The 57,014-nt window shown below is 67.0% G+C and carries 55 protein-coding genes (2 of these 55 cut by a window edge); 25 read left to right on the top strand and 30 right to left on the bottom strand.

Going from position 1 to position 57,014, the window contains the following annotated elements; all coding sequences use genetic code 11:
- From L5G33_RS17740 to L5G33_RS17715, 6 genes are all read right to left on the bottom strand, one after another.
- On the bottom strand, nt 1–5,126 hold the 5' portion of the coding sequence (locus L5G33_RS17740) for an ATP-binding protein (protein ID WP_236999497.1). The gene continues 325 nt to the left of window position 1, outside the view; only the first 5,126 of its 5,451 coding nucleotides appear in the window; the start codon lies at nt 5,124–5,126; its stop codon lies beyond the left edge, outside the window.
- A 207-nt stretch (nt 5,127–5,333) separates the two neighbouring features.
- Nucleotides 5,334–5,696: a hypothetical protein gene (locus L5G33_RS17735; RefSeq protein WP_236999496.1), complete on the bottom strand. Its 363-nt coding sequence runs from the start codon at nt 5,694–5,696 to the stop codon at nt 5,334–5,336.
- 21 nt (nt 5,697–5,717) lie between these two features.
- Nucleotides 5,718–7,505 carry an acetyl/propionyl/methylcrotonyl-CoA carboxylase subunit alpha gene (locus tag L5G33_RS17730; protein WP_236999495.1) on the bottom strand — a complete coding sequence of 596 codons (1,788 nt, stop codon included), beginning with the start codon at nt 7,503–7,505 and terminating at the stop codon, nt 5,718–5,720.
- A gap of 245 nt (nt 7,506–7,750) precedes the next feature.
- Nucleotides 7,751–9,142 carry a condensation domain-containing protein gene (locus L5G33_RS17725; protein WP_236999494.1) on the bottom strand — a complete coding sequence of 464 codons (1,392 nt, stop codon included), beginning with the start codon at nt 9,140–9,142 and terminating at the stop codon, nt 7,751–7,753.
- 6 nt (nt 9,143–9,148) lie between these two features.
- Nucleotides 9,149–9,583 (bottom strand): SufE family protein, encoded by a 435-nt coding sequence (locus L5G33_RS17720; RefSeq protein ID WP_236999493.1) that lies wholly within the window; start codon nt 9,581–9,583, stop codon nt 9,149–9,151.
- A gap of 14 nt (nt 9,584–9,597) precedes the next feature.
- Nucleotides 9,598–10,494: a sulfurtransferase gene (locus L5G33_RS17715; protein ID WP_236999492.1), complete on the bottom strand. Its 897-nt coding sequence runs from the start codon at nt 10,492–10,494 to the stop codon at nt 9,598–9,600.
- A 118-nt stretch (nt 10,495–10,612) separates the two neighbouring features.
- Between L5G33_RS17715 and L5G33_RS17710 the strand changes: the two genes are divergently transcribed.
- On the top strand, nt 10,613–11,524 hold the full coding sequence (locus L5G33_RS17710; RefSeq protein WP_236999491.1) for a neutral zinc metallopeptidase: 912 nt from the start codon (nt 10,613–10,615) through the stop codon (nt 11,522–11,524).
- Between the two features lie 68 nt (nt 11,525–11,592).
- Here L5G33_RS17710 and L5G33_RS17705 read toward each other — a convergent pair whose 3' ends face one another.
- The 3 genes from L5G33_RS17705 to L5G33_RS17695 form a co-directional block, all read right to left on the bottom strand.
- A complete protein-coding gene (locus L5G33_RS17705) occupies nt 11,593–12,246 on the bottom strand; it encodes a Maf family protein (protein ID WP_236999490.1) in 654 nt (217 codons plus the stop codon).
- The gene (locus tag L5G33_RS17700) at nt 12,246–12,494 is read right to left on the bottom strand and encodes an acyl-CoA carboxylase subunit epsilon (RefSeq protein WP_372476936.1); all 249 of its coding nucleotides are present in this window, start codon (nt 12,492–12,494) and stop codon (nt 12,246–12,248) included. Before L5G33_RS17700 ends, L5G33_RS17705 begins: the two co-directional genes overlap by 1 nt.
- A 65-nt stretch (nt 12,495–12,559) precedes the next feature.
- Nucleotides 12,560–14,185, bottom strand: coding sequence for an acyl-CoA carboxylase subunit beta (locus L5G33_RS17695; RefSeq protein WP_236999488.1), 1,626 nt, complete (start codon nt 14,183–14,185; stop codon nt 12,560–12,562).
- 112 nt (nt 14,186–14,297) lie between these two features.
- Between L5G33_RS17695 and L5G33_RS17690 the strand changes: the two genes are divergently transcribed.
- Nucleotides 14,298–15,107: a biotin--[acetyl-CoA-carboxylase] ligase gene (locus L5G33_RS17690; RefSeq protein ID WP_236999487.1), complete on the top strand. Its 810-nt coding sequence runs from the start codon at nt 14,298–14,300 to the stop codon at nt 15,105–15,107.
- 9 nt (nt 15,108–15,116) lie between these two features.
- Here the strand turns inward: L5G33_RS17690 and L5G33_RS17685 are convergent, their stop codons facing one another.
- Entirely contained in the window at nt 15,117–15,740 is a 624-nt protein-coding gene (locus tag L5G33_RS17685; protein ID WP_236999486.1) for a DUF6069 family protein, read from the bottom strand.
- Nucleotides 15,741–15,883: 143 nt separating this feature from the next.
- Between L5G33_RS17685 and L5G33_RS17680 the strand changes: the two genes are divergently transcribed.
- The 3 genes from L5G33_RS17680 to L5G33_RS17670 are packed head-to-tail and all read left to right on the top strand — an operon-like array spanning nt 15,884 to nt 18,487.
- Entirely contained in the window at nt 15,884–16,462 is a 579-nt protein-coding gene (locus L5G33_RS17680; protein WP_236999485.1) for a PH domain-containing protein, read from the top strand.
- A complete protein-coding gene (locus L5G33_RS17675; RefSeq protein ID WP_236999484.1) occupies nt 16,459–17,151 on the top strand; it encodes a response regulator transcription factor in 693 nt (230 codons plus the stop codon). The genes L5G33_RS17680 and L5G33_RS17675 overlap by 4 nt, the downstream gene beginning before the upstream one ends.
- A gap of 10 nt (nt 17,152–17,161) precedes the next feature.
- Nucleotides 17,162–18,487, top strand: a complete 1,326-nt coding sequence (locus tag L5G33_RS17670; RefSeq protein ID WP_236999483.1) for a sensor histidine kinase — start codon at nt 17,162–17,164, stop codon at nt 18,485–18,487.
- Here the strand turns inward: L5G33_RS17670 and L5G33_RS17665 are convergent.
- Entirely contained in the window at nt 18,459–18,992 is a 534-nt protein-coding gene (locus L5G33_RS17665) for a GtrA family protein (RefSeq protein ID WP_265743157.1), read from the bottom strand. The genes L5G33_RS17670 and L5G33_RS17665 overlap by 29 nt on opposite strands.
- A 143-nt stretch (nt 18,993–19,135) precedes the next feature.
- Between L5G33_RS17665 and L5G33_RS17660 the strand changes: the two genes are divergently transcribed.
- A complete protein-coding gene (locus L5G33_RS17660; protein ID WP_265743156.1) occupies nt 19,136–20,368 on the top strand; it encodes a 5-(carboxyamino)imidazole ribonucleotide synthase in 1,233 nt (410 codons plus the stop codon).
- A 100-nt stretch (nt 20,369–20,468) separates the two neighbouring features.
- Nucleotides 20,469–20,981 carry a 5-(carboxyamino)imidazole ribonucleotide mutase gene (gene purE / locus L5G33_RS17655; RefSeq protein WP_236999480.1) on the top strand — a complete coding sequence of 171 codons (513 nt, stop codon included), beginning with the start codon at nt 20,469–20,471 and terminating at the stop codon, nt 20,979–20,981.
- Nucleotides 20,982–21,016: 35 nt separating this feature from the next.
- Here the strand turns inward: purE and L5G33_RS17650 are convergent, their stop codons facing one another.
- Nucleotides 21,017–21,637 (bottom strand): TetR/AcrR family transcriptional regulator, encoded by a 621-nt coding sequence (locus tag L5G33_RS17650; protein ID WP_236999479.1) that lies wholly within the window; start codon nt 21,635–21,637, stop codon nt 21,017–21,019.
- A 143-nt stretch (nt 21,638–21,780) separates the two neighbouring features.
- Here L5G33_RS17650 and L5G33_RS17645 point away from each other — a divergent pair, with 143 nt between their 5' ends.
- Entirely contained in the window at nt 21,781–23,937 is a 2,157-nt protein-coding gene (locus tag L5G33_RS17645) for an ABC transporter permease (RefSeq protein WP_236999478.1), read from the top strand.
- A gap of 81 nt (nt 23,938–24,018) precedes the next feature.
- On the opposite strand, the gene L5G33_RS17640 is transcribed toward L5G33_RS17645, so the two are convergent.
- Genes L5G33_RS17640 through L5G33_RS17630 form a run of 3 tightly spaced genes read right to left on the bottom strand, consistent with a single transcriptional unit; the run spans nt 24,019 to nt 26,551 of the window.
- A complete protein-coding gene (locus L5G33_RS17640; protein ID WP_236999477.1) occupies nt 24,019–25,041 on the bottom strand; it encodes a nitronate monooxygenase in 1,023 nt (340 codons plus the stop codon).
- Nucleotides 25,038–25,733: a GNAT family N-acetyltransferase gene (locus tag L5G33_RS17635; RefSeq protein ID WP_236999476.1), complete on the bottom strand. Its 696-nt coding sequence runs from the start codon at nt 25,731–25,733 to the stop codon at nt 25,038–25,040. The genes L5G33_RS17640 and L5G33_RS17635 overlap by 4 nt, the downstream gene beginning before the upstream one ends.
- Nucleotides 25,730–26,551, bottom strand: coding sequence for a dienelactone hydrolase family protein (locus L5G33_RS17630; RefSeq protein WP_236999618.1), 822 nt, complete (start codon nt 26,549–26,551; stop codon nt 25,730–25,732). Before L5G33_RS17630 ends, L5G33_RS17635 begins: the two co-directional genes overlap by 4 nt.
- 50 nt (nt 26,552–26,601) lie before the next feature.
- On the opposite strand from L5G33_RS17630, the gene L5G33_RS17625 reads away from it, so the two are divergent.
- On the top strand, nt 26,602–27,312 hold the full coding sequence (locus tag L5G33_RS17625) for a TetR/AcrR family transcriptional regulator (RefSeq protein ID WP_236999475.1): 711 nt from the start codon (nt 26,602–26,604) through the stop codon (nt 27,310–27,312).
- A gap of 68 nt (nt 27,313–27,380) precedes the next feature.
- Complete coding sequence (locus L5G33_RS17620) at nt 27,381–28,550, top strand: acyl-CoA dehydrogenase (RefSeq protein WP_236999474.1); 1,170 nt, start codon at nt 27,381–27,383, stop codon at nt 28,548–28,550.
- A 13-nt stretch (nt 28,551–28,563) separates the two neighbouring features.
- Here the strand turns inward: L5G33_RS17620 and L5G33_RS17615 are convergent, their stop codons facing one another.
- From L5G33_RS17615 to L5G33_RS17595, 5 genes are all read right to left on the bottom strand, one after another.
- On the bottom strand, nt 28,564–29,166 hold the full coding sequence (locus L5G33_RS17615; protein WP_236999473.1) for a GGDEF domain-containing protein: 603 nt from the start codon (nt 29,164–29,166) through the stop codon (nt 28,564–28,566).
- Complete coding sequence (locus L5G33_RS17610) at nt 29,163–30,845, bottom strand: GGDEF domain-containing protein (protein WP_236999472.1); 1,683 nt, start codon at nt 30,843–30,845, stop codon at nt 29,163–29,165. Before L5G33_RS17610 ends, L5G33_RS17615 begins: the two co-directional genes overlap by 4 nt.
- Before the next feature lie 129 nt (nt 30,846–30,974).
- A complete protein-coding gene (locus L5G33_RS17605; RefSeq protein WP_236999471.1) occupies nt 30,975–31,925 on the bottom strand; it encodes an LLM class F420-dependent oxidoreductase in 951 nt (316 codons plus the stop codon).
- Nucleotides 31,922–32,614 (bottom strand): TIGR03089 family protein, encoded by a 693-nt coding sequence (locus L5G33_RS17600; protein ID WP_236999470.1) that lies wholly within the window; start codon nt 32,612–32,614, stop codon nt 31,922–31,924. Before L5G33_RS17600 ends, L5G33_RS17605 begins: the two co-directional genes overlap by 4 nt.
- 23 nt (nt 32,615–32,637) lie before the next feature.
- Entirely contained in the window at nt 32,638–34,266 is a 1,629-nt protein-coding gene (locus tag L5G33_RS17595) for an LCP family protein (protein WP_236999469.1), read from the bottom strand.
- A 458-nt stretch (nt 34,267–34,724) separates the two neighbouring features.
- Between L5G33_RS17595 and rfbD the strand changes: the two genes are divergently transcribed.
- The 3 genes from rfbD to manB are packed head-to-tail and all read left to right on the top strand — an operon-like array spanning nt 34,725 to nt 37,635.
- On the top strand, nt 34,725–35,630 hold the full coding sequence (gene rfbD, locus L5G33_RS17590; RefSeq protein ID WP_372476935.1) for a dTDP-4-dehydrorhamnose reductase: 906 nt from the start codon (nt 34,725–34,727) through the stop codon (nt 35,628–35,630).
- Nucleotides 35,631–35,639: 9 nt separating this feature from the next.
- Nucleotides 35,640–36,518, top strand: a complete 879-nt coding sequence (locus tag L5G33_RS17585) for a glycosyltransferase family 2 protein (protein WP_236999467.1) — start codon at nt 35,640–35,642, stop codon at nt 36,516–36,518.
- 43 nt (nt 36,519–36,561) lie between these two features.
- Nucleotides 36,562–37,635: a mannose-1-phosphate guanylyltransferase gene (gene manB, locus L5G33_RS17580; RefSeq protein ID WP_236999466.1), complete on the top strand. Its 1,074-nt coding sequence runs from the start codon at nt 36,562–36,564 to the stop codon at nt 37,633–37,635.
- On the opposite strand, the gene L5G33_RS17575 is transcribed toward manB, so the two are convergent.
- Nucleotides 37,632–38,558 carry an LppP/LprE family lipoprotein gene (locus L5G33_RS17575; protein ID WP_236999465.1) on the bottom strand — a complete coding sequence of 309 codons (927 nt, stop codon included), beginning with the start codon at nt 38,556–38,558 and terminating at the stop codon, nt 37,632–37,634. The two genes, manB and L5G33_RS17575, sit on opposite strands and share 4 nt — an antisense overlap.
- Before the next feature lie 185 nt (nt 38,559–38,743).
- The gene (locus L5G33_RS17570) at nt 38,744–39,394 is read right to left on the bottom strand and encodes an O-methyltransferase (RefSeq protein ID WP_236999464.1); all 651 of its coding nucleotides are present in this window, start codon (nt 39,392–39,394) and stop codon (nt 38,744–38,746) included.
- A gap of 225 nt (nt 39,395–39,619) precedes the next feature.
- Here L5G33_RS17570 and sigE point away from each other — a divergent pair, with 225 nt between their 5' ends.
- From sigE to tatB, 4 genes are all read left to right on the top strand, one after another.
- Nucleotides 39,620–40,240 (top strand): RNA polymerase sigma factor SigE, encoded by a 621-nt coding sequence (gene sigE / locus L5G33_RS17565; RefSeq protein ID WP_236999463.1) that lies wholly within the window; start codon nt 39,620–39,622, stop codon nt 40,238–40,240.
- Between the two features lie 112 nt (nt 40,241–40,352).
- Nucleotides 40,353–40,670, top strand: coding sequence for a zf-HC2 domain-containing protein (locus tag L5G33_RS17560; protein WP_236999462.1), 318 nt, complete (start codon nt 40,353–40,355; stop codon nt 40,668–40,670).
- Between the two features lie 3 nt (nt 40,671–40,673).
- Nucleotides 40,674–42,083, top strand: a complete 1,410-nt coding sequence (locus L5G33_RS17555; protein WP_236999461.1) for a S1C family serine protease — start codon at nt 40,674–40,676, stop codon at nt 42,081–42,083.
- 23 nt (nt 42,084–42,106) lie between these two features.
- Complete coding sequence (tatB, locus tag L5G33_RS17550; RefSeq protein ID WP_236999460.1) at nt 42,107–42,550, top strand: Sec-independent protein translocase protein TatB; 444 nt, start codon at nt 42,107–42,109, stop codon at nt 42,548–42,550.
- Nucleotides 42,551–42,637: 87 nt separating this feature from the next.
- On the opposite strand, the gene L5G33_RS17545 is transcribed toward tatB, so the two are convergent.
- The 6 genes from L5G33_RS17545 to L5G33_RS17520 all read right to left on the bottom strand — a co-directional run bounded on the left by L5G33_RS17545 (nt 42,638) and on the right by L5G33_RS17520 (nt 47,905).
- Nucleotides 42,638–43,291, bottom strand: a complete 654-nt coding sequence (locus tag L5G33_RS17545; protein WP_236999459.1) for a DUF3558 family protein — start codon at nt 43,289–43,291, stop codon at nt 42,638–42,640.
- Nucleotides 43,269–43,586: a hypothetical protein gene (locus L5G33_RS17540; RefSeq protein WP_236999458.1), complete on the bottom strand. Its 318-nt coding sequence runs from the start codon at nt 43,584–43,586 to the stop codon at nt 43,269–43,271. The genes L5G33_RS17545 and L5G33_RS17540 overlap by 23 nt, the downstream gene beginning before the upstream one ends.
- Nucleotides 43,587–43,695: 109 nt before the next feature.
- On the bottom strand, nt 43,696–44,832 hold the full coding sequence (locus L5G33_RS17535) for an Mrp/NBP35 family ATP-binding protein (RefSeq protein ID WP_372476934.1): 1,137 nt from the start codon (nt 44,830–44,832) through the stop codon (nt 43,696–43,698).
- 86 nt (nt 44,833–44,918) lie between these two features.
- The gene (locus tag L5G33_RS17530; RefSeq protein WP_372476933.1) at nt 44,919–46,007 is read right to left on the bottom strand and encodes a lytic transglycosylase domain-containing protein; all 1,089 of its coding nucleotides are present in this window, start codon (nt 46,005–46,007) and stop codon (nt 44,919–44,921) included.
- A 102-nt stretch (nt 46,008–46,109) separates the two neighbouring features.
- On the bottom strand, nt 46,110–46,628 hold the full coding sequence (locus L5G33_RS17525) for a DUF1003 domain-containing protein (protein ID WP_236999456.1): 519 nt from the start codon (nt 46,626–46,628) through the stop codon (nt 46,110–46,112).
- Nucleotides 46,625–47,905: a magnesium transporter MgtE N-terminal domain-containing protein gene (locus tag L5G33_RS17520; protein WP_236999455.1), complete on the bottom strand. Its 1,281-nt coding sequence runs from the start codon at nt 47,903–47,905 to the stop codon at nt 46,625–46,627. The genes L5G33_RS17525 and L5G33_RS17520 overlap by 4 nt, the downstream gene beginning before the upstream one ends.
- A 66-nt stretch (nt 47,906–47,971) precedes the next feature.
- Between L5G33_RS17520 and L5G33_RS17515 the strand changes: the two genes are divergently transcribed.
- From L5G33_RS17515 to L5G33_RS17490, 6 genes are all read left to right on the top strand, one after another.
- Nucleotides 47,972–48,451: a YflT domain-containing protein gene (locus L5G33_RS17515; protein ID WP_236999454.1), complete on the top strand. Its 480-nt coding sequence runs from the start codon at nt 47,972–47,974 to the stop codon at nt 48,449–48,451.
- A gap of 169 nt (nt 48,452–48,620) precedes the next feature.
- The gene (locus L5G33_RS17510) at nt 48,621–50,099 is read left to right on the top strand and encodes an extracellular solute-binding protein (RefSeq protein ID WP_372476932.1); all 1,479 of its coding nucleotides are present in this window, start codon (nt 48,621–48,623) and stop codon (nt 50,097–50,099) included.
- Entirely contained in the window at nt 50,096–51,496 is a 1,401-nt protein-coding gene (locus tag L5G33_RS19465) for a carbohydrate ABC transporter permease (RefSeq protein WP_236999452.1), read from the top strand. The genes L5G33_RS17510 and L5G33_RS19465 overlap by 4 nt, the downstream gene beginning before the upstream one ends.
- A gap of 7 nt (nt 51,497–51,503) precedes the next feature.
- Entirely contained in the window at nt 51,504–52,334 is an 831-nt protein-coding gene (locus L5G33_RS17500; RefSeq protein WP_236999451.1) for a carbohydrate ABC transporter permease, read from the top strand.
- A gap of 3 nt (nt 52,335–52,337) precedes the next feature.
- Nucleotides 52,338–53,507, top strand: coding sequence for an ABC transporter ATP-binding protein (locus tag L5G33_RS17495; protein WP_236999450.1), 1,170 nt, complete (start codon nt 52,338–52,340; stop codon nt 53,505–53,507).
- Between the two features lie 46 nt (nt 53,508–53,553).
- Nucleotides 53,554–54,144 (top strand): suppressor of fused domain protein, encoded by a 591-nt coding sequence (locus L5G33_RS17490; RefSeq protein ID WP_236999449.1) that lies wholly within the window; start codon nt 53,554–53,556, stop codon nt 54,142–54,144.
- Between the two features lie 54 nt (nt 54,145–54,198).
- Here the strand turns inward: L5G33_RS17490 and L5G33_RS17485 are convergent, their stop codons facing one another.
- A complete protein-coding gene (locus tag L5G33_RS17485) occupies nt 54,199–55,329 on the bottom strand; it encodes a magnesium and cobalt transport protein CorA (protein WP_236999448.1) in 1,131 nt (376 codons plus the stop codon).
- A 56-nt stretch (nt 55,330–55,385) separates the two neighbouring features.
- Here L5G33_RS17485 and L5G33_RS17480 point away from each other — a divergent pair, with 56 nt between their 5' ends.
- Together L5G33_RS17480 and L5G33_RS17475 are read left to right on the top strand one after the other, a co-directional pair.
- Nucleotides 55,386–56,003 carry a MarC family protein gene (locus L5G33_RS17480; protein ID WP_236999447.1) on the top strand — a complete coding sequence of 206 codons (618 nt, stop codon included), beginning with the start codon at nt 55,386–55,388 and terminating at the stop codon, nt 56,001–56,003.
- A gap of 28 nt (nt 56,004–56,031) precedes the next feature.
- Entirely contained in the window at nt 56,032–56,895 is an 864-nt protein-coding gene (locus L5G33_RS17475) for a glycine betaine ABC transporter substrate-binding protein (RefSeq protein WP_236999446.1), read from the top strand.
- Between the two features lie 10 nt (nt 56,896–56,905).
- On the opposite strand, the gene L5G33_RS17470 is transcribed toward L5G33_RS17475, so the two are convergent.
- A protein-coding gene (locus L5G33_RS17470; protein ID WP_236999445.1) for an SDR family NAD(P)-dependent oxidoreductase crosses the window boundary here: on the bottom strand, nt 56,906–57,014 show its end. 725 nt of this gene lie beyond the right edge of the window; only the last 109 of its 834 coding nucleotides appear in the window; its start codon lies beyond the right edge, outside the window — the gene reads right to left on this strand; it ends in the stop codon at nt 56,906–56,908.

Genomic DNA, 57,014 nt, shown 5'->3' with positions numbered 1-57,014 from the left:
ATCGCCAGAACCGTCATGTTCGGGTTCAGCGCCTTCGAGAAGACGACGAACGCGCCGCCGTGGTAGCGGGAAATGACGCAGAAGACGATCGGACCGTCGAAGTTGATGATCGCGCGGCCGATCTCGGCGCCGTATTCCAGCTGCAGCTTGCGCAGTGACTCCGGGGAACCGTCGAAGCCGGACAGGTTCGCCAGGACGACCACCGGGCGGTTTCCGCTGGCGGCGTTGATCGCGCGGGCGGCCTTCTTCGACGACTGCGGGAACAGCGTTCCCGCACTGAAGGTGTCCGGGCCGTCGGTCGGCAGGAATCCGCGGCGGTTGATCGGCGTCGACTCGATGCCGATCAGGGTGACGGCGCGGCCACCCATGTGCGTGTCCTGCACGACGACGGTGTCGGCGTCGCCCATGCCAGCCCACCGCTCGAAAGCAGGCAGATCCTGGTCGGCGACGGCGCGCATCACCGAGCGGATGTCGAACGGCTTCTTCCGATCCGGGTTGGCAGTCGCCGAGAAGATCTCGCCGACTGTCGCGAACTCGCTGCCTTCGGACTCATGCGGGAAGTCGGAGATGTCCCGGTCGATCGGGTCAGACGACGCGGCCGCACGCGGGGAATCCTCGCCGGGAGCCACATAGGTGTGGTCGTAGTGGCTCATCACGATGTCGATCGCCGAGTTCAAGTCGGGCGCCCAGTACTGCGCTTCGCCGTTCGGTCCCATCACCCGGTCATAGCCGCCGATGCCGAAGTTGTCCTCGGCCGACACGCCGCCGGAGAAGTCCAGGGCCTGCTTGCCGGTCAACACCATCGAGGAGTCCGGGGTCATCACCAGGATGCCCTTCGTGTGCATCAGCATCGTCGCTTCGGCGTTCCAGTACGCCTGCCCGCCGACGTTGATGCCGCTGACGACGATGTTGATCTCGCCGCCGTCCTGAGTGAACTCGACGATGCGCTTGAGCGTCGCGGCCACCCAGTCGAGGTTCTCGGTGCCCGAGTCCATGCGTACCGCGGCGCCGGACGACAGCGCGTACCACTCGACGGGTAGCTTGCGCTCCTCGGCGAGATCGAGCGCAGCCGAATAGCGGCGGCACTCCGGTTCGGTCAAGGCTCCGAGGGCCTTCGTCGGATCGCCGAGCATGACCACCCGCTGCACGCCCTCTGGATGTTTGTCGGTCGGCGTGCTCACGACACCGACGACGACGGCCGCAGTGTTGCTGCCCTTCGGCCGATCGACGGGGACCAGGAGGTCGTCGACGAGGTCGTATTCGGTGAAGTCGCCGAGCCGATCGACCAGCTCGTACGGGTACACGGTGCCGCGGCTGGCGGCCTTCAACACCTTCTGGCGGTACTCGTCGAGCGGTTCCACCGGCTCGTCGTCCGGCACGCCGACCTCGACCGACGGCTTCCCCGTCGGATCGAACGTGATCCGCACGGCGACCTTCGACAGCACACCAGTCTTCTTGTCGCGCTGACGTCCGATGAGCAGGACCTCTTCCAGGCCTGCACCCTCGACCGACGTCGCGTCCACGGTGTGCTCGACGATGCGGCGCAGCGTGTTGTCGGACACGTCGATGGACGGCCAGATGTACATGACGATGCGGTTGGTGTTGAACCGCTTGTTCGACGGGCGTTGGGTCTGTGCGCCGCGGATCGCGTCCACACATGTCGCGAACGTGGTCTCCGCGGTCGGCAGGGTCAGCAGTTCACCGTCGTCGGCCACAGCGGTCAGGTCGCGGATCTGGGTGAACGCGATCAGCCGGTCGTCGGCCGGGTTGGTGGTCGCGACCGCGCGGAACAGGTACACCTCTTCGTCGTCCGACGACGACAGTCGCGTCAGCTCGAACTTGCGCAGCCGTTCCATCTGCATGCGACGCGCGATGTGCGGGTGCAGGCCACGGATCAGTCGATCCTCGGTGAGACCGGTCGCCGACTGGCGGAATGTGAAGTGATGGTGCATCGTGTCGTCGCCGCGGCCTGCGACGGTCGCGGTGATCCGGTGAACCGACTCGGGCAGGGCGCCGGCGCCGATGACGTCGTCGAGGGCGGCAGCGCGCTCGTCGAACGACGCCGGCTGCCCCTCCCACCGCAGGTAGATGTCGGCGTCGAGAGCCGGCGTCTTGCCCGCCAGCTCGACGAGCCCCTCCAGCGCAGCGGCCAGGTCGTCGAAGCTCGCAGCGACCGAGACCAGCGTCGAGCCGTCGCGCTCGGCGACGACGAAGGTGCATCCGCCCGAGCGGTGGGACGCGATCTTCGTGACCCCCTTGTTGCCGTAGTAGCGGCGCGTCAGGACTTCGAGCATCACGGCGTCGTCGAGGTCGTCATGCTCGAGTCGTTCGCTGAGGATCGACACGAGCGGCTCGGTGCTGCGAACCATGTCGGCGATGCGCTCGGCGCGGTCGGCCACCGTCGGGGTGGCGTCGAGGACTGCGAGGTGCTCGCGGACCCGGCTGTAGACGGCGTCGCGGGTGCGACGCAGACGCGGCTGGCCGTACCAGGCGTGCAGCACGCCGCGCGCCAGGTTGGCGACCGCGGGGAGCCGACCCTGGGTGGCGGCCACGAGGCGTTCGAGGGAACGACCGGTCGCTTCGCTGTCCTCATGATCGGGTGCGGGCTCGCTCAGCCAGCGGCGCAGGATCGCGGTCACTACCGGGACGGTGTCACCGGGTCGACCCAGTGCGAGGAAGATCCGGAACACGGCCTCTTCCAAGTCCGGGGTGCGTTCCAGATCGTCGATGCCGTAGTGCTGCAACGCGTACGACAGTTTCGTCTGAAACCGCTCGGGGACGCCGGCGACGTCCACGTCCAGGCTCTGGAGATAGGTGTGGAAGTGTTCGCGGGCGCTGTGCACGCGCGCATCGTTGCCGACCTCGTCGGACGGTCGTTGCTCCGAGAGCGCGGCAATGTCGCCGAACACGGTCACGAGCTCGGTCTCCGCCTCGTGCGGCGCGAACCCGCCCGCGATGGCGGCTTCGCGCGCAGCGAGATAGTCGGAGAGGACGCGGCCGGTGTCGGCGGGGTCGCCGTCGAAGCCGAGTAGCAGGCTGCGGAGATCCTCCAGGCCGCGGGCGAACAGTTCGTCGGTGCCGACGGGGCCGGGGTCCTCCGGCAGGTCGAGCGCCGCCGCGTCCGACGTGGTCTCCTCGGCTTCGGAGTCGTCTTCGATCGGTTCGAGGCGCAGCAGCGGTGCACCCGTCTCGACCTGGGCGCCGACCGTCACGCCGCACTCTTTGAGGCGAGCCTTGAACGGCGCGCGTAGGACGGTCTCCATCTTCATCGATTCGAGGACCAGGACGGGGTCGCCTGCCTCGACTTCGGCACCGACGTCGAGTGGGGTCGCGATGACTAGCGCGGGCGCGGGAGCACGGACGACGCCGCCCTCGTCGCGACTGATGCGGTGCGTGACGCCGTCGACGTCCACCAGGTGGATCGGGCCGTGCGTGTCGGTGAGCAGACGGTAGCGGACCCCGTTCACGGTGAGCTGGCCGGCGTGCGCATCGAACCGCTCGACGTCGACGTCCGTGGTGCGCGCGTCGTCGCCTGCCTCGACGACGACGCGGAAGCGGTGCGCGCCGACACGGGCGACGCGCACCCGATAGCCGATGCCGCGCAGTTTGAAGTCGAGCGGACGTCCACTTTCGTGGAGCACCTGCGGGCGCCCGCCCGACGCGGTCACAAGCAGGCGAGTCCGCTCGGTGGCCTCCTCCTCCTCGTAGGCGTCGATGGCGGCAGCGGCGAGGGCGACCGTCGAATGCTGATGGGAGACGAGGCGGCCCTCGTCGCGAACCCGGTCGATCCAGCCGGTGTCGGCCGAACCGTCGATGACCTCCGGCTGGTTGAGCAATTCGAGCACGAAACTCTTGTTCGTGGCGCCACCCTCGATGATGACGCCGGTGCGACTCATGGCGCGGCGCAGCCGCCCGAGTGCCTGCTCGCGGTCGCTGCCGTAGGCGATGATCTTCGCGATCATCGAGTCGAAGTCGGCGGGGATCGTGTCGCCTTCGCTAACACCGGTGTCGACGCGGATGCCGGGGCCGGTCGGCAGGTTGAGGCGAGCGATGCGGCCGGGTGACGGCGCGAAGTCGCGGTCGGGGTCTTCGGCGTTAAGGCGGGCTTCGACGGCGTGCCCGCGTTCGACGGGTTTGACGCCGTCCAACTTGTTGCCGGACGCCACATGCAGTTGCGCGCGCACCAGGTCGAAGCTGTTGGTCAACTCGGTGATCGGGTGCTCCACCTGCAGACGGGTGTTGACCTCGAGGAAGGCGAACAACTTCTCGCCCGGGTGGTACAGGAATTCGACGGTCGCGGCGCCGCGGTAGCCGACGGCGTTCGCCAACCGCTCGGCCGACGCCTTGACCTCGTCGGCCTGCTCGGCGGACAGGACGGGCGACGACGACTCTTCGATGACCTTCTGATTGCGTCGCTGCACCGAACAGTCGCGGACGCCGAGGGCCCACGCTGTGCCCTGGCCGTCGGCGATCACCTGGACCTCGACGTGGCGCGCACCGGTGACGAGTCGTTCCAGGAAGACGATGCCGCTGCCGAAAGCACGTTCGGCCTCTTCACGGGTGCGCTGGTAGGCGTCGACGAGTTCGCTGTCGTCGGACACCTTGCGGATGCCGCGTCCGCCGCCGCCCGCGGTCGCCTTCAACATGAGTGGATAGCCGATGTTGGCGGCGGCCTCCTTGGCCTCCTCGACGTCGCTGACCGGTCCGCGGCTCCACGGCGCGACCGGCACTCCGACTTCCTCGGCGATCAGCTTGGCGCCGATCTTGTCGCCGAGTTTGCGCATGGCGTCGGCCGACGGGCCGATGAACGTGATCCCGATGCGGTCGCAGAGTTCGGCGAACGCCGGATCCTCGGCGACGAAACCCCAGCCGACCCACGCCGCGTCGGCGCCGGATTCGACGAGCGCGCGCTCGAGGATCTCCATGTTGAGGTACGGGCGTGCTGCTGCCGGACCGAGGTCGTAGGCGATGTCGGCTTCCCGGACATAGGTGGAGGTGCGGTCCACATCGGTGTGCAGGGCGACGACCTCGACCGTTTCGCCGGTCTCGGCACTGAGGTCTCGAACGGCATTGATGAGGCGCATGCCGGCCTCGCCTCGGTTCACGATCGCGATGCGCTTGAACACGCAGAGCTCCTTGCTGTGGGGGAAGTTCGGGTGGGGCTGCGGGCACGTCGGGCGCTCGCTACGAGACGAACGGTGTGGTGCCGTGGACGATTGTCGCAAGTTCAGTGTGCCCGGGGCCACCTTTTGGGGTGTGACAAGAAACCCTTACTTGCTGGTAGCAGGCATTTGTCCGGGGTTGTGGGGCCGTTACGCGCGAGTAGCGACGGGCTACGGGGGAGTAGGGATGAGTGGGCCGGTCGTCAGACCGAGCGCGCCGGACGCGAAACGCGTCACCGGGCCGACGGCGTCGGCGAGGGCGTCGTCGTAACCGTCGCGTGCGACGCCGACCAGATCGGCCGTGGTCGCACCCGTCGCCCGCACTGCGATGAGCGCGACGGTTTCGCCGGTCGTCGGAACGCACACCGCCCAGACGAAGCGGGACTCGTCTGCCCACCCGTCGTTCGCGGCCCGGATGTATGCGGCGGGATCATCGACGTCGAAGAGCGCCAGGGCCGGGACGTCAGAGAGCCGGTCGTCGTCTCGCAGCGCGCGGAGGTACCACGCGCCCGCGAAGACTTCGACCGGCTCCATGAACTGCTGAGTCGAGTCCGGTTACTTGATCTCGAGGAGGACGGTGCCCTGGGTGACCGGAGCGCCCGCCTCGGTGGCGAGCCCGGTGACGGTGCCGTCCTTGTGGGCGGTGACCGGGTTCTCCATCTTCATCGCTTCCAGGACGACGACCAGGTCACCCGCGCTGACGGTGTCGCCTTCGGCGACGGCGACCTTGACGACGGTGCCCTGCATCGGTGCGGCCACCGCGTCGCCGGAGGCTGCCTTCGCGCCGCCCTTGGTGCGGGTGCGGGCCTTCGGCTTCTTGCGGATCGCGCCGTTCGTCGCGCCACCGCCGCCCAGGTTCAGGTCGCCGGGCAGGGAGACCTCGACGCGACGTCCACCGACCTCGACGACGACCTTCTGGCGCGGCTCGGCGTCGTCCTCGATGGGCTCGGCGCCGGCGTACGGCTCGATCGTGTTGTCCCAGTCGGTCTCGATCCACTTGGTGTAGACGTCGAACTTCTCGTCGTCGCCGATGAAGGCGGGGTTCGAGACGATGTGGCGGTGGAACGGGATGACCGTCGCCAGACCCTCCACTTGAAACTCGGCGAGGGCGCGACGCGAACGTTCCAGCGCCTGCTGGCGGTTCTCGCCGGTGACGATCAGCTTGGCGAGCATCGAGTCGAACTGACCGCCGATGACGTCGCCCGCGACGACGCCCGAGTCGACGCGCACGCCGGGGCCGCTCGGCTCCTTGTAGACGCTGATCGGGCCCGGAGCGGGGAGGAAGCCGCGGCCTGCGTCCTCACCGTTGATGCGGAACTCGAACGAATGACCACGCGGGGTCGGATCCTCGGAGATCGTGAGTTCCTTGCCTTCGGCGATGCGGAACTGCTGGCGCACGAGGTCGAGGCCGGAGGTCTCCTCGGTGACCGGGTGCTCCACCTGCAGGCGCGTGTTGACCTCGAGGAACGAGATGGTGTCGCCCTGGACCAGGTATTCGACGGTGCCCGCACCGTAGTAGCCGGCCTCGCGGCAGATGGCTTTGGCCGACGAGTGGATGCGCGAGCGCTGGTCGTCGGTCAGGAACGGCGCGGGCGCCTCTTCGACGAGCTTCTGGAACCGACGCTGCAGCGAGCAGTCACGGGTGCCTGCGACGACGACGTTGCCGTGCTGGTCGGCGATGACCTGGGCTTCCACGTGCCGTGCCTTGTCGAGGTACTGCTCGACGAAGCACTCGCCGCGACCGAACGCGGCGAGCGCCTCACGGGTGGCCGACTCGAACAGCTCGGGGATCTCTTCGACGGTCTGGGCGACCTTCATGCCGCGGCCGCCGCCGCCGAACGCCGCCTTGATCGCGACGGGGACGCCGTAGGTCTTGGCGAACTCGACGACCTCGTCGGCGCCTTTGACCGGATCCTTGGTGCCTGCCGCCATCGGAGCCTTGGCACGTTCGGCGATGTGGCGAGCGGTCACCTTGTCGCCGAGATCGCGGATGCTCTGCGGCGACGGGCCGATCCAGGTGAGTCCTGCGTCGAGGACGGCCTGCGCGAAGTCGGCGTTCTCGGAGAGGAAGCCGTAGCCGGGATGGACGGCGTCGGCGCCCGACTGGGCTGCCGCGTCGAGGAGCTTGTCGAACACGAGGTACGACTCGGCGGAAGTCTGGCCGCCGAGGGCGAAGGCTTCGTCGGCGAGCTTGACGAAGACGGCGTCGGCGTCGGGCTCTGCGTACACCGCGACGCTGGCGATGCCTGCGTCCTTCGCGGCGCGGATCACGCGAACCGCGATCTCGCCGCGGTTGGCGATAAGAACCTTCTTGATGGTCGTCTGTGCAATCGAACTTGACACTGGCTCTCCTGGGGCGGGCCCACGCGTGCGGGCATTCGTCGGGCTTGCATGACGTCCGGGCGTCGGGCGATCCGATGCGGACCGCTCGCCGACGGGCGTCGGGGCTTGCGCGTCGCTCGCGGGTATCCACGTGTGGCGCTCACCGAGACGCTCCGAGAACTCGGGGCGCCGCGATTTCCGAGACTCAGCGTATAGCACCGAGCGATTGCTCGGTTGAGGCCGTCCTCGGATTTCGGGAACTGGTTCTACTCCGCCTCCGCTGTACTCGCGAGTAGCTGGGCGAAGTCGTCCAAAAACGGCAGCACCGGGCCCGGCTGCTCTGCCGGATAGCGCGAATGCATGCGTAGACCGGTCGGCGTCCGGTTGAGCCAGACGTAGACTTCGTCGCCCGAATAGGAGTGACTTCGCAGCACACGCGCCCAGCCGGCGTCGGCGTTGGCGGCAGTGGGCGTGCCCCGCGTGTCCATGAACGAGACGACGAAGCGAGGGGCGGGCGGCGGGCCGAGCAGCTCGGCCACGCGCAGAAACGGCAACGACGCGCCGTGCCGACCGTCCCGCAGTCCTTGGGCGGCCCGCCGCGTGGCCGTGGTGAGATCCGGCGAGTCCGAGACGTCCACGGCGACCGGCGACAGGCCGACGAACCATCCCAACGCGTGCAGCCACGCCGGATCGTTGCGCGTGTGTCGAGGCATCACCACCGCGAAGTCCTCACTGGGGGCCACCCGGTGGTAGGCGAGTGCGAGCGTAGCCACCAGGCCGGCCAGCAGGTTCCCGCCTGCCGCGGCCGCGGTCGCCTCGAACGCGCGGGTCTGCGCGTCGTCGAGCAGTCGGAGGGTGCGCGAGGCCTGCGGTGGATGCTCGATGTCGAACGGTTCGTCGGGCGACGACTCGACCGGGGCCAGCGGCGCGAAGTGCGGGACGCTGCCGTGTCTCGCCAAGAACTCGCGCCACGTCTGGACTGCGGGATGTGTCGCGTCGGCGGAGTCGGCCCGGCTGCGCTCACCGTTACTGAACTCGATGTAGCTGCTCGTCGATTCGAGGGTGTGCGGGCGGCCCTCGCGCGCCGCGCGATACAACTCGGTCAGCTCGTACTGTGCGGTGACCAGCGAATAGCCGTCGACGAGCGAGTGGTCCGCAGCGAACAGCAACGTGAACGAGTCGGCGCGCGCGACCGTCGCGAACCGGTACGCGGGCCAGTGCAGGGGAGCGGTCGCCCGGTCGAACGATCCCGCGACCTGCTCCAACAGCAACGGTGTCTCGGTGTACCAGCCGATCCGGCTCATCGTCAGGTGAGCGCTGCCCGGCGCAGTGCTATAGCGCTCGGTGTGGTCGTGTTTGAGGACGACATGGGTGCGCAGCACCTCGTGACGGTCGATCCACGCCAGCATCGCCGCGCGCACCGCGGGCACCGACATCGGTTCATCGAAGTCGATGGACAGGCCCAGCCACGATTCGCGTCCGCCTTCGCGCTGCGTCCGCGCCCGGTACTCGAACGCGGCACGAAGATGCTGTTCGTGGTTGTGCGAGGTGAGCCGGTCGTCGCGGCTCCAGCTACCGAGACCGCCTTCGACCGTCGGTATCCACTCGACGAGTCCGCCGGGCTGTACCGGCGCGTCGAGTATCTGCAGAAAATCCATTCGACGCTACGAACTCACTCCGCCCGACTGTTCGGCGACCTGGCGCTTGATCCGTGCGAGCATGCCGGCCATACCGCGGAGCCGCAGTGGACTGATGACGGCGGCCAGGCCCAGATCGTGGAAGAAATCGGCGGGGACCTCCGCGATCTCCTGCGCGGACGCGCCGTTCAACCCTTGATGCAGGATCGACGCGAAACCGCGTGTCGTCGGCGCCTCGGGAGGTGCGCTGAAATACAACGTGACGGCCGAGCGGTCAGCGGCATCCACGGACAGGAAGATGGGCGACTGGCACTCGGGTACCGGTTCCATCGCCTCTTCGTGCATGGATTCGGGCAGATCGGGGAGTTCGCTCGCGAACTCCAACAGCAAGGTCACCTTGTCGGAGTCGGCGAGTGCCGAGAAGTCGTCGACGATCTCGGCCAGGGCTGAGGGCAGAGACACGATAGGCCCCCTCGTCAGCGCGCGCCGGGCGCGGCGCCCGGCTCTTCGCCCTGCGCGATCGGGACGCGCACACGGTTGCCCCATTCGGTCCACGAGCCGTCGTAGTTGCGGACGCTTGAGAAGCCAAGGAGGTAGGTGAGCACGAACCAGGTGTGGCTTGAGCGTTCACCGATGCGGCAGTAGGCGATGGTCGGCGTCGTCGGATCGAATGCGCCGTAGATCTCCTCCAACTCGGGGCGGGACCGGAAGCGGCTGTCGGGTGCTGCGGCCTTAGCCCAGGGGATCGACACCGCGGTCGGGATGTGACCGCCGCGCAGCGCGCCCTCCTCCGGGTAGTCGGGCATATGGGTGCGTTCGCCGGTGTACTCCTGCGGCGACCGGACGTCGATCAACGGCGTCGTGCCCAGCGAGGTCAAGACGTCTTCGGCGAACGCGCGGATCGACGGGTCGTCCCGCTCGACGACGGGGTAGTCGGTCGCGGGGTAGACGGGAACGTCGAACGACGTGTCGCGCTGCTCGTCCATCCAGGCATCACGGCCGCCGTCGAGGAGACGGACGTCCTCGTGTCCGAAGAGCGTGAACACCCACAGCGCGTAGGCCGCCCACCAGTTGTTCTTGTCGCCGTAGATGACGACCGTGTCGTCGCGTGCGATGCCCTTCTCGCTCATCAGCTTCGCGAACTGTTCGCCGTCGATGTAGTCGCGGGTCACCGGGTCGTTCAGATGGAGATGCCAGTCGACCTTCTGCGCGGTCGGAATGTGCCCAATGTCGTACAGCAGGACGTCTTCGTCCGATTCGACGATCTTGAGCCCCGGAGCGCCCAGATGGGCCGACAGCCACTCGGTGCTGACAAGACGTTCCGGGTGTGCGAACGAGGCGAAAGCCGGGTTCGAGTCGAATTCCACTGGCATGAGCGAGTCTCCCGAGTTCTGGTGCGCGGCGGCCTAAGCCGACTGTCCCATCTAGCATACGGTCGGCCGAATGACGGTGTTGGGACGGTGCGCCGTCGTGTCCTGTTAGCGTCACTTCATGCGAATGGGTCCGAAGCGCCGAAACGGTGCGAAACGAATCATGTCGGCGGCGGTGAGCGTCATCGCCACAGCCGTCGTCATGACGGGATGCGCCACCGGTCAGGACGGCACCCCGACCCGCACCGCACCGCAGCCGCCCGCACACTGCACGACTACCGAGTGCCCCGAGCTTCCCGTCTACTCCAGCAAGCAGATCGCCGACAGCGGGGTCACTCCGGCCAACGCGTCCACGACCGTTCCCGCATACATGACGGAGGTCCTCGACGACCTCGACCGGACGTGGCAGGAGTGGTTCGCCGAACTCAATATCGAATCCATCACGCCCGGCCGCGTCCTCATCCAACCGGGAGAGACCTTCACCTCCGAGTGCCTCGGCAAGTCCGAGTCGGTGTTGACGAGCGACTTCCCGAATGCGCTGTTCTGCACGCTCGACAAACAACCCGACGGCCAGGGCGTCGAGCGGACCGGGTCCATCGTGCTGCCCGTCCAGACGTTCGCCGACATCTGGAACGGCAGACTGTTCGGTAGCGACGGCATCATGCTTGGCGACTTCACCGCCGCCACGATCATCGCCCATGAGTACGGGCACAACGTCATGTACCGCCTCGCCGACGCGTACGGCATGAGCGAATCGCAGTTCCCGCGCGGCAACGATCCCGAACTCCTGGCCGACTGCTTCGCAGGCAACTGGGCGGGCACCGTATTCGCCCGCAAGGACCTCTCGATCAAAGAGATCGCGCAGGCCGCCGTCCTCATCTTCAGCATCGGCGACCCCCTTCCCGATCAGGGCCACGGCACGTCCATCGAACGCGTCCAGGCGTTGACCCGAGGATTCACCGAGAAGCTGACGGGCCACGGGCAGCCGCTCACGTGCCTGAAGAACTACTGGCCGGAGGCGCTTGGGCCGTAACCTCCGCGTTGGTGACGGTCAGGGCGCCGGGAGGGTTCTTCGGCAGTCCTCGCTCGTCGCCCCGAGGCTCACGTCCTCCAGAGATCGGTCACGTCGACGCCGACCCGAGCAAGCAGTTCCCGGGTCAGGGGGAGGCTGATGCCGATGACGCTCGACGGGTCGCCGGTGATGCCGTCGAGGAGCCAACCGCCGAGACCGTCGAGCGTGAACGCGCCGGCGACCTTCAGCGGTTCGCCCGTCGCGACGTACCGTGCGATCGTCTCGTCGGAGACGTCCGAGAAGGCGACGCCCGTCGACCTGTGGTCGGCGACGACCGATTCGACGGCGCCGTCGCGCAGACGGGTCACACAGTGGCCGGTCAACAGGTGGCCGGTCTTGCCGCGCATCCGCTTCCACCGAGCGATCGCGACATCGGGGGTGTGCGGCTTACCCGACAGTTCGCCGTCGAGCAGCAGCATCGAATCACACGTGAGGACCACTCCGTCGACGCGAGCCGCCTCGAACGACGGATTGCCGTCCGACCGGATCGACGAGACGATCGCCTCGCCCTTCGCCCGGGCCAGACGGGTCACGACATCGGCAGGCGGAACGTCGCCCATCGCGGCGACGATCGCGTCCTCATCGAGATCGGCGACGAGGACCTGAGGAACGAGTCCGGCGTCGCGCAGCACGCGAAGACGTGCCGGCGACGCCGAACCCAGAACGACAGATATCGAGCCCATCAACCGCGGTTGGGGAACGACGACGGCATGCCCCATGTCGAACGATGCATGTCGGTCGGACGCCCCCAGTCGTTGCGCGTGACGGGGCCGGTGTCGCCGCCGCCACCGCCCGCGGACGCGAGCACGCTCACCAGGGCGGCGACGTCCTCGTCCGTCGGATTGCCTGACACGACGGTCAGGAACGGCTTCGCTGGGACGCTCTCGGCGCTACCCTCTGCGGTCGACTCCACAGCATTCTCCTCAGTCACACCGGTCATAGTCACACCGGTCACAGTCACACCGGTCACAGTCACACCGGTCACAGTCACACCGGTCACAGGGGGATGTTTCCGTGCTTGCGCGGCGGCAGCTGCACGAGCTTGCGTTCGAGCAGGCGCAGCGAGTTCGCGATCTGACCGCGAGTGTGGCTCGGCGGGATCACCGCGTCGACATATCCGCGTTCGGCGGCCACATACGGGTTGACGAGGGTGTCCTCGTACTCCTGCTGCAGCTCAAGGCGGAGCGCGTCGACGTCGTCGCCGTCGGCTTCGGCGTCCTTCAGCTTGCCGCGGTAGACGAACCCGACGGCGCCCGAAGCGCCCATGACGGCGATCTGCGCGGTCGGCCACGCCAGGTTGACGTCGGCGCCCATGTGCTTGGAGCCCATGACGTCGTACGCGCCGCCGTACGCCTTACGGGTGATGACGGTGATCTTGCCGACCGTAGCCTCGCCGTAGGCGTACAGGAGCTTCGCGCCGCGGCGGATGATGCCGTTGTACTCCTGGTCGGTGCCCGGCAGGAAGCCCGGGACGTCAACGAGCGTGATGATCGGGACGTTGAAGGCGTCGCAGGTGCGCACGAAGCGTGCGGCCTTCTCGGATGCGTCGATGTCCAGGCACCCGGCGAACTGGGTCGGCTGATTGGCGACGATGCCGACGCTGCGGCCCTCCACACGACCGAAGCCGACGACGATGTTCATCGCGCGCTCGGCCTGGACTTCGAGGAACTCGTCGTCGTCGAGGATCCGGCGGATCACCTCGTGGATGTCGTACGGCTGGTTCGGCGAATCCGGGATCAGCGTGTCGAGTTCGAGGTCCTCGTCGGTGAGGTTGTCCTCGATGCTGCCGGACGCGACGTTCGCGGGGAGACGCGGAGCGTCGGCGCGGTTGTTGCTCGGCAGGTAGCTGAGCAGTTCCTTGACGTACTCGAGCGCGTCCTCTTCGTCCTGAGCGACATAGTGGGCGACCCCGGACTTGGTCATGTGCGTGGTCGCGCCGCCCAGATCCTCCATGGTCACGTCCTCGCCGGTGACGGTCTTGATGACGTCGGGACCGGTCACGAACATCTGGCTGGTCTGGTCGACCATCACGGTGAAGTCGGTGAGCGCGGGGGAGTAGACGTGGCCGCCTGCCGCCGCGCCCATGATCAGCGAGATCTGCGGGATGACGCCGGACGCCTTCACGTTGCGGTGGAAGATCTCGCCGTACAGGCCGAGCGAGACGACACCCTCCTGGATGCGGGCGCCCGCACCCTCGTTGATGCCGACCAGCGGACGGCCGGTCTTGAGCGCCAGGTCCATGACCTTGACGATCTTCTCGCCGTACACCTCACCGAGGCTGCCGCCGAACACGGTCACGTCCTGGCTGAACACGCAGACCTCGCGGCCGTCGACCGTGCCGTAGCCGACGACGACGCCGTCGCCGACGGGACGCTTCTCGGCGAGGCCGAAGTTGGTGCTGCGGTGGCGGGCCAGCGCGTCGAGTTCGACGAAGGAGCCGTCGTCGAGGAGGTGAGTGATGCGCTCGCGGGCGGTCAGCTTGCCCTTCGCGTGAATCTTCTCGATCGCGCTTTCGCCGACCGGGTGTTCGGCGTCGGCGAGGCGATTGCGCAGGTCGGCGAGTTTGCCGGCCGTCGTGTGGATGTCGGGTGTAGCGCCTTCGTCGCGCGAAGCAGTCGTCATGAACATCGACTTTAACGAGACAGGTGTGACTCCGGTCAACCGGATCGTATGTGAGAATATCCTCACATTCACTTATGCAGGTTGTTTCATAGCGGGGCTAGAGTGTCTGCTCATGACCGAATCCGCTCTTCCCGACGCCGCTCGCCTGCGTGACCTGCTCGCCGGAACCCGGTGGCACACCGTCGAAGTGGTCGCCGAGACCGGATCGACCAACGCCGATCTGATCGCGCGCGCCGAGGATGCAGACGTGGTGGGCACGGTGCGGGTCGCCGGCTTCCAGTCGGCAGGCCGCGGACGACACGCCCGGGTGTGGAAGACGCCGCACGGCCAGCTTGCGATGTCGGCGGCAGTGCTGGTCCGTCCGTTCGATGCCGAACGGGTTGGTTGGCTGTCGCTGCTGACCGGACTCGCCGTCCGCGATGCGCTGTCGGCGGTTGCGGGCGTCGAAGCCGAACTCAAATGGCCGAACGACGTGCTCGCACCGTCCGACGACGACGGCCCCGGCGGGAAGCTGTCGGGCATCCTCTCCGAGTTCCGGCCGCTGCCCGAAGGTGGCGGCATCGCAGTGATCGGGACGGGCGTCAACGTCGACCTCGATCCCTCGAGTGTCGAGAACGCGAGCGCGGCTTCGGTGAGCGGGCTCGCCGGCCGAGCCGTCGACGGAACCGAGGTGGCCGCCGCCTATCTGCGGGCACTGTCGGATCGCCTCGCCGACTGGCCGGACGGCGTCGACCGACTCGTCGCCGACTACCGAGCGTCGAGCGCGACCCTAGGCAAGCGTGTACGTCTGATCCTGCCCGGCGATGTCGAGGTGATCGGCGACGCCGTCGACGTCGACGATCAGGGGCGGATCGTCGTGCACGGCCCGGACGGGCCGGTCGTGGCGTCGGCGGGCGACGTCACGCATCTACGCCCGGTGTAGGACTAGTGCCTACCGCTGCTTACGGCGGCTCGCGGTCCCCATCGTCGGGATCAGGGTGAACACGGGCAGGCCGATGATCAGGTGCATGATCGCGGTGCCGATGCCGGTGGAGATCTCGGCCGACAGGGCCAACGGGATGACGACGCTCGCCGCGATGAGCAGCCCGACGACCCAGCGGTAGAACTGGTCGGGCGCGGGCGTGCCGATCTGCAGCAGGTACCAGAGTGCTCCGCCCAGGATGGCGACGACGAAGCCCACGAGCGCGAACCACAGTTCGTCCTGGGCAAGCGGATTCCAGATTCCGAGCTTGCCCGAATCATTCACCTTCTGGGTGACGGTCCGGATGATCCAGCCGACCAGCCAGGCGGCAAGGCCGGTGACGACGCCGGTCATCAGGACGCCGCCGCAGAACATCAGCGGATCGATGTCGGGGCCGCGCCGCGGCGTTTTCGGCTTGGGGCTCTGCTGCGCGTACCCCTGTCGGGTGTAGTCCTGGGGCTGCGGGGAGTACTGCTGCTGGGAGTACTGCTGCTCGGTGTAGCCGTACTCGTAGTCGTTCGCCTGGCTGTACGCCCGGGTCTGCGGATTCTGGTTCGCTTGGTAGCGCGGGTCGCGCGGATCGTAGTTCGTCATCTCTCGCAAGCACCTTCGCCGTCGCATCGCCTCGTGCTCGCACACACCTGCCGTCCGACGAGCACCTCGTGCATCGAGTGTAACGACGACGGCGCGTTACAGGTCGACACCTGAACGTCTTCGACGCACTAAGCTCGGTCCACATGGGATATCCGCGCGACAATCTCGCACCCGGCGAACAGGTCGTCATCCATCGTCACCCGCATTGGAAGAGTCTCATCGTCCCGGTGCTGTTGTTCTTGGTGGTGACCGCGCTCGCCGGGGTGGCCCTCGGCTACATCAACACCAGCGATTCGTTGTCGGACAGGACGTCGATGTGGTTGACGATCGCGGTCATCGTCGTGTGGGCGGTGGCGACGGCGTACTCGCTGGCGCGCCCGGTGCTGTCGTGGCGGACGACCCATTTCGTCGTCACCGACCGCCGCGTCATGTATCGGAACGGGATCATCACACGTTCGGGGATCGACATCCCGATGCGCCGGATCACGTCGGTCGAGTTCCGGCACGGTCTCGTCGACCGCATGCTGCGGACCGGCACGCTCGTCATCGAGTCGGCATCCGATGAACCGCTCTCGTTCCACGACATCCCGAACGTCGAGGCGGTCCACGCCGAGCTGTATCAGGAGATCCTCGACGAGGACGACGACAGTAATTTTGGCCGCAGTAACTATGGCCGGGGTGACTTTGGCCGAGGGGACTACGGCCGGGGGCGCCGCAGATGACAGCCGCCCGTCCGATCCTCCTGGCCGAAGACGACGCGGCGATCGCCGAACCGCTGGCACGCGCGTTGACTCGCGAGGGGCACGAGTGCGTCATCGCGCCGACCGGTCCCGACGCACTCGACGAGGTGCTGTCCGGCGACTATGGGCTGCTGATCCTCGACCTCGGGCTGCCGGGGATGGACGGTCTGGAGGTGTGCCGTACGGTTCGCGCACACCTACCGGAGATGGCGGTGCTGATGTTGACCGCCCGCACCGACGAGGTCGACTTCGTCGTCGGTCTCGACGCGGGCGCCGACGACTATGTGGGCAAGCCGTTCCGTCTGGCCGAACTCCTGGCCAGGGTGCGTGCGCTGATGAGACGCAGCACCGCCGTCGAGGACGAGGACGTGGTGCTCGACTACGGCGACATCCAACTCGATGCGCGGGCGCGGCGAGTGGTCGTCGACGGCGAGGAACTGACGTTGGCCAACCGGGAGTTCGACCTGCTGCAGTTTCTGATGGAACGGCCGGGGGAGGCGCTCGCTCGCGACGAGATCATGACGCAGGTCTGGGGATCGGTCGATCTGCGGTCATCGAAGACGCTCGACATGCACATCTCGTGGATCCGGCGGAAGATCGGCGACGACCAGCCGACGCGGAGCAAGCACATCGTCACCGTGCGCGGTGTCGGGTTCAGGTTCGATCCGTAGAGGTGTCCGCGTGCGCAATCGAATACTGAAGATGATGATCGTCACCGTCGCGTTGATGGGGCTCCTCCTCGGTGTGCCGTTGACGATTCTCTCCGTCCAGGCCATGTCCCGGGAGGCGCGCCAGAACCTGTCGGAGAGCCTCAAACGCATCTCCGAGTACGTGCTGTCCGAAGAGACCGGCGGCCACGACGTCCCGCTCACCGACCTCGATCTCGACCAGTTCAGGCTGTTGGTCCCGTCGGACGGGCGGCTGAGTCTCGACGTTGACGCCGATCGCCCGGACGGAACGGTGATGTCGGTGCATCGGGAGATCGGCGCCGAGCAGCATGCCGACACGATCGCCGAGTCGGTGAGTCTGGGGCCGCAGGCGCGCATGACTTTGGAGATTCCGGAGGAGAACGTGCGGCCACGGCAGCTGGTCGCGGTCGGGGTGCTGTTCCTGGTGATCACCGGGTCGGTCGCCGGTGGTGCGATCGTCGCGGTGGTGACGGCCCGCAGGCTGTCCGAGCCGTTGACGGCGGTCGCCGCACGTGCGGGCGCGATGGCGCGCGGTGACTTCTCATCCGAATGGCCGTCGTACGGCATCGACGAGCTCGACCGTGTCGCGGAGGCGTTGGCCGACGCGAACCGTGAGATCGTGTTGCGGCTGGAGCGGGAGGGCGAGATCGTCGGAGACGTCTCCCATCAGCTGCGTAGCAGGCTCACCGCTGTCCACCTGCGGTTGGACGAGCTGACTCTGCACAGCGACCCGGCCGTCGTCATCGAGGCGGAGGCCGGTCTCGAACAGGTCGAACGTCTGTCGCGGGAGCTCGACGAACTGGTCGCCGCGTCGCGCGAGGACACCGCAGGCCGCGGCGCGATCGATGCGCGAGACGTCGTCGACACGTTGATCGGCGACTTCGAGCCGGCGTTCCGGGCCAAGGGCAGGCGGCTGCGCTCGGAGACATTGGGTCGGATCCCGATGATCGCCGGGAAGCCGGGGCGTCTCCGGGAGGCGTTGAGCGTGCTGATCGACAACTCGCTGCAGCACGGCGCGGGTACCACCACCGTTCGGATCGCGAACCTGCCGGCCGCCGAGATGGTGCGGTTGACGGTCGCCGACAGCGGACCGGGCATCCCCGACGAGATCGCGCTGGACGTGTTTCGACGCGGGTTCTCCGGCGGCAGCCGCAGCGGTATGGGGCTGTCGTTGTCGCGGGCGCTCATCGAAGCCGAAGGCGGGCGGCTGGACCTGACGTCGCGGCGGCCCGCGGTGTTCGCGATCGTGCTACCGGCTCAAGGACGGCGGCCGTTCGACGACGGTCACGTCAGGCGTGACCGAGTTCCTCATCGGTGAGTTCGTCGGGGTTCGGGTTGACGTCGGTCGAGCCGCCGTCGCCGCCGCGCGGCTCCTCGTCGGGGAATGCGAAGCGTCGCAGCGCCCAGAATCGGAATGCCATGCCGAACAGGTTGCCGATGATGAACGCGAGTAAGAAGTCGAGGACGGCGAGCTCAAGGCCCGCCAAATTCTCACGCATCCCGAAGACATTGTTGGCCAACCAGAGCGGGGCCGCGGTGAGAAGCACCGCGACACCGCTGATCAGGAAGAACAGCAGGGCTTCGTGGTGTCGTTCGCGTCCGCCACGATTCTTGAACGCCCACTCGCGGTTGAGTATGTAGCTCAGGATCGTCGCGACGACGCCGGAAATGATCCGGGCGACCACTGGCTTCTGTTCGAGAACGGTGAACGCGAGCATGTAGTAGATCGCGGTGTCGATGACGAATGTCGTGCCGCCGACGATGGCGAACTTGATGAGCTCGCTGTGCTTCATGACGAGCCGGTGGAGTGGCCCCGGCAGCATGGAGACTGCCTTGTCGATTGTCAGCACAACGGACGAGTGTACGTAATCGTCCCGTCACACACACATCCGCGGACGTCTGTGCGGCGTTTCGTGCCGGACATGACACCATTGACGCCGTGAGTTCGCAACCGCGTCGTACAGAACTGGGTCGCACAGAATCGCGCCGGACAGAATCGGGCATGCCGACTGTCACCATGATCGGGGGCGGGCAGCTGGCCCGCATGACCCATCAATCCGCGATCGCGCTGGGCCAGTGCCTTCGTGTGCTGGCCAGTGGCCCGACCGACCCGGCGGCCCAGGTGAGCGGCGACGTCGTCTTCGGTTCGCACGAGGTCCTCGACGACCTTCGCGAGGCGGCCGAAGGCGCGGTCGCGTTGACGTTCGATCATGAGGGTGTCCCGTTGGGACTCTTGGAGGCGCTCGAGGCCGAGGGCGTCGCGGTGCGCCCGCCGTCGAAGGCGCTGCGGTTCGCGCAAGACAAGCTCGACATGCGCAACCGGCTCGCCGAACTGGGGCTGCCGGTGCCCGACTACGCCGACCTGTCCGGCGACGTCGCCGCGGCTCGCGACCAGTTGATCGCGTTCGGGGACCGGAACGACTGGCAGGTCGTGATCAAAGCGGTCCGCGGCGGCTACGACGGGCGTGGCGTGTGGCTGGTCGATGGACGCGATAAGGCACTCGCGGTTTTCGACGAGCAGGCGGGCGGCGACACGGTCCTGATGGCCGAGCAGAAGGTGACGATGCGTCGGGAGCTGTCGGCGATGGTCGCGCGGTCGCCGTACGGTCAGGGCGCTGCGTGGCCGGTCGTCGAGACCGTCCAACGCAACGGGCAGTGCGCCGTGGTGCTCGCGCCCGCGCCCGACCTCGATCGCGAGATCGCGCAGCAGGCGCAACAGATGGCGCTCCGATTAGCTGACGAACTCGGCGTGATCGGCGCGATGGCGATGGAACTCTTCGAGACCGCAGACGGCAGGCTCGTCGTCAACGAATTGGCGATGCGCCCGCACAACAGCGGCCATTGGACGATGGACGGTGCGGTCACCTCGCAGTTCGAGCAGCATCTGCGCGCCGTTCTCGACTATCCGCTCGGCGACACGTCACCCCGCGCGGAGGTCGTGGTCATGGCGAACGTCCTGGGCGCCGAGCAGACGCCGGAGATGTCGGTCGACGAACGTCTGCACCACCTGTTCGCGCGGATGCCCGATGCGAAGGTCCACATGTACGGCAAGGGAGAGCGGCGCGATCGGAAGGTCGGCCACGTCAACGTCGTCGGCGCACCCGGCGACGACGTGGACAGGGTCCGCGAACGCGCCGAACGTGCCGCGCACTGGATGAGCCACGCCGTCTGGACCGACGGCTGGGACCCGCACGCCTGACATTTCGCCGTACCACCACGTATAGCGGTAGAACTGGTTGGATGCGGCTCGGAATCGACGAATACGCGTTGGTACGACGAACCACTTTGGAGGAAGACGAATGGCAGAACGGGCAGGACCTCGCGTCGGCCTCATCATGGGCAGCGACTCGGACTGGCCGACGATGGAGGCCGCCGCCGAGGCACTCGCCGAGTTCGGCGTCCCGTTCGAGGTCGGTGTCGTCTCCGCGCACCGCACGCCGCAACGCATGCTCGACTATGCGAAGAACGCTGCCGCGCGCGGCGTCTCGGTGATCATCGCCGGTGCAGGCGGCGCCGCGCACCTGCCGGGGATGGTCGCGTCGGCGACGCCGCTGCCGGTGATCGGCGTGCCGGTCCCGCTCAAATACCTCGACGGCATGGATTCGCTGCTGTCGATCGTGCAGATGCCCGCGGGCGTCCCGGTCGCGACGGTGTCGATCGGCGGCGCACGGAACGCGGGACTCCTCGCCGTCCGCATTCTCGCCGCCGGCGATCCCGCCCTCCAGTCGGCGATGGAAACCTTCCAGGCGGGCCTGGAGACGATGGTCCTGGAGAAGGACGAGAAGCTCCGCAAGAGCCTCCTCGACGGCTGACTATTCGGTCGCCGCTCGAACCAGAGTCGGGCTCCTCAGCGCCGTGTGACGGGAGCAGCGAGCATCCCGGTGGCGGCGTCGACGATGAAGTAGCCGATGGAGGTCCAGTCGCCTTCGGCGGTCCCCGCTTCGAGGTCTGCCTCGTAACCGGCGCACAGGCGCAGGGTGAGACCCGCGAGGATGCGAATTCTCGGAACGAGGACCGACTCGGGTACGTCTGCAAGCTCAGGGACTCGAGTGATCCCGGGGTCGAAGAGGACGCTGTTCTCGATGGTCTCGCGCATGGAGTCCTCGGCCGACGGTAGCGACATCGCCTGATAGTAGAAGCGGGCGTGCCAGCTGGGGACCGGCAACGACTCGAGGTATCCCACCCACGGCAGGACTCCGGCCCCGATGGTGTCGTGCAGAGACGGCTCGTCCGGCAGCATGTCGACGATGGCGGCGCGTCGCGCAGCGACCTCGTCGCGGCCGCGAGCGAGCAACGCTGCGATCATGTCGTCGCGTCCGCCGAAGTGGTATTTGATCGCCGAATGGTTCGCGGTGCCTGCGTGTTCGGTGATCTTTCGGTTCGATACGGCGTCAATGCCGTGGAGTGCGAAGAGCTCTTCCGCCGCATCCAGCAGCGACTCCCGTGCGCGGTCCCCGTACTGTGCCATCGCCTCGATGTCCCTCCGGTCGATCAGTATGCATTCACCTACATTTTTCCACAATTACGCCACATGGCGTAATGTTGCGCGAGTACGTGATCGCAGACCGCTGGCTCGGTCGCTCGCGATCACCTCACCACGAAGGGGAGCCTATGTCGGCAGAGACGGACGAGGTCGGTGCGACCACGGAAATGGACGACGAAGCGGCTGCGGTTGCGAAACGCGCGAAGATCGAAGGGATCGTCCGCATCGCGATCATGTTCCTGATGCCGTTGGCGATCGTGGGCATGATGATCTGGGGCTACATGGGTGCGATGCACTCGCCGACGCCCCGGGATATGCCGATCGTCGTGTCCGGACAGGACGCCGGAGGATTCGCGACCGCGCTCGAACGCGCCGACTCGGACGCGGTCGACATTCGAGTCGATGTCGACGCGAACAGTGCTCGTCAACGGGTGGTCGATCGTGAGGCTGTCGGAGCGGTGGTCGTCAACGGGAAGACCGCGACCCTGTTCACGGCGAGCGGTGCGGGAGCATCTCAGTCGACAATCGTCACGACTCTGGTGACACCGGCCGCGGCCGCTCACGGGCTGACGCTGCAGACCGAGGACCTGGTGCCGCTGCCCGCGGACGATCCAGCAGGGCTCGGCGCGATGTTCATGACGACGGCGATCGTGATGGCGGGCTACCTGCCCTTGTCGATGATGTTGTCGAACTCGCCGCAATTGCTGCGGCTGCGTCGCTTCCTCCCGCTACTCGCGGGATGGGCTGTGCTTATCGCCGGAGTGCTCGCGCTGGTTACCTGCCCGATCCTGCACGTCGTACCTGCGGGCCGCGTGCTGCCTGTGATGGGCGTCGCGATACTGGGCGTGGTGTCGATCGGGTTGGTGCAACTGTTCTTCACTCGAATATTCGGAGCGATGGCGACCCTGCTCGCCATGCTGTTGCTCATGGTTCTAGGCATGCCGAGCTCGAATCTGAGCATTTCGATCTACACGGCCCCGCCGTTCTATGACGTCTTCCATTCGTTCCTGCCACTGCCCGCGATCGGGGAAGCGCTGCGGTCGGTTCTCTATTTCAGTGGCGACGGTGCAGGAAAACACCTGATGGTGTTGGGTATCGGCGGCCTGGCCGGCCTGGTGTTGACCATCCTCGTCGACGTGCGCAAGCGCCGAACGTCCAAGTCGGCGACGGTCAACGTCACCATGCCGTCGCTGCGCGGCGCGTCACAGCCGGACACTCCGTTCTGGCGGTACGCCGCGCTGCTGTTCTTCCCGCTCGCGATGGTCACCATGATGATCACGGCCATGCTCGGCGCCATGCATTCACCGACGCCCAAGGACATGCCGGTCGCGGTGGTCGCGGAGTCGGAGCAGCAGGCGCAGGTGATGGCCGACGGACTGTCGCAACAGATGCCGGGGATGTTCGACATCAGTGTCGTCGGGTCGACGGATGAGGCGCGGACGCAAGTAGCCGATCGCGATGTCGTCGGAGCGTTCGTGCTGCCCAGTGCAGCCGAGCCGCAGGCGACGGTCATCACCAGTCAGGCTGCGAGCAACAGTGCCGCCCAGGTCGTCGACACGATCTTCACTCAGGTGGCACAGGCCCAGAACATGCCGGTCGTGACGGATGACATCGCACCGCTGCCCGACCGCGACAGCATGGGGACGGTGACGATGTACATCGCGATGGGCTGGTTGATGGCCGGCTTCATGGTGATCATCGTCGGCGCGAACGCTGCTCCGGCGAGCCGACCGCTGCCGAAGCTCCTGCCGATCGTCGGGGTCTACTCGGCGTTCATGTCCGGTGTCATCCTGCTCATCGCGGACCCGCTGACCGGCAGCATCGAAAGCGGCCACGCGTGGGAGTTGTGGGCGACCGGCACGATAGCGACCTTCTGCGTGGCGATGTTCGCGACAGTCTTCGAGAGACTCGTGGGTATGCTCGCGATCATTCCAGTGATCGGCATACTCATGTTCCTCGGCGTTCCCGCATCGAGCGGTGCGATGTCGGTGTACATGGAGGCGCCGTTCTTCCGTGCGATCCACGACATCATCCCGATGGGCGCGGCAGTCGAAGCGGCCCGGTCGATCCTGTACTTCGGCGGTGACACGCTGGGATCGGCGATCCTCGTCTTCGTGACGTGGGGAGTGATCTCGTTGATGGTCGTTGCGATCATCGACCGGCTGAAGCCTCTGCGGACGACCTCGGAGATGGTCGAGGTGCCGCACCCGGCGTTGGGCGACTCCTACGTGCCGAAGGAGGTCGAGGTCGACCTCGAAAAGGCCCGGAAGGCCCCGGCCACCTGACCGACGCTCCCGAGGGCGGTGACCGCGTCGTTTCGTCACGCCGGTCGGCCGCCCGCTGGCGGGGCGTGACTGGCGGATAGCTCAGCGGGACAGTTCTCGCACCACGTCGCCCGCCGCGATGGCCCGGGCCGAGCGGAAGCCTGATCCGGCCCACAGGTTGATGACATGCGGATCGTCGGCCGCCGCTTTACGGATGCCGCCGGTCAACGTGTTGACCTGCGGGTAGGCCGACGGCGCGGCGGCGGTGTTGGCGCGGACGAAGTCGTTCTCCAACCCGCGGGCGAGGCGACCGGAGTAGGCGCGGGTGGTGACGGTCGTCGTGAACCGCGGGTCTGCCAGCGCGTCGCGATGTGCCTGCCGCGTGCCCGCTTCGGGAGTCCGCAACAGCAGCGTGCCGATCTGCGCGGCGGCCGCGCCCGCGTCGAGGATCGCGCGGACGTCGGCCGGTCCTGCGACACCGCCTGCACCGACCGTCGGCAGGCCGGTCTCGGCGACCACCGCGCGCACCAGATCGAGGGTCTCGACCTGTGGATCGACGTCGGCGATGCCGAACGTCGCGCGATGTCCACCGGCCGAGAAGCCTTGTGCGCACAGCGAATCGACGCCGAGCTCGGCGGCGACGCGCGCCTCGACCACGCTGGTCACGGTCGCCGACACGGCGACGTCCACCGCGTGTAGGCGGTCGACGACGCTGTGATCGGGGAGGCCGAACGTGAACGACACGACCGCCGGGCGTTCGCGAACGAGCACGTCAACCTTGGCGTCGAACGAGTCGTCGGTGAACGGCACCGACTCCGGCAGGACGACGCCGACGCGCTCGGCGAGCGGTGCCAGTCGGTCGCGGTACGCAGCCAACTCGTCAGGGTCGACGTCGACGCGTTCGGGCACGAACAGGTTGACGCCGAAGGGGCGCGAGGTGAGCGAGGCGATTTCGCGGACGGCCGCCGTCAACGCGTCCGACGACAGGTAGGCCCCGCCGTAGAAGCCGAACCCGCCTGCGTCCGATACGGCGGCGGTGAGCGCCGGGGTCGACACACCCCCGGCCATCGGGGCGCCGATGATCGTCGGCCCGGAATCGTCGAATGTGTGCACGGTCGTCCTCATCTCACTCGCAGGATCTCCAGGGGCAGCTCGGAGGTGAGCGTGAACCCCATCTTCTCGTACAGGCGGCGCGCCGGATTGTCGGCCGTCGTGTGCAGGAACGGTGCGCGGCCGTCGGCGACGGTCATCTCCGCGACGGCGGCGACGAGCCGCCGCGCCAGGCCGCGTCCGCGCGCGTCGGGGTGCGTGCACACCGCGCTAATCTCGGTCCATCCGGGCAGCTCCAGGCGTTGACCGGCCATGGCGAGAAGTCGGCCCGAGTCGGGGTCGCGGTAGCCGAGGTACGCGCCCATCTCGATGGTGCGAGGCAGGAACGGGCCCGGCTGGGTGAGCTCGACGAGCGCCGTCATCTCCGGCACGTCCGCGGGGCCGAGTCGAACCACCTCCGGATCGGCCGCGGGTGCGACGGCGTCACCGCGGTACTGCACCAGGGCGACGGTGGCGACCACCTCGAACTGGTCGGGCAGCCCCGTCCTGCGGTCGCGTAGGGATGCGGTACGCCCTCGTCCGGTCAAAGCGGCGAGGTCGGCGTAATCCTGGTCGGTCATCTCGCGTGGATGACCGTAAAACACCGACACATCGGGTTCGAAGGTGACGATGTTCCCGCGGGTCCGGGCGAACCGTGCCTGGGGTCCGCGCAGCGCGGCGGTGAACGGGTCATCGAGCACATTCGTTGCGACGGCCTGCGGGTTCATGCGTGCTGCAACTTCTGCCGAAAGAACCCGATGATCTGGTCGAGGGTGTCGCGGGTCGGCTGGCCGGGCTCGTCGATGAGATGCTCGGTGACCACCGAGTGCGGCGGAAGGGTGCCGTCCGGGTTCGCTGCGTCGTCGGGGAGTTCGACACTTATGAAGGCGTCGCCGAGTTCGCGTCGGAGGAACTCGAACCGTCCGCCGGGCGAGAGTGCGTCGCCCTCGAAACGCGCGCCCATCACTTGCAGGCTCTCGCTGCGGCAGCGTGAACGCACGCACGCCAGGTCTTCAGGCGAGATGTCGATCGTGCGGCGTCGGCTCGGCGTGATGCCCAGTGGCAACGATGGCTGCGACAGGACTGGCGCGAGCATCGTGTCGTCCACCGACATTCCCAGCGCGAAGCCGCCGGTCACGCACATGCCGATCGCGCCGATCCCCGGACCGCCGCATTCGCTGTGGGCGACCCGCCCGAGTGCGCGGAGCCACGCCACGACCGGTGACGTCTCGCCGACGGCGAAGATCGTGAACTCGCGGCTCACGCACACCTTGCTCAGGGAGCGGACCATGCCCGCGCCCGCTCGCGGCAGGTCCGACAGTCCGCCTGGGTTCGGTTCGGCGCCGTCGACGCCGAACAGCGACGGGACGAAGACAGTGAAGCCTGCGTCGGCGACACGGCGCGCGAACTCGGCGACCTTCGGGGTCACCCCGGGAATCTCCGGGATGACGATGACGGCGGGTCCGTCGCCGAGTCGATAGTAGTGGTGCGTGATCGCCTCGTGGGTGAACTCGCGGCGGTCGAATCCGGTGAGGGCAGCAGGGATTTCCACCACTCCAGCTTGCCTCACCTCCGCCGCGTTGGATACTGGATGGCATGAGTGCGGGCGCAGTCGCGAATGAGTCCGACTCGGCGGGATTCCGGATGCAGGTCGTCGCCGAGTCGATCCGATTGTTCGCCGAGCACGGATACGAGGCGACGACGGTCGACGCCGTCGCCGCGGCGGCCGGCGTGTCGCGTCGCACCCTGTTCCGGCAGTTCCGGTCCAAAGAGGACTTCATCTTCGCCGACCACGAGCAGCTGATGGCGTTGGTCGCCGAGCAGTTGGCGGCGGCCGAGGCCGCAGGCGATGACCCGTGGTGGTCGGTCTGTCTCGCGGCCGAGGAGGTCTTCGCACACTTCGCGGCTCATCGTGACCTCGCGACGGGACGGTATCGAGTGGTGTCGCAGGTCCCCGCGCTGCGTGATCGGGAACTCGTCACCACCTACCGCTATCAGCGGCTCTTCGAGGATTCGCTGCGGCGTCGACTGCCGGATGTCCCACGTGTTCGGCAGGTGGCCTACGCGGCGGCGGTGACCGGTGCACACAATCATCTGCTTCGTCAGATGGTGCGGGGCGACGCGGCGGCGACCGCCGATGTGCTCCGCGCCGAGCTGCGACGGATCCACGCGACAACGGTGATGCCCAGCGGCGCAAGCGCACCGCCGACCAACGCGGTCACGGTGGTCGCCCACGGCGCGGATCTCAGTCCGGATGAGATAGCCGACATTGTCCGCGAACGATTGACCTGGCACGCAGTGCCATGATGAACTCAGTTAGTTCCCCAATCAGTGACACTCAGTGACAGAGCTGATGTCGGTTAAAGGAGTAGTCCATGGGCAAGTTCGGTAACCCCGATTTCGACCTCTTCCAGCTGCCGGAAGAACACGAGGCACTTCGTGAAGCGATCCGTGCGCTCAGCGAGAAGGAGATCGCGCCGCACGCGAAGGACGTCGACGAGAACGCCCGCTTCCCCGAGGAGGCTCGTGCCGCGCTCGTCGCCAACGGCTTCAACGCCGTGCACGTTCCCGAGCAGTTCGAAGGTCAGGGCGCCGACTCGCTCGCCGCCTGCATCGTGATCGAAGAGGTCGCCCGCGTCGACGTGTCCGCCTCGCTCATCCCGGCTGTCAACAAGCTCGGCACCATGGGCCTGATCCTCTCCGGTTCGGACGAGCTCAAGGCCAAGGTCCTGCCGTCGATCGCATCGGGTGAGGCGATGGCGTCGTACGCCCTGTCCGAGCGCGAAGCGGGCAGCGACGCCGCGGCCATGAAGACCCGCGCCCGCCGCGACGGCGACACCTGGGTGCTCAACGGCTCCAAGTGCTGGATCACCAACGGTGGACAGTCCGCCTGGTACACCGTCATGGCCGTCACCGACCCCGAGAAGGGTGCCAACGGCATCTCGGCGTTCATGGTCCACAAGGACGACCCAGGCTTCACCGTCGGACCGCTCGAGCACAAGCTCGGCATCAAGGGCAGCCCGACCGCCGAACTGTATTTCGAGAACTGCACCATCCCCGAGGACCGGATCATCGGTGACGAGGGCACCGGCTTCAAGACCGCGCTCGCCACCCTCGATCACACCCGCCCGACGATCGGCGCGCAGGCGATCGGTGTCGCTCAGGGTGCGCTCGACGCGGCCATCGCTTACGTCAAGGAGCGCAAGCAGTTCGGCAAGACCATCAGCCAGTTCCAGGGCGTCGAGTTCATGATCGCCGATATGGCGATGAAGGTCGAGGCCGCTCGCCTCATGGTGTACGCGGCGGCATCACGTGCCGAGCGCGGCGCAGGCCCCCTCGGGTTCATCTCGTCGGCGTCCAAGTGCATGGCGTCCGACGTCGCGATGGAGGTCACCACCGACGCCGTCCAGCTGTTCGGCGGTGCCGGCTACACCACCGACTTCCCGGTGGAGCGCATGATGCGTGACGCCAAGATCACCCAGATCTACGAGGGCACCAACCAGGTCCAGCGGATGGTCATGGCTCGCGCGCTGCTGCGCGGCTGAGTCGAGAAGAGCCTCACGAACGATCGCCCGCACCGGCCGGACCGCACTCGGCGACCACGAGGCGGTTCCGGCCGGTGCGTTTGGCTTCGTACAGGGCGTCGTCGGCGCGGCTCATCGCCGAACTGAGGTCCTCGGAGGCGTCGGCGACGGCCAGGCCCGCCGACACGGTGACCGGCCAGCCGGGCACCGGCGACTCGATCTGGGCTTCTTCGACGGCGGCGACCAGCTGTCGCGCACGGTCGGCCACGGTCGACGCGGTGTCGCCGGTGATGATCGCCGCGAACTCCTCGCCGCCGAGTCGATAGATCCGCGCAGGCACAGCTCTCGCGGACTGGGTGAGCACGTCCGCGATCTGATCGAGGCACCCGTCGCCCGCGAAGTGCCCGAATGCGTCGTTGAATTGTTTGAGATGGTCTACGTCGATCATCACGATCGCTCTGACACCCGTGTCACCGTCGGCGGGTCGGCTGGCGGAGTCCTCGGCGAACTGCCGTCGGTTCGGTAAGCCGGTCAGCGGATCGGTCCGTGAGAGAGCATGCAGGCGCTGGGACCGCTGCCAGTTGAGATTGGCCGCGCGCTGCAGCCGGTACGACGCCTGGATCACCACCGCCGTCATGAAGGCATCGGCGAGAACGCGAGGTAATCGCCGTCGTAGGCAGGAACGGCGAGGCACTCGACGACAAGGATCCCGATGTACAGGACGACCATCGCGGGGAACATCAACCGGAACCGGATCTGCACGACGCCGAGGCTGAGTAGGACGGCGACCGGCATCAGGAAGGTGACGATCTCCTGCGCGTGAGGAACGTCGGACGCGCGCAACCACATCTGTCCGGCGATGACCGGGGCGACGCATACGACATGGATGACGGCTGCCCACGGACGCAGACGTCGCCAGGTCGCGGCGACGATGGCTACCACCGCGGCCGGAATCATCAGGAAGCCGTACACCACCCGGCTCGTCGTCACGGTGGTGTCCGGGAGCGCGAGCAGCCCGGGCGCGACAGCGGCGACGGCGACGACGATCAGCGCGATGCCTGCCATGATCACTCGCCGGGCGACGAGTCCCGAACGGTCGAAGTCGGCGAGGAACGCACGATCATGTTCACCCAGGGGATCCTCGACCTCGACGGACACCTCGTCGACCGGTCGTTGCAGTCGGGCGTCGACCGTCGGGTCTGAGTCCGGGATCAGCGTCGCGGCTGCCACGAGTCGGTTTCGTCCGTCGTGCTTCGCTCGGTAGAGTGCGGCGTCGGCGGTTGCCGTGAGTACCGCTGCGGCGCGGGCTGGGTCCTCGGGCGGCGACCCGAGTGAGGCGAATCCGGCGGATGCGGTCACGGGCGTGTCGAACCGTCCGGACGGCAGCTGGAGCGATGCCACATCGCCACGAACCCGGTCGGCCTGAGCGCGGGCGGCCTCCGGGCCGTCGCCCGACCACACGACGACGAACTCCTCGCCCGACAACCGCGCCGTGAACGTGCTCGGTCCGTCCACCGAATCGGCGATGCTGCGGCCGATCGCGGCGAGAGTGCGGTCACCGGCTGCGTGCCCCAGGGCGTCGTTGAGAACCTTGAATCGGTCGACGTCGAGGATGGCGAGCGACACCGGCAGCGGACCGTCGGTCAGCGCTCTCTGAAGCTCGTGATCGAAGGCACGCCGATTGGGCAGCCGGGTCAGTTCGTCCGTGGTCGACAGGGTGTTCAGGCGACGCTCGCGCACCCAGCCCAGTTCGGTCTGACGCTCGTGGAGCCAGGACGACGCCAGCGGCACGAAGAAGATCGCGCCTGCCGCTCCGATGTCGATGACGCTCGCGCTGGTGATCGGGATCGTCATCGCCTCGATGATCGCGAGAGTCGCGAAGCCGACGAGCATCGCGGGCACCAGCACGACGAACCGAATGTGCACCACCAGCAGGCTCGCAAGGTACGCGATCGGTATCAGGATGGGGATCTCGTCGTAGCCGCCCTGCTCCGACAGCGACCGAATCACCATGAAGGTGATGACATCGAGATACACGGACGCGATGAACAGCCCCGTCGACCAGGGCGGTGGCGTGCGAGGCAGACAACTCACCACCCGGATCGCGGCCGGCACGACGAGCCAGAGGCTCGCGAACGCCCAGTCGTGGATGAGCGGATGCGGTTGGTTGAACAGGATCGGACGCAGTATCCACATCGCGGCCAGTCCCAGCGCCATGATCACGGTGACCTGCGCTTTGGTCGCTCGGCCTGCCGCGACGAAGTCCGCGTGGAACAGCGCGGACTCGTGGGACCGGGACGCAGGGCGACGAATCATAGGCGGGACTGAGAACTTTCGTGGCAGGGGACGGCGAGGTCGAGCAGTGCAGATCGCAGGCAGTGATTGTCATCACAGCGTGCGGCCGCGTCTTAAGGTATTCGCTCGCCGATTGCCAGATGTTTCAGGTCACCCGATTAGCGGTGCCAAGGTCTCGCCGAGCAGGCTCACCCGGCCCGGCAGGTGGCCGTTCGCCATCAAGTTGACACTGAATCCGTCGACACCGGACTCCAGCAGGGCCTCGTAGCGGGCTCGAACCTCGTCTGGGCTGCCGACGATGAAGCCGTCGCGACGCCCGGCGGCCTGCGGCGCGCGTTCGATGTAGGCGTCGAGCTCGGCCACCGCCTGATCGTGCGTCTGGGCGATGCACGCATAGGTCTGGAGGCTTACGGTGATCTCCGACCGGTCCCTGCCGAGGCGCTCGCAGTGTCCGTCGAGCGCGGCGAGTTTGCGGCCGATCTGGTCGGGGGCGCAGATGATGTTCGACTCGTCGGCGTACTGGGCGACCATCCGCAGCGTCTTGCGCTCGCCGCCGCCGCCGATCATCACCGGGACGCGGGTCAGAGGAGCGGGGGAGTTCACGGCGTCACGCACCGTGTACCACTTCCCGTCTAAGCTCGGCCGTTCTCCCCGCAGCATGCCGAGCACGATCTGCAGGGACTCCTCGAGGCGCTCGAAGCGATCGGTGAACGTACCGAACTCGAAACCGAGACTGTCGTGTTCGAGCTCGAACCAGCCCGCGCCGATCCCAAGCTGAGCGCGGCCGCCCGACACCACGTCGAGAGCGGTGACCGTCTTGGCGAGCAGAGCAGGCTCACGATACGTGTTACCGGTGACGAGCGCGGACAGCCGGACCCGCGAGGTGTGCTGTGCGAGCGCCGACAACAGCGTGTAGCACTCGATCATCTCCTGGTCGTGGGCGCCGATCATCGGCAGCTGATAGAAGTGGTCCATCACGAACACGGTGTCGAAGCCCGACTCGTCGGCTTCGACGGCCTGAGCGCGAATCCGATCGAAGAGGTCCGCGGGGGCGACGCCAGGGTAGGTGAAGTTCGGGATCTGGTAACCGAGTCGTGTCATTCTCCCGAATGTACTGCCGTCGCCTTCTCCATGGCGGCGATCGCGGCCACGCGCTCGGCGTCCGCGCCGCGCACCCACACCAGCGACGCGCCGTGCAGCAGTGGTGCCACCACGTTCGCAGCGATCGTCTCGGCGGTGTTCCACGGGAGAGTCGATACGATCCGATCGCCCTGGCGCGCGGTCGATTCCGTGGCCGCCAGGGTCTCGGTGGACAGGTCGTTCAGGGCGAGTCGCCCGGTGCCGGACGGCCGATACTGGTCGCCGTGCGCGCGGACCGACTCGCCGAAGTCGTTCACCCCGATCGGCAGTTCCCGCGAGCCCATCGCGAACGGATCGAGCGGGACGACGACGATCTCGTCGGCGTCGTGCGCGTCGAGGCGGTCACGGCTGGTGAACACCACCCGAGCGTCCCCGTCGGCGTCGTCGACTAGGACGTGCGCTCCCGCCCACCATGCCCCGAGGAGGACCGCCGCGCTCTGCCAGTGTTCGGGGAGGTCGACGCGCACCTCGTCGCCTGGGACCAGACCGATCTCGTCGCGCAGGTAGTTGGCGATCTTCGCCGCCCAGTTGCCGAGCGTCGCCGCGGACAACTCGGTGCGTTCGCCGGTGCCTTCGTCGTAGAAGGTGAACAGCGGGCGGGCGTGGTCGGCGACCCGACCGAGGACGAGTGCGGTCAACGTGTCAGTCATAGGACCATCGTCGCCGACGCCGCTCAGTTGACGCAGACTGGGCCGTCGTTGTCGGCCTTGATGACCGTGGGCGATTTGGTGGACGGCTGCGACGACGATCCTTCGTCAGATCCGGAATCGTCACCGCCCTGGTCGCCGGTGTTGACGATCGAACCCGCGCCGACGTACGTGTTGGTGAGCGCGAGCTTGAGGCGATCCTCCGGCAGCGACGAGTCCACCCGGATCTCGATACCGCCACCGAGGTCGGTCACCAACTGCTTGGCGCCCTCGTTGTCCTTCGAGTTCGCGAACACCAGCGAGTCGAACTCGTTCATCGGCTTAGTCGAGGTGGCGCCACGTTTGAAGCCGCGGCTCGCCAGCAGTCTCGACACGTTGCCTGCGAGCCCCTCGACGGTGCCCGCGTTCACGACGTCCACCGTGTAGTCGGCTCGCGGATCGTCCGACTCCGACTTCGACGACTCACCGCCGCCCAACAGGCGTTCGACGAAGGCGTGCACCGCAGTCGGGTCGATGCCGAGCACGCTCTGGGTGCCGTCCTCGCTCCACGCCTGGTCGTCGGCGACCGGGATGGTGGCGAACTTGATGTTGCCCCCGGTCAGATCCTTGAGTTGTTCGGCGAACCCGAGGATGTCCCAGCCGTCGTCGAGGAGCACCGACTTCGACACCGCGTCCTGCAGTTCGTTGAGCTTGCCGGTGTCGGTGAGAGTCTGTGTCGACAGGATCCGCTGTGCGAGGGAGGCCATGTAGACCTGCTGGCGAGTGATGCGGTCGAGGTCGCCGCGCGGCAGATTGTGGCGTTGTCGGACGAAGCTCAAGGCCTGCGGGCCGTCGAGGGTCTGCCTCCCCTTGCGAAAACGCGCTCCCGACAACGGCTCCCGGACCGCGTGCTTGAGACACACTTCGACGCCGCCTACCGCGTCGGTGAGCAACGCGAACCCGAGGAGGCCGACCTCGGCATAGTGGTCGACGGTGACGCCGGTCAGGTTCCCGACGGTCTTGATCAACGCCTGTCGCCCGGCTTTGGTACCCGCTTCCTCCGCCTCGGCTTCGCTCGCGCCGTCCTCGACCTCCTTCGCGCGGACCGTCTCCCGCGTCGCGCCGTAGGCGGCGTTGACCTTGCTCTTACCGAGGCCCGGGACGTCGACGTACGAGTCTCGCGGGATCGACACCGCGGTGGCGGCCGAGCCATCATTCGGAATGCGGACGAGCAGGATGGTGTCCGTGCTCGTCGTGACCTCACCGCTCACCCTCAGACGTTTGAGCTCGTCCTCGGGGAGCGGATTGCCGTTCGCATCGTTCCGCGAATCGGTGCCGACCAGAAGGATGTCCACCGCGCCGTCATCGCCGCCGCCGAGCCCGAGGCCGCCGATCTGGGTGGCCGACGACCGGATCGAATTGACTTCACTCCAGCCGAACCCGGTTACCACCAGGACGACGATCGCTAACAGCGCGACGACGGTGCGGCCGATGTGCTTGGGGGCGATCCCGGCGATGGGGCGCGTGGCCCACAGTTTCACCGTGTCCCGGAATGAGCCGGCCGTCACCGTGCGCTTGCCACCCGACGTCTCCGACGGCTTCGCAGCCGGCCGCCGCTTGCGGGGACGGGTGTGGATCTCGTCGGAGGTTCGACGGCGCCGCGCCGCGGTGTCCACCGGTGCCGGGCGGCGTCGACGCGGTGCATCCCCACGCGGAGCATCCCCACGCGGGCGCGACGGTGTGCCGTCAGTGCTTCCGCGTGTGCCCCCGCGGGGGGAGTTGTCCCCGCCGCCTTCACGTCGCTGATCCACGCCTCGGTCGTCCCCTTCACTGCATGTCGTCGACGCGCGCCGTTCGACGCGCTCTTCGCCCGAGGATACTGGCGAGTCCGGTGCGGGTCGGGGAAGCGCGCCCCGGCGTGGGCGATGCCACGCTCGCAGTGAGATAGGCGGGGGGAGATAGGCGGGGGGAGATAGGCGGGGGGAGATAGGCGGGGGGAGATAGGCGGGGGGAGATAGGGCGGGGGAGATACAGCGGGCGAGATACAGCGGGAGGGGAGATGCAGCGGGGGCGACACAGCGGACGGGAGACACGGGCAGTAGAGCGCGATCGCCGGTGAGGCACGATGGTCGGCGTGAACCATCCTTCGACGATCTATGTGATCGGTGCCGCAGGCCAGCTCGGATCCGCGCTCCTGTCCTCCCGCTCGGTCCCCGACGACGCCCGCGTGGTGGGGATGCGATCGTCCGACATCGACATCACCTCCCCGAACTCCGTCGAGACGTCGCTCACCGACCTCGCCGCGGGAGACGTCGTGCTCAACGTCGCCGCGTACACCGACGTCGACGCCGCCGAGACGGCGAGCGGTGCCGCCTACGCGGTGAACGCCGATGGGCCGGCGCACCTCGCCGCGGCCACCTCGGCTGCCGACGCACATCTGATCCACGTCTCGACCGACTACGTCTTTCCGCGCGGCTCGTGGACGTTCCCGCTCGAACCGTCCGACCTGCCCGCCGACGCGGCGCCAGACACCGTCTACGGAGCGAGCAAACTCGCCGGTGAACGGGCGGTGCTCCGCGCCGACCGGGACGCCGTCGTCGTACGAACGGCGTGGCTGTTCACCGGCCGCGCCCCGGTCCGCGACTTCGTCACAACTATGCGGCGACTGGAAGGCGAGCGCGACGAACTGACCGTCGTCGACGACCAGCGCGGCTCGCCGACGTATGCGCCCGACCTGGCCGACGGACTGTGGGAGCTCACCGCACGCCTCCGGTCGGGTCGTTCGGGCGGTGGAGAGGTGCTGCATGCGACTAACGGCGGCGACGCCACCTGGTGTGATTTCGCTCGCGCTGTCTTCGCCGGGATTGGAGCCGACCCGAGCCGTGTGAAGCCTTGCAGCACAGCACAATTCCCCCGTCCCGCGGCACGTCCGGCGTACTCGGTGCTGTCCGCGGCGAGCTGGGCGCGAGCGGGTCTGACTCCGCTGCGTGACTGGCCGGACGCCCTACAGGACGCGCTCGACGTGTCGTCTTCGGGTTAGTCTGTCGCGGTGACTGCACCCTTCGGCGTGGTGACCGTGACGTACTCGTCCGGTGACTACCTGCACAACTTTCTGCGCACGCTCTCCGACGCGACGCAGCACACGCCGCACGTCGTGATCGCCGACAACGGGTCGACCGACGGCGCACCTGAGAAGGCTGCTGCCGACCACGACAATGTGACACTCGTGGAGACCGGCGGAAACATCGGCTACGGCGGCGCCATGAACCGCGGCGTCGCCGAACTCGACCCCGACGTCGAGTTCATCGTCATCGCGAACCCCGACGTCGAGTGGTCGCCCGGCTCGCTCGACGAGCTCGTCGCCGCCGCACGTCGCTGGCCGCGTGCCGCGAGCCTCGGCCCACTCGTCACCGAACTCGACGGTTCGGTGTACCCGTCGGCGCGCGCCGTCCCCGATCTCGTAGCGGGTACGGGGCACGCAGTCCTCGGAGCCGTGTGGCCGTCGAACCCGTGGACCAAGGCGTATCGCGACGACGAACGAGGCCTCACCGAGCGTCCGGTCGGCTGGCTGTCCGGATCGTGCCTACTGGTGCGCCGCAGCGCGTTCGACGGCGTCGACGGCTTCGACTCCCGCTACTTCATGTTCATGGAGGACGTGGACCTCGGCGACCGCTTCGGCCGAGCCGGCTGGCTCAACGTGTACGTGCCGAGCGCTCGCGTGCTGCACGCCAAGAGTCACTCGGTCAGCAAGCATCCCGAGAAGATGATCCCGGCGCACCACGCGAGCGCGTACCGCTTCAACGCGGACCGCAATCCGGGGCCGCTCCGCGCGCCCCTGCGCCTGGCGCTGCGGGCCGGACTCGCCGTCCGATCGAAGATCGCGGTCGCCGCGGCTCTGCGCGAGCGACGCCGCGCCGAGCAGCCGTGACGAGCACCCGCGCATCCGACACGTAATTCTGGAAGGAAACTCTGTGGCACCGTCTGTTCAGGCACTGGTCCTCGTCGGCGGCAAAGGCACCCGGCTGCGTCCGTTGACGCTGTCCGCACCCAAGCCGATGCTTCCGACGGCCGGGCAGCCGTTCCTCACGCACCTGCTGTCGCGGATCCGCGAAGCGGGCGTAACCGACGTCGTCCTCGGGACGTCGTTCAAGGCCGAAGTGTTCGAACGGCACTACGGCGACGGATCGTCGCTCGGGCTCAACCTGACGTACGTGACCGAAGAGCACCCGCTGGGCACCGGCGGCGGCATCCGTAACGTCTACGACTCGTTGACCGCTGACACGATCCTCGTCTTCAACGGCGACGTGCTGGGCGGCACCGACATTCGCGACGTGGTGACGACCCATCAGGAGTCGGGCGCGGAAGTGACGCTCCACCTGGTCCGGGTGAGCGACCCGCGTGCGTTCGGCTGCGTGCCGACGGACGCGAACGGCCGTGTCACCGCGTTCCTCGAGAAGACGCAGGACCCGCCGACCAACCAGATCAACGCGGGCACCTACGTCTTCAACCGCGACGTGATCGGGGAGATCCCGTCGAACCGCGCGGTCTCGGTGGAGCGCGAAGTGTTCCCGGCGCTCCTCGCCGAGGGTCGCCACATCCACGCGCACGTCGACGCCGCGTACTGGCGTGACATGGGCACCCCGGAAGACTTCGTGCGCGGCAGCGCCGACCTGGTGCGCGGCATCGCCCCGTCGCCCGCGATCGCGCAGCAGTGCGGTGAAGCTCTCGTGCTCGACGAGGCCGACGTGGCGCGCAACGCGGTGCTCATCGGCGGGACCGTCGTCGGCCGCGGGGCCACTGTCGGTGCTCGCGCACGACTCGACGGGGCGGTCGTGTTCGACGGCGCGGTCATCGAAGCTGGTGCAGTGGTCGAACGCAGCATCGTCGGCTTCGGCGCGCGCGTCGGTGCAGGCGCGCTCGTCCGCGACACGGTGATCGGCGACCGCGCTTCCATCGGCGCGCGCTGTGAACTGCTGCGCGGTGCCCGCGTGTGGCCGGAGATCCAGATCCCCGACAGCGGGATCCGATTCTCGACGGACGTCTAGCGCCCCGCCGGCGGTGCGATCTCGGCCGACGGGGCGATCTCGGCTGACGGGCCGGGCGCGGGCGTCGGTGCCGGCGACGGCTTCGACGGAGTCGGTGGTGGCGGCTTCGTGGGCAGGTGCGGCAGGAACGGCAGGTGCGGCCTGGTCGGCCGAGGCGAGCTGGATGTGCTCGGAGCCGTCGACGGGGGTGAAGTCGACGGTCGCGTCGTGCTCGGCGAGCTTGTCGAGCTCGGCGGGGGCGCCACTTCGTTGGTCGGCGACGATCCGGTCGGCGGTGTGGTCGGCGGGAGCGGCGGAGCCGTGGTCGTCTCCTCGACAGGCGCGAGTGCCCGGTCGGGCACGGTGCGATCGGCGATCACGTTCTGACCGGACAGGGTGTAGTCGACGTCGACGGGCCCGCCGGTCGGGTCGGCGCTGACGTCCTGGCCGTTGAGCCACCGGTAGCGGACGGTGACCGTGTTGCGCGTCGACCCGACGACGGAGGTGAACGCGGTATTGACCTCGGTGTCATAGCGGATGAAACCGTCCGCATCGAAGAACAGGACGCGTTCGGGCGAACTCCCGGTGCCCCCGGCGAGCCCGGCTTCGACCCACAGCAGATCAGGGCACGAGCCGAGGGCGGCGGGAGTCGCCGTGGTGACGACGAAATCGTGGCCGTAGTACGAGTCGATCGCGGACACTGCCTGCGCGACGATCGGCGATGCCGGGTCGACGCACTTCCCGTGGCCCGCGGTCGCGGGGAGTGCACCGGCAGACACTGAGCCGTTCGCGGGTCCGCCGGTCACCACCGAACTGGACGAGACGGCCGTCGACGTCGACCGGATCGGATCGGACTCAGGACTGTCGTCGCCACTGCCGCGGCAACCGGTCACCGCAGCGGCGACGCATGCCGCGACGGCCGCCGCAGTTGCGATCCTCCTCATGCAGCCCAGCCCTCCCCTCGATCTGATGTCACCAGTTCCGTCGCCACCAGTTCTATCGAGTTCGATGGTCGAGACAGTAGTCAACGAGTCGGTCGAATAGATGACTCGAAAACATTACTAGCACGTACACGGCCGATTGAAGCTAAGCGGGGCGAGTAGATACCGCATACGTGCTAGTAAATCCGTCAGCGACTTTTCGCGGCTGCCAGGAGCCCGGTTCCGACGGGAATCACGGCCGGCAGAAAGCGGTCATCCTCGGCGACGATCATCGCCGCTTCACGGGCGGCGAGGGTGCGCGGGTCGGTGGACTCTCGGTCGTCGATCGTCCCGTCGGCGGAGGCATTGTTGACGACGAGGAGGCCGCCCGGCCGAAGGATGCGGATGGCTTCGGTGACGAACGCCGGGTACGACAGTGGCAGCCCGTCCACGAACACGAGGTCGTACGACTCGTCGGCCAGTCGGGTGAGCACATCGGTTGGCGCGCCGTTGATGAGCCGGGTTCGTCCGGGCGCGATTTCGGCGTCGGCGAACGTCTCACGTGCGGCACGATGATGTTCGGACTCGGGATCGATGGTGGTCAGGACTCCGGTCGACGGCATCCCGGCCAACAACCAGAGGCTGCTCACGCCGACGCCGGTACCGATCTCGACAACGTGTTCGGCGTTGCCGGTCCGCGCGAGGAGCGACAGCAGGGCGCCGGTGGCCGGGCTGACGGCGCGCGCGCCGAGTTCTTCGCCACGCATCCGTGCCGCGGTCATCGCGTCGTCCTCGATGATCGCGGACTCGGCGTAAGCGTTGAGCCGCTCGGTGGTCTGCGAACCCGTCGTGTCAGTCATGTGAACGAGGGTGCCACAGTGGCACTGACCAGGAATCACCCCACGCCGACCACCTCCGATTCCCATCCTCAGGAAACACACAGGGCAATCTGGGTCCGCCCACATTCGGATGCGAGAGGGTCATAGGCGATGGCACGGAATATCGATCGCACCGCCGACGTTGGACAAACGGACAACGGCGATTCTGTTTGCGACAGTGCAAGGAAAGGAATTGGCGCTTCACCGATGAACCACTCTGACCCGACCGATTCCACACCGCGTGGCTCCTTCCGCGGCACTGCGGGCTTCGACGCGACCGGCGACAAAGACCTGATGCCGTCGTGGGACGAACTCGTCGCCGAGCACGCCGATCGCGTCTACCGTCTCGCGTTCCGTCTCTCGGGTAATCAGCATGACGCCGAGGACCTCACCCAGGAGACGTTCATTCGGGTGTTTCGCTCGTTGACCAGTTACAAGGCCGGCACCTTCGAGGGCTGGCTGCACCGCATCACGACGAATCTGTTTCTCGACATGGTTCGGCGTCGCGCCAAGATTCGCATGGAGGCGCTCGAGCCCGTCTACGAGAAGATCCCGACCGACACGCCCGATCCTCAGCAGGTGTACGCGGACGCGAACCTGGGCCAGGAGTTGCAGGAGGCGTTGGATTCGTTGGCGCCGGAGTTCCGTGCGGCGATCGTCCTGTGCGACATCGAGGGACTCTCCTATGAGGAGGTCGGTGCGACGTTGGGCGTCAAGATGGGCACGGTCCGCAGCCGCATCCACCGCGGTCGGCAGGGGATCCGTGAGTTCCTCGCAGCGCGCGGTCACACGGACAGCCGATCGGTCGCCGTCGCCAGTGAGGTCTGATCGCGTAAGCTGGGCGCGACCGATCACATTGGGCCGCCTCGGCGGCCGCCGAGTGGAAGGGGCGCCGCCCGTGGGTCTGGGACACCGTTCCTCCGGTCGCCGTTGGGCGCCGGTGACTTCGTCGATCGTTCCGAATCCCGAGCGCCCGCCGCGTCAAGAGTTCGCGGCGACCGAGCATCTCGCAGTGGAGGCCGTCGTCGCCTACGTGGACAACGAATTGTCGCCGATGGCCACGACGCGCGCCGACGCCCACCTGGTGTTGTGCACGAGGTGTTCGGAAGAGGTCGTCAACCAGGTGCGTGCGCGGTCGCTGCTGCGCGGTGGCGCGCAGATGAGTGCTCCGCCGTCGCTGCTCGGCCAACTCAGTCAGATCCCGACGCGCGAGATCGACGTACGTCGTGCAGGTCGATCGAATCGTCGGAGCCGCTGACTCGTGACTGATGGAACCCCCTCGTCGCGGGACGAAGCTGTATTCGGACGTCCGGCAGGCGTCACTGGATCGTTCGCGAACACTCCGAACACAGATCGTCCGCAGCCGAAGGTCGCTGCACCGGACCCGGTGTTGAGCGAGGCGTTCGGTCGTCCGGAAGGCGAGACGCAGACTCTGCAGCGTGACCCGCACGCGGTGCCGGACGACGACGAGCCGGAGGCGCCTGAAGATCCGTGGCGGAGTCCGGCGTCTGGTGTCGCGTTGGCGTCCCCGGCTCTGGCCGAGGCGAAGCCGCCGACCCCGGTCGATCCGGGTCCGAAACTCGGGCTCCGCGATTTGTTGTCGGGTCGCCGAGTGCACTGGTGGGCGTTGGCGTCGTTGTTGATGGCCGCGCTCCTCGTCGGAGTCTTCGGTGGTCTCGTCGGTCGGTGGACGGCGGAGGTTGCGACGCCGCTCAACTCTGATTCGGTGCGTCTGAACGTCGACGATTCTGACGACGACGATGACGGCACGACTGTCACGAAGGTCACGAACGCGATGGAGAAGGCTGTCGTGACCATCGAGGTGCGTACTGGCGGCGGTGGGGTGAGCGGGTCGGGGTTCGTGATCGACAAGCGCGGCTACATCGCGACCAACAATCACGTCGTGTCGATGGCGGCGTCTGATCGCAGCGCGAAGCTCGAGGCCGTGTTCTCCGACCGGAGTCGTGTTCCTGCACGGATCGCCGGGCGGGATCCAAAGACCGATCTGGCGGTCATCAAGGTGGATGACGTTCAGAACCTGACGGTGTCGACGTTGGGCGATTCGTCGAAGGTGAAGATCGGCGAGAACGTCGTCGCGTTCGGTTCTCCGCTGGGGTTCTCGAAGACGGTGACGACGGGGATTGTGAGCGCCGTCGACCAGCCGGTGCCGTTGCGGCCGGACGCGGAGTCGGACACGGACACGGTGGTTAACGGGATCCAGACGGATGCGGCGATCAACCACGGCAACTCGGGCGGCCCGCTCGTCGATTCGAAGGGGCGCGTGATCGGGGTGAACACGGCTGCCGCGACACCAAACGGCGGTTCGATCGGTCTCGGCTTCGCCATCCCGGTCAACGAGGCGATCCCGGTGTTCGATGCGCTCATCAAGGACGGCCGGATGAAGCATCCGACGATCGGTGTCAGCGCTGCGACGGTCCGTAACGACAAGGTGTTCGGTGCGCAGGTACGTGATGTCGCGCAGGGGAGTGCTGCTGCGCGCGCGGGCCTGCGCGAGGGCGACGTCGTGACGAGTTTCAACGGTCGTCAGATCGAAGGCTCTGACGAGTTGACGGTCGCGGTCCGTACATCGAAGATCGATGACGAGGTGAAGTTCACCTATTGGCGTGAGGGCAGGACCTTCGACGGTACGATCACGCCGGTCAGCGACTAGAGACGGATCGAGCTGGTTCACGAATGTTCAGCAGTATCGGTTGGGGCGAGATCGTTGTGCTGCTCGCTGCGGGGCTGATCATTCTCGGCCCGGAACGTCTGCCGGGGGCGGTGTCGTGGACGATGCAGTCGATCCGGAAGGTCCGCGACTACGCGACGGGCGCGTCGGGGCAGCTGCGTGACGAGATGGGCGCGGACTTCGATCAGTTCCGTGAGCCGATCCAGCAGATCAACGAGCTCCGCCAGATGAGCCCGAAAAGCGTGGTGACCAAGCATCTTCTGGGCGGCGACTCGTCGTCCGTCGACGACCTCGGTCGTACGGTCCGTGAGACTCTCGACGTCCAGAGACTGTCCAAGCCGTCCCGTCCCGAGCCTCAGGCACCGGCGGCGCCTCCTCCTGCCCCTTCGCTCGAGAAGCCGAGCGTCACGAAGCGTTCCCACGACTACACCGACTGGGACGCCACGTAATCACCCGCGCTACTCGCCAGAACCATTAGCTCCGAGACTTGTGACCACATATTGGTCACAAGTCTCGGAGCTAATCGCGTAGGCAGTTCAGAGCGGCATCTTGTCGATAGTCGCCCGCGTGAAGGCGAGCGCACGATCGCAGATCTCCGAGATGGGAGGCTGGGGCCTCCCAAAGTGCGTGACCATCGTGATGACAGACGCCTGCCCGGACTGGACATAAGTGTCGCACTGGTCCCCGGTCGTATAGATATGCACGCCGACCTGGCGGCCGGAAATCACTTCGTCTGGGAGCCATTGGTTGATGCCGCCTGATCTGCGTTCCTTCGACGTAGCAAGCCCAGGAGAATCGCCAACGAACTGACTGAGGTTCCATCGATCGTGCGGATCTGATCGAACATATCGCCACTTACATCCGCGGAGAGTCTGTCCGCTGGTGCCAGCCGCATCGGCGACGGAATCTGGGTCGATTCGAAGCTTGCCGAGTTGGTAGTCGCCGAGCGCAGTGCATGGTTCGTAGGGGCTGCCGTCGTTGCCAGGGTTCCATCGTCGCTCAAACTGAGTGTCGAACGGCAGTCGGTTGCCAGCGTCGTCGACCTGGCGGGTCCCGGTGTTGTCTTCTGCAGTAGAGGTGTGGGTTGTGACCGTTGCATAGCCCTCTTGCGAGCAGCCTACGACGAGCAAAGTGGCAATAAGCAGGAGCAATGCGTGCCACCGCCACCTAGCTGCCATTTGGTTGTCCATTGGCCGGCGCATTTGCAGAGTCTGTGCCTCGCAAGTTGCGGTCCGCGGCGAGGGCGGCATCAGCCAGGCTCTCAGCGCTCGCAGCTAGCGTGCTTAACGACTGTGTGCCGTGGTCGACCAGCAGACGCAACTGTGCGAACACTGCGAAGCCTTCCTGACACCCGACGCCGAAGTAGTTGGTGCTGACGACGCCACGAAGTGAATCACTCAGCGCTTCCAGCTCAACCCCGGCGGCTCGCGCGGCGGCGGCGCGCGCGTTCCAGGCAGCGATTTCGGAGGCTACGTCGTTGCTCACTGCGACTCCCTGGGCTGGTGCGAGTTGAGGGCTCCTACTCAGTTAGACGCACGGTAGCGCGGTTCGGTTCCACGGACTCGCCGAAACCGGAAGATTCGGCGAAGACGGGTCAGTCGTGCCGGGTGGTGTCGATGCCGAGACTCATGCCTGCGAGGCCGCGTCGTCGGACCGCGAGCTTGTCGGCGACGGCGCGGAGAGCTGAACCGGAAGCGGAGTCGGGGTGAGACAGCACGACGGGGGTGCCCTCGTCGCCGCCTTCGCGGAGCTGCTGTTCGAGAGGCACCTGACCGAGGAGTTCGACGGGGGCGCCGACTGCTCGGGTGAGCCGTTCGGCGACCAACTCACCGCCGCCGGAGCCGAACGGCTCCACGCGCGAGCCGTCGGGCAACTCCATCCACGACATGTTCTCGACGACGCCGAGGATCTTCTGGCGTGTCTGCAGTGCGATCGCGCCCGCGCGTTCGGCGACTTCGGCGGCCGCCTGCTGCGGTGTGGTGACTACGAGGATCTCGGCGCCCGGAATCAACTGAGCGATCGAGATCGCGACGTCGCCGGTCCCCGGGGGAAGGTCGAGGAGGAGGACGTCCAGGTCGCCCCAGTAGACGTCGGCGAGAAACTGCTGGAGTGCGCGGTGCAGCATCGGGCCACGCCAGGTGACCGGGGTGTTGCCGTCGGTGAACTGCCCGATCGAGATGAACCGCACGCCGTGGCTCTGCGGCGGCATGATCATCGACTCGACCTGTGTCGGTTTGGCGTCGCTGCCGAGCATGCGGGGGACACTGTGGCCGTAGATGTCGGCGTCGAGCACACCGACGGACAGCCCGCGGTCGGCGAGAGCGGTCGCTAGATTGACGGTGACGCTCGACTTTCCGACACCACCCTTGCCCGATGCGATCGCGTAGACGCGAGTCAGGTTGCCGGGCTTGGAGAACGGGATCTCGGGTTCGGCGCGGTCGCCACGGAGTTTCTTGCGGAGTTCGGTGCGCTGCTCGTCGTCCATCACGTCGAGTTCGACACGGACTGCTCCGGCGCCCGGAACGTCCGACACCGCAGTGGACACGCGGTCGGTGATCTCGGTTCGAAGCGGACAACCCGACGTCGTCAGATAGATTCCGACGTCGATGCTCCCGTCGTCGGCGATCGCCACCGACTTCACCATTCCGAGGTCGGTGATCGGTTTACCGATCTCAGGATCGGAGACCTTACTGAGCGCAGAACGAACTGCGGATTCGGTGGGAGTACTCACGCGGCCCAGTCTAGTCAGTGTTCGGGGGCCTTCGAGTTCAGGCCAGCCTCATTCGACGTACCGCACGAACCCGGCGGACGATTCGGTCACGGGAGGACAGGCGGAGGCGGCAGACAGATCGGTCCGAGGCACTGCGGTTTCGGACTGGGTTTCGGCTTGTCCTTGCTGGAAGAGGGCGGCGTGGACGGCTTGCTCGGCTTCTTCGACTCGTCGCCGTTCTTCTTATCGTCCTTCTTCTTGCCGCCGTCCTTCTTATCGTCCTTCTTGTCCTTCTTCTTCTCGTGGTCCTTCGGCGGTGTCGTCATCTCCGGGATCGGAGTCGTCGGCATCACACCCGCGGCGTATGCTGCGGCCCAACCGAGCACGTTGTTCGCGTAGGCGACGGAGTGGTTGTAGCGCATCACGGCGCCGACCTTGTTGGACGCCGACATGATGTCGACGACGCCCGAGCACAGGTAGCGACCAGCCGAATAGGTGGCGTCGAAGACGTTGTCCGGGTCCGACTTGTCGTCGCCGTTCGCGTCCGAACCCCAACTGGCCCAGGTACTAGGGATGAATTGCATGGGCCCCATCGCGCGATCGTGACCGCGGTCGCCGTCGAGATCGCCGCCGTCGGAGTCAGTGATCACCGCGTTACCGGCGAGCGAACCGTCGAGCACCGGTCCGCGGATGTCGGTGAGGGTGTTGCCGTAGCGGTCGACGTTGCCGTTCCCAGCGTGGCCGGACTCGATGCGTCCGATGCCTGCCAACAGGTACCACGGGAGCTTGCACTGCGGGGTCTCGGCTGCGACGCGGGTCGCCGCCAGCTTGTATGCCCTCAACATGATGCCGGGAATGCCGAGGGGGCCGGACGGCAGATTCGCCGCGATCCGAAACTGGGCCGCCGACTCCGCCTCTTGGTCGGCTGGGTCGGACGGGGGAGCGAAACCGGTCAACTGCCCGCCTTGCGACGGGACGATCTGGGTGACGTCGTCGACGGCGGTGATCGCGGCATCGTTCGATGTGAGCAGCGACGGCCCGATGTTGATCGGGCCTTGCGCAGACGGAAGCGAGGTAGAGCCGGCGGTCATCCCGCCGAGCAGCACAGCCCCGACGGCGACCGTGCCGACGCCCACGGCTACTCCGCGCCGTGGCACACGTACCCGCTTCGGGCTGTGCCGGAAACTCATCCCCATATTCGCGAACTCCAGTCGAGTGTCATTCGCGCGGTTTCAGGCGAACATCTGTCATCATCCACCCCCGCGGTTGTGAGCAAGCATACAGGGCGATCAATCCTGTTACGTACCGGATTCGTCCGAACGTGTACCCGGGGCCTCGTCGCGGAGCTTCGCGGCGACACGTTCGGCGATGTCTTCGACGGCGTCCTCCAGTTCGCGGCGCAGATAGTCGCGGGTCACGGTGTCGCCCACGGCGAGTCGGACCGCAGCGAGTTCGCGCGCGAGGAACTCGGTGTCGTCTTTGGTTTGCGCGGCTCGACGACGGTCCTCGTCGAGCGAGATCCGGTCGCGATTCTCTTGTCGATTCTGGGCGAGCAGGATCAGCGGCGCCGCATACGCGGCCTGTGTCGAGAACGCCAGGTTGAGCAGGATGAACGGGTACGGATCCCACTCGAACGCGAAGACGCCGATGTTGAGGAAGATCCAGATGATGACGACGATCGTCTGAATCGCGAGGTACCGCCCGGTGCCGAGGAACCGGGCGACGCGCTCGCTGTAGACGCCGACGACGTCCGAGTCGAGATTCAGCCGGAAGCGTCGCCGGGTGTCGGCAGGCGTGTCGAGGTGGCGGGGGCTCATCGGATGTGGCCTTCGAGATCGTTCTCGCGCCAGTCCCTGGGCAGCAGCGCGTCCAAGAGGTCGTCGACCTGGACGGCGCCGAGGAGGTGCGAGGTGTCGTCGACGACGGGCGCGCACACGAGGTTGTAGGTGGCGAAGAACCGGCTCATCGTCTCCAATGAGTCGTCGGGGTGCAGGCGCGGCATCTCTGCGTCGAGGATGCCGCCGATGAGGTCGGCGGGCGGTTCGCGCAGCAGCCGTTGGATGTGCACGGCGCCGAGGAACTTGCCCGTCGGAGTGTTGGTGGGCGGTCGGACGACGAAGATCATGCTGGCGGCCGCCGAGTTGATGTCGGGGTTGCGGATGCGGGCGAGCGCCTCGGATACGGTCGCGGTCGCGGTGAGGATCAGCGGTTCGGGCGTCATCACACCGCCCGCGGTGTCCGGAGAGTGCAGGAGCAGTCGCCGGACCGACTCGGACTCCTCGGGGTCCATTCGCGCCAGTAGCGCTTCGGCCTCCGAGGCCGGCAGCTCGGCGACGAGGTCGGCGACGTCGTCAGGATCCATCGCTTCGAGGACGTCGCCCGCACGCTCGGGTTTGAGGCTGGCGAGCACCGCGCTCTGGTCGTCGGTCGGCAACTCCTGCAGGATGTCGGCGAGCCGCCCGTCCTCGAGTGCCGCGGCGATCTCGTTGCGTCGCTTCGCCGGGAGCTCGCGCAGCGCGTTGGCGACGTCGGCGGGACGCATGTCTTCGAACTGCGCGAGCGCACGTTCCACGCCCTGCCCGACGCGGGCCAGCTCGAGTCGGCTCATGCCGACGACGTGGCGCCACTCGATGATCAGTGTCTCGCCGCGACGTCGAAGGCCCTTACGGGTGGAACGGACGGCGACGCGAGTGACCATCCAGTCACGGTTGCGGTTGCGTTCGATCGCGAGGTCGACGACGGTCAGGTCGACACCGTGCAACTCCGGATAGTCGGGGTCGTCGGTGCGGACCATGCTGTCGAGGACCTGGCCGATGGCGAGCGCCTCGTTCGGGCGGACGCTGAGCTTGCGCAAGTTCACATGCCCGGTCGTCAGCGTCACGGCGTCGGGTTCGATGCTCGTGACCCGCAGCATCGGCACGAAGATCCGGCGTCGAGTCGTCAGCTCGACGGCGAGACCGAGCGCGCGGGGCTGTTGGCCGGGCAGATGCATCGAGATGACGACGTCACGTACGCGGCCGATCGATTCACCGTCCGGACCGAGGACCGCGAGGCCGACTAGTCTGGCCACAAAGACCTTCTGGGCAGGCATCATGTCTACAAGCCTAGGAGACACAGCGCAGAAGCGAACGCCCGGAACGTTTGTGACAGGAGTGAAGTGATGACTAACCCGATGCGACAGACGCCCGGACTGCCGACGCCGCCGAAGGGGTGGCCGGTCGGGTCGTACGACACGTACGAGCAGGCGCAGCGTGCCGTCGACCATCTTTCGGACAACCACTTCCACGTAGAGAACCTGACGATCGTCGGTGTGGACCTGATGCAGGTGGAGCGCGTATTGGGCCGTCTCACCTGGGGGAAGGTGATCGGCGGCGGAATCGTGTCGGGCGCCTGGCTCGGCCTGTTCCTCGGTGCGTTGATCAGTTTCTTCTCGTCGGACAACCCATGGGTGCCGATCGTGTACGGCGTCATCGCTGGCATGGTCTTCGGTCTGATCTCGGCCGCGATCCCGTACGCGGCGAGTCGCGGCCAGCGTGACTTCACGTCGTCGATGCAATTGGTCGCAGGACGGTACGACGTGCTGTGCGACCCGAAGACGGCCGAGCAGGCTCGGGACATGCTCGCCCGCCTCGCGATCTAGAACACCGCCGAATCTAGACACCGCCGCATCTAGAACGCCGCCGGGCTCGTGTTCGTGATCGGTCCGAACACATACGCACGGGATGTGCGGTGTGTCACTCACCGGTGCGATACCCTACTCGCACATCGGCTTTCAAAGCCGATTTGCGACGGTAGGAGGCTTGGCGGGTATGCGACCAGAGGATTCCTCCGGCGACGGGATCGGTGCTAGCCCACCGCGTCGACGCCGGTTGTGGACGAAATTGGCGATTGCAGGGATCGCCGCTGCGGTGACGGCGCCCATGCTGACCGCGTGCGGTTCGGACTACGAGCAGGGCGTCATCAACATGTACGCCGCGGCCGACGGCTTCGACTACATCGACGAAGTCGCGCAGAGGTGCAGCGCCGACTCGAACGGCGAGTACAGGATCGCGATGCACATGCTGCCGAAGGAAGCCGACATGCAGCGGCTCCAATTGGCGCGACGACTCGCAGGCAACGACTCGGGTCTGGATCTGATGGCGATGGACGTCGTGTGGACCGCCGAGTTCGCGGACGCAGGTTGGGCGGTGCGGGTCCCGGACGACATCGCCGAGAAGACCCGGCAGATATCACTCGCGGGCCCGGTGGAGACCGTCGAATGGAAACGCGACGACGACACCGCGAAGAGCCTCTACGCGATCCCGTTGTGGGCCAACACCCAGATGCTCTGGTACCGACCGGAACTCATGAAGGAGACCATCGACACGACGACGGCTCCGACCACGTGGCAGGGCATGCTCGACGACGCGGCGAAGATCAAGGACGCGGGCGGGCCGGCGGCGATCCTGCTGCAGGCCAAGCAGTACGAGGGCCTTATGGTGTGGTTCAACTCGCTCCTGGAGTCAGCAGGCGGTGAAGTCCTCGACCCGAACGATCCGTCGAAGGTGACGCTGACCGATACGCCGGAACACCGTGCGGCGACCGTCGAAGCGTTGACCGTGATGCGTCAGGTCGCGACCGCGCCGGGTGCGGACCCGTCGATCTCCAACTCCGACGAGGGCACCGCCCGAACCGACATGGAGGCAGGCAAAGGGGCGTTCGAGATCAACTGGCCGTTCGTCTTCGCGGGCATCAAGGAGAACGGTGCGGCGGGTGAAGCCAAGATCATGGGCGATTCGCTGACCGGTTTCAAGGACATCATCGACGCGACCGCCGACGATCCGACCGATCCGCGCATCGCGAAGGTCAACGACGCGACCCGCAAGAAGTTCGACTTCGCCGCCTACCCGGGGATCACCTCGGGCAAGACCGCGAAGTCGACGCCGGGCGGTTTCAACCTTGCTGTCGCGTCGACGTCCAAGCAGCAGGATCTGGCGTTCAAGGCGGCATCGTGTCTCACCGATGAACAGGCGCAGAAGGTGTACGCGGTGCGCGGCGGAACGCCGCCGACCATCGCGTCGCTGTACGAGGACGCCGACTTCCAACTCGCGTATCCGATGTACGAGATCATCCGCCGCCAACTCGACGAGGGCGCCGCGCCACGGCCGGCGACTCCGCGATACCAGGACATGTCGACGGCGATCACTGCGACGCTCAGCCCGGTGGGGCAGTGGAATCCCGAAAGCAAGGCCGATGAGCTGGGCAAAGTCGCACAGAGTGCTATCGACGGGGAGGGGATCGTCCCGTGACCAGTGACGACAACGATGAGCCGACCAATCGGGGCGGTCTCACACCGCACGGTGACGGTCCGGACACGAGCCCGGGACGCCACGCGCGTCCCGAGGACCGTGCGCCGGAGCGGCCCGTAGAACAGACCGGCCCGATCCCCACCGTCCACTCGGACGTGTGGGTGGCGCCGGGTACCGAGCCGACGCGGCCGACGGCGACTCCGCCGGAGACTCGGACCGTCGTCCCGGAGCCCAAGCAGACCCCGGTGTCGCCGCAAGCCGCGGAACCGCGACCGGAGTCGGAACAGCCCCAGCAGCAAACCCCCCAGCAGGAAACCCCCCGCCCACCGACCCCGCAGCAGGCGCCCGCGCCCGGCGTGCGGCCCGCCGTGGACACACCACGCAACCCGGTTCAGGAGCGACGGCCGGCACCTGCGCGTGCCGGGTCGGCGATGGCCATGTCGGACATTCTCGAAGTCGAACGTCCCGCACAGGCGACGCCGCAGACGGTCGGGGCCAAGCAGTCCGGGGTTACGAAGTCCGGACGCAAGTCGTCCGAACGCCGGCTCGCCTTCCTGCTCGCGGGTCCGGCGGCGCTGGTGATGCTCGTCGTCACCGGATACCCGATCCTCTATTCGATCTGGCTGTCGTTCACCGACGAGAACCTGCGCGAACCGGGTTCGGGAAGCTTCGTCGGGTTCAGTAACTACGGCACGGTCTTGGGTAGCGGTTACTGGTGGACCGCCCTCTGGGTGACGGCTTACATAACGGTGATCTCGGTGATCATCGAACTCGTCATCGGTATGGCGATCGCGCTGGTCATGCACCGCGCGATGTTCGGCAGAGGCCTGGTGCGCACCGTCGTGTTGATCCCGTACGGCATCGTGACCGTGGCCGCCGCGATCTCGTGGAAGTACGCGTGGACGCCGGGCACCGGCTACCTCGTCAACCTGCTGCCGGACGGGTCGACGCCGTTGACCAGTCAGATGCCTGCGCTGTCGGTGATCATCCTCGCCGAAGTGTGGAAGACGACGCCGTTCATGGCGCTGCTGTTGCTGGCCGGACTGGCGTTGGTGCCGGACGACCTGCTCAAGGCCGCGCAGGTGGACGGTGCGGGCGCCTGGACGCGGCTGGTCAAGGTGATCCTGCCGTTGATGAAACCGGCGATCCTCGTCGCGCTGCTGTTCCGCACGCTCGACGCCTTCCGCGTCTTCGACAACATCTACGTCTTGACGTCGGGCAACCACGACACGGGATCGGTGTCGATGCTCGGCTACAACAACTTGTTCAAAGCGTTCAACCTCGGCACAGGGTCGGCGATCAGCGTCTTGATCTTCTTGTGTGTCGCGGTGATCGCGATCGTGTTCATCAAGGGATTCGGCGCTTCGGCGCCCGGTTCCGACGACGAGGGGAGGTAGCGGGAGAATGAATGCTCTCAATCGTCGCCGCGCCGGATGGCTGATCGCGAACACCTTGGTGGTGCTGTACGCGATCATTCCGCTGTGGTGGATCATCAGCCTGTCGTTCAAGAGCCCGGGCACCGTCACTGACGGCAACTTCATCCCGACCTCGTGGACGTTCGAGAACTACCGCAGCATCTTCGACACCGGGTTCTTCACCTCGGGCCTCATCAACTCGATCGGCATCGGCCTCATCTCGACGTTCATCGCCGTCCTGCTCGGCACGATGGCCGCGTACGCCATCGCGCGTCTGGAGTTCCCCGGCAAGAAGCTGCTCGTGGGCGCTGCACTGCTGATCGCGATGTTCCCGCAGATCTCACTCGTCACCCCGCTGTTCAACATCGAGCGGAGCATCGGCCTGTTCGACACGTGGCCCGGCCTGATCATTCCGTACGTGGCGTTCGCGTTGCCGTTGGCGATCTACATCCTGTCCGCGTTCTTCCGCGAGATCCCGTGGGAGCTCGAGAAGGCGGCGCAGATGGACGGTGCGTCGCCCGGGCAGGCGTTCCGCCGAGTGATTCTGCCGCTCGCTGCGCCGGGCGTGGTGACCGCCTCGATCCTCGTATTCGTGTTCGCCTGGAACGATCTGCTCCTGGCTCTGTCGTTGACGTCGACCGAACGCGCGCAGACCGCGCCCGTCGCGATCGCCAACTTCACCGGTGTCAGTCAGTTCGAGGAACCGACCGGCGCCATCGCGGCGGCGGCCGTCGTCATCACAATTCCGATCATCATCTTCGTGCTCTTCTTCCAACGCCGTATCGTGGCCGGACTGACCTCCGGCGCCGTGAAGGGATAACCCATGGCCGACATCGTTCTGGACAACGTTTCCAAGCAGTACCCGGACGGCTCGACCGCCGTGCACGGCATCGACCTGCAGATCGCCGAAGGCGAGTTCATCATCCTGGTCGGACCGTCGGGCTGTGGCAAGTCGACGACTCTGAACATGATCGCCGGTCTCGAGGACATCACGTCCGGCGAACTCCGGATCGGGGGCGCTCGCGTCAACGAGACGGCGCCGAAGGACCGTGACATCGCGATGGTCTTTCAGAGCTACGCGCTCTACCCGCACATGACGGTGCGCGAGAACATCGCGTTCCCGCTGACACTGGCAAAGAAGTCGAAGGACGAGATCGCGGCGAAGGTCGACGAGGCCGCCCGCATCCTCGACCTGGGCGAGTATCTCGACCGCAAACCCGCGAATCTGTCCGGCGGCCAGCGGCAGCGCGTCGCGATGGGCCGGGCGATCGTCCGCTCGCCGAAGGCGTTCCTGATGGACGAGCCGTTGTCGAACCTCGACGCGAAGCTCCGTGTGCAGATGCGCACCGAGATCGCGAACCTGCAGGCCCGCCTCGGCACGACCACCGTGTACGTCACCCACGACCAGACCGAGGCGATGACCCTCGGCGACCGCGTCGTCGTCATGCGAGCCGGGCACGTCCAACAGGTCGGGTCGCCGCAGGAGCTGTACGACAATCCGGTCAACCTGTTCGTCGCAGGCTTCATCGGCTCACCGTCGATGAACTTCATCCCGGGACGCCTCACCGCGACCGGTGTCGACACCCCAATCGGGCACGTCGAGTTCCCGGACCACGAGCAGGTGACCGGGCGGGCACGGCAGACCGGAAGCAACGGCGAGGTTCTGCTGGGGATCCGGCCCGAACATCTCGTCGACGCGGCGCTCACGCACCCCGCCGAGCTCGAACAGTTCCTCACGTTCGACATCGACGTCGATCTCGTCGAATCGATGGGGTCGGACAAGTACGTGTACTTCACGCTGAGTGCGCCCGACACCGCGAACGCGATCCTCCACCAGCTCGCCGAGGAGTTGGGTTCGATGACGGCGGGCGGCCAGAAGGTGGCACGTCTGACGCCGTACACCGATGTCCGACGCGGCGGAAAGCTGACTCTCGCGCTGAACACGGCCCGTCTGCACGTGTTCGACACTGCGAGCGGTTCCACCCTGCGCTGAGTCGACCGGACCCCACCGCATCGCGGCGCCGTGCTTGACTGGTCGGGTGAGTTCAACTTCAGGATCGATCACCGATCGGGTGGTCAAGCATGTGGCGGGTGTCGTCGGCTCGCAGCCGCAGCGCGCGTCGGTGACCTTCCTCGGCGTGGAGCCCGTCGATGTGCTTCGATTCGTCGACGGCGACGAGGTGGTGTTCGCGACCGTCGGCTGTGCCCGCCATCCGATGCACGACCCGAACGATCTGGCGCCCGACCCGGTCCGCGGGCCGCGCGCCGAAGCGATCGTGCGGATGCGGGCGGTCTCACCGCTTCCCGGCCTGCACAAGTCGTTGGCGACGCTGGCCGCCGCTCCCGCCGTGGAAGGCCTCGTCCTTGCCGAGGACTCGCTCGTCGACCTGCAGGAACCGCTGTGGGTTGGCGCGATCTGCTCGGCGTTCCTCTTGACCGCCGACGCGGAGATCGCCGACCTGCCGCTCGACGAACCCGCCGAGCCGGTCCACTTCCTGCGCGCCGTTCCGGTCACCGCGAACGAGGCCGCATGGGTCCGGTTGAAAGGCGCAGCCGCGCTGCGCGACGCCTGGGTCGAAGCAGGCGTCGACATCGCCGACCCGACGAGATCCGCTGTCAACCCGAGCTGACCGAAACGACTCGCGCTGCCGGCCGAGACGGATAGCGCGACCGGTACGACCGGGTCAGAGCCAGTGGTTTCTGCGGAGGGTTCGCCACAGGGTGAAGCAGACGCAGACCATGAGAGTCAGCAGGACCGGATAACTGTAGGGCCAGTGCAGTTCGGGCATGTGATCGAAGTTCATGCCGTAGATGCCCGCGATCGCGGTAGGAACGGCGGCGATGGCCGCCCACGACGAGATCTTGCGCATGTCAGTGTTCTGCTGGATCGACACCTTCGTCGACGCGGCGTTGAGCAACGTCGTCAGGCGCTCGTCGTATTCGGCGATCAGGTCCGTCGCCTGCGTCAGGTGATCGGCGACATCGCGGAAGTGACGGCGGATCTCCTTGGCGTCCGGCGACATGACGGGACTGTCGAACCGGACCGGGGACATGTCCGACGTCGACTTGTTGCCGGACAGTCGAGCCAACGGCATCACGAGCGGGTAGACGGCGCGCTGCAGTTCGAGGACTTCGCGTTTGAACAGATAGACGACGTCGATGTCGACGTCGTTGTTCTTCGTGGAGAACACACGCTCCTCGATCTCGTCCACATCCGACTCCATCTCGGAGACGACGGCGAGATAGCTGTCGACGACGCGGTCGGCGACAGCGTGCACGACGGCCGACGGCCCGAGTTTGAGATGGTCCGTCATGTGCTCGAGACGTTGGCGCACACCCGCGAGGTGGGTGTGGTCGCCGTGACGGACCGTGATCACGAAGTCCCGGCCCGCGAGAACCATGATCTCGCCGGTCTCGACGATGTCGTTGGCCACTTCGAGTGAATCGTGGTCGACATAACTGATCGTCCGCAGAACGAGGAACACGGTGTCGTCGTACAGTTCGAGCTTCGGTCGCTGATGCGCGTGCACCGCGTCCTCGACCATCAGCGGGTGCAGCCCGAACGCTTCGGCGACGTCGTTCATCTGCCGTTCGTCGGGCTGGTGCAGCCCGAGCCAGACGAAGCCTTCGCCGCTCTCACGGACCTGCGCGAGTGACCGCCGGAAGTCCTGCGTCCCCTGGCTACGAACGCCGTCGACGTAGACGCCGCAGTCGACGACGGCGCGTGCCGACGGTACAGGAGGCGTCGGCGGGTCGGCCGGAGCACGTCCTGATCCACGGTTTCCCGGCTGCAACATGCGCGGAATGGAAGGCATTGTGATGATCTTACCGATGTGAGCGCTCGCTGTAGGCCGCCACTTACACTCGGGCAGTGCCGTTTGAACTCTCCGTCTACACCGCGACCGCGATCACCCTGATCGTCATCATGGATCCGCCCGGCCAGGTGCCGGTGTTCCTGTCGTTGGTGGGACGACGGTTGCCGGAGGATCGACGCCGCGCCGCCTGGCAGGCGCCGCTCGTGTCGCTGTTCGTCATCTCACTGTTCGCGGTCGGCGGCCGGGCGATCCTCGCGTACCTGCACATCGGGATCCCGGCACTTCAGGGCGCGGGCGGGCTATTGCTCCTGCTGGTGGCGCTGCAATTGCTGACAGGAGCGGGAGAGCCGCCGGCGGCGAAGTTGTCGGACGGAGTGAACGTCGCGCTAGTTCCGCTCGGCACCCCGCTGCTCGCGGGGCCCGGCGCGATCGCCGCGGTGATCGTCGCCGTCAGCGAAGGTCACGGGGACGTGGGCGCGTACACGGCGATCGCCGCGGCGATCGTCACCGCACACATCGTCGTCTTCCTGGCGCTGCTGTACTCGACCACACTCATCCGCGTCCTCAAGGTCGGCGGCATCACGTTGCTCGCGAAGATCGCGGGTCTGCTGCTCGCGGCGATCGCCGTCCAACTTATTGCGACGTCGGTCATCGGGTTCGCCGCGACGGCGTGACCGGCCGCGTCGACTACGGTTGCATCTGATGGGCATTCAACAACGAATCACGGCGGTAGTCGCGGCGGCGGTCATCGGCGCTGTCTCCCTCACCGCGTGCGGCAACGATGAGGACACGGCGCTGACCGTCGGGCACGACGGGTCCGCCGCGTCGCGGACCGCGGCGGCGGTGTACGCGGGCGCGTTGGCGCGGACCGGCATCGACGTGCGCAGCACCGCCGACTCGGCAGCGCAGCCGGACCTGCTCGAGCAGGTCGCTTCGGGCGATCTGGGGCTGTATCCGGCGTTCACCGGCGACCTGTTGGTGCAGTTGACCCCTGCCCCGAAGGCAGTGGCCGCCGAGGACGTACTCGCCGACGTCAACCGGTCGCTGCCTCAGAACGTGTCGGTCGGCGATCCGGCGCTCGTCTCGGACCGGTGGCAGATCCTCGCGCCACAGAAGGCGATCGAAGGCGCGGACGTCGAATCGCTCGCCGACTGTGGCAAGTTCCCCGCGGGCCTGCCGCTGGTCGCCACGAAGACGCCGCCCGTGTCGGTACTGGACGCGGTCGCCGTCTGTCACCACGGCCCGGTGAAGACGGTCGAGACGGCCGATGAACTGGTGACCACGGTCCGCGCCGGCGGTGTCCTCGGTCTGACGACGGCGCTCGACGCCGCCTCGGTGCCGGATCTCACCGACGTCCAGACCCTCAAGTCCGACGGCGCGCCGATCGCCCAGCAACTCGTTCCGGTGTACGCGAGCGGGCAACTGGAGAAGCCTCAGCTCAAGGCCCTCAGCCGCGTCGCGGGTGAACTGACCACAGCGGACCTCGCGCAGATGGTGCGCGAGGTCCGCGAGGGCTCCGATCCGCGTGTCGTCGCCGGGCAATGGCTGTCGACACACGGGGCCTAATCCTTCCGCTCTACTTCCCGAACTTGTTCAGCGCCCAGCCGGTGACGTTCGCGCTGATGCCCTGGTACTTCGACGCGACCAGACGCACCGACAGGTCGAGGACTTTCGCGTCGGCGCCG

It is taken from the genome of Gordonia liuliyuniae (assembly GCF_021738805.1).
GTDB classification, from domain to species: domain Bacteria; phylum Actinomycetota; class Actinomycetes; order Mycobacteriales; family Mycobacteriaceae; genus Gordonia; species Gordonia liuliyuniae.
Note: the sequence above shows the minus strand (reverse complement) of the source record. Positions and strands in the feature narration are given on the sequence as shown.

Bases quoted from the DNA above. Each gene is read 5' to 3' on its own strand.
- L5G33_RS17735 (WP_236999496.1), bottom strand. From the start codon at position 5,696: ATGGAGCCGGTCGAAGTCTTCGCGGGCGCGTGGTACCTCCGCGCGCTG.
- L5G33_RS17725 (WP_236999494.1), bottom strand. From the start codon at position 9,142: ATGGATTTTCTGCAGATACTCGACGCGCCGGTACAGCCCGGCGGACTC.
- L5G33_RS17715 (WP_236999492.1), bottom strand. From the start codon at position 10,494: ATGCCAGTGGAATTCGACTCGAACCCGGCTTTCGCCTCGTTCGCACAC.
- L5G33_RS17710 (WP_236999491.1), top strand. From the start codon at position 10,613: ATGCGAATGGGTCCGAAGCGCCGAAACGGTGCGAAACGAATCATGTCG.
- L5G33_RS17705 (WP_236999490.1), bottom strand. From the start codon at position 12,246: ATGGGCTCGATATCTGTCGTTCTGGGTTCGGCGTCGCCGGCACGTCTT.
- L5G33_RS17695 (WP_236999488.1), bottom strand. From the start codon at position 14,185: ATGACGACTGCTTCGCGCGACGAAGGCGCTACACCCGACATCCACACG.
- L5G33_RS17690 (WP_236999487.1), top strand. From the start codon at position 14,298: ATGACCGAATCCGCTCTTCCCGACGCCGCTCGCCTGCGTGACCTGCTC.
- L5G33_RS17685 (WP_236999486.1), bottom strand. From the start codon at position 15,740: ATGACGAACTACGATCCGCGCGACCCGCGCTACCAAGCGAACCAGAAT.
- L5G33_RS17680 (WP_236999485.1), top strand. From the start codon at position 15,884: ATGGGATATCCGCGCGACAATCTCGCACCCGGCGAACAGGTCGTCATC.
- L5G33_RS17675 (WP_236999484.1), top strand. From the start codon at position 16,459: ATGACAGCCGCCCGTCCGATCCTCCTGGCCGAAGACGACGCGGCGATC.
- L5G33_RS17665 (WP_265743157.1), bottom strand. From the start codon at position 18,992: ATGCTGCCGGGGCCACTCCACCGGCTCGTCATGAAGCACAGCGAGCTC.
- purE (WP_236999480.1), top strand. From the start codon at position 20,469: ATGGCAGAACGGGCAGGACCTCGCGTCGGCCTCATCATGGGCAGCGAC.
- L5G33_RS17650 (WP_236999479.1), bottom strand. From the start codon at position 21,637: ATGGCACAGTACGGGGACCGCGCACGGGAGTCGCTGCTGGATGCGGCG.
- L5G33_RS17645 (WP_236999478.1), top strand. From the start codon at position 21,781: ATGTCGGCAGAGACGGACGAGGTCGGTGCGACCACGGAAATGGACGAC.
- L5G33_RS17640 (WP_236999477.1), bottom strand. From the start codon at position 25,041: ATGAGGACGACCGTGCACACATTCGACGATTCCGGGCCGACGATCATC.
- L5G33_RS17635 (WP_236999476.1), bottom strand. From the start codon at position 25,733: ATGAACCCGCAGGCCGTCGCAACGAATGTGCTCGATGACCCGTTCACC.
- L5G33_RS17625 (WP_236999475.1), top strand. From the start codon at position 26,602: ATGAGTGCGGGCGCAGTCGCGAATGAGTCCGACTCGGCGGGATTCCGG.
- L5G33_RS17620 (WP_236999474.1), top strand. From the start codon at position 27,381: ATGGGCAAGTTCGGTAACCCCGATTTCGACCTCTTCCAGCTGCCGGAA.
- L5G33_RS17615 (WP_236999473.1), bottom strand. From the start codon at position 29,166: ATGACGGCGGTGGTGATCCAGGCGTCGTACCGGCTGCAGCGCGCGGCC.
- L5G33_RS17610 (WP_236999472.1), bottom strand. From the start codon at position 30,845: ATGATTCGTCGCCCTGCGTCCCGGTCCCACGAGTCCGCGCTGTTCCAC.
- L5G33_RS17605 (WP_236999471.1), bottom strand. From the start codon at position 31,925: ATGACACGACTCGGTTACCAGATCCCGAACTTCACCTACCCTGGCGTC.
- L5G33_RS17600 (WP_236999470.1), bottom strand. From the start codon at position 32,614: ATGACTGACACGTTGACCGCACTCGTCCTCGGTCGGGTCGCCGACCAC.
- L5G33_RS17575 (WP_236999465.1), bottom strand. From the start codon at position 38,558: ATGAGGAGGATCGCAACTGCGGCGGCCGTCGCGGCATGCGTCGCCGCT.
- L5G33_RS17570 (WP_236999464.1), bottom strand. From the start codon at position 39,394: ATGACTGACACGACGGGTTCGCAGACCACCGAGCGGCTCAACGCTTAC.
- sigE (WP_236999463.1), top strand. From the start codon at position 39,620: ATGAACCACTCTGACCCGACCGATTCCACACCGCGTGGCTCCTTCCGC.
- tatB (WP_236999460.1), top strand. From the start codon at position 42,107: ATGTTCAGCAGTATCGGTTGGGGCGAGATCGTTGTGCTGCTCGCTGCG.
- L5G33_RS17545 (WP_236999459.1), bottom strand. From the start codon at position 43,291: ATGGACAACCAAATGGCAGCTAGGTGGCGGTGGCACGCATTGCTCCTG.
- L5G33_RS17530 (WP_372476933.1), bottom strand. From the start codon at position 46,007: ATGGGGATGAGTTTCCGGCACAGCCCGAAGCGGGTACGTGTGCCACGG.
- L5G33_RS17525 (WP_236999456.1), bottom strand. From the start codon at position 46,628: ATGAGCCCCCGCCACCTCGACACGCCTGCCGACACCCGGCGACGCTTC.
- L5G33_RS17520 (WP_236999455.1), bottom strand. From the start codon at position 47,905: ATGATGCCTGCCCAGAAGGTCTTTGTGGCCAGACTAGTCGGCCTCGCG.
- L5G33_RS17515 (WP_236999454.1), top strand. From the start codon at position 47,972: ATGACTAACCCGATGCGACAGACGCCCGGACTGCCGACGCCGCCGAAG.
- L5G33_RS17510 (WP_372476932.1), top strand. From the start codon at position 48,621: ATGCGACCAGAGGATTCCTCCGGCGACGGGATCGGTGCTAGCCCACCG.
- L5G33_RS17500 (WP_236999451.1), top strand. From the start codon at position 51,504: ATGAATGCTCTCAATCGTCGCCGCGCCGGATGGCTGATCGCGAACACC.
- L5G33_RS17495 (WP_236999450.1), top strand. From the start codon at position 52,338: ATGGCCGACATCGTTCTGGACAACGTTTCCAAGCAGTACCCGGACGGC.
- L5G33_RS17485 (WP_236999448.1), bottom strand. From the start codon at position 55,329: ATGCCTTCCATTCCGCGCATGTTGCAGCCGGGAAACCGTGGATCAGGA.
- L5G33_RS17475 (WP_236999446.1), top strand. From the start codon at position 56,032: ATGGGCATTCAACAACGAATCACGGCGGTAGTCGCGGCGGCGGTCATC.